Source organism: Variovorax sp. 01T432, assembly GCF_056398605.1.
This window is the reverse complement of record NZ_JBFTPS010000019.1, coordinates 56,539-109,690: the sequence shown is the minus strand read 5'-3', so window position 1 is coordinate 109,690 and position 53,152 is coordinate 56,539. Positions and strand designations below refer to the sequence as shown.

The 53,152-nt window shown below is 67.5% G+C and carries 47 protein-coding genes; 28 read left to right on the top strand and 19 right to left on the bottom strand.

Annotated features, from left to right (window positions below; translation table 11 throughout):
* On the top strand, positions 1 to 624 hold a 624-nt coding region (locus AC1DNF_RS16550), incomplete at its 5' end, for a dihydrodipicolinate synthase family protein (RefSeq protein WP_478149694.1).
* Positions 625 to 690: 66 nt separating this feature from the next.
* Positions 691 to 1,815, top strand: coding sequence for an ATP-binding protein (locus AC1DNF_RS16545; RefSeq protein ID WP_478149693.1), 1,125 nt, complete (start codon positions 691 to 693; stop codon positions 1,813 to 1,815).
* Positions 1,816 to 1,833: 18 nt separating this feature from the next.
* Here the strand turns inward: AC1DNF_RS16545 and AC1DNF_RS16540 are convergent, their stop codons facing one another.
* Positions 1,834 to 2,301, bottom strand: a complete 468-nt coding sequence (locus tag AC1DNF_RS16540; protein ID WP_478149692.1) for an SET domain-containing protein — start codon at positions 2,299 to 2,301, stop codon at positions 1,834 to 1,836.
* Positions 2,302 to 2,369: 68 nt separating this feature from the next.
* Here AC1DNF_RS16540 and AC1DNF_RS16535 point away from each other — a divergent pair, with 68 nt between their 5' ends.
* Positions 2,370 to 3,767 (top strand): serine hydrolase domain-containing protein, encoded by a 1,398-nt coding sequence (locus tag AC1DNF_RS16535; protein WP_478149691.1) that lies wholly within the window; start codon positions 2,370 to 2,372, stop codon positions 3,765 to 3,767.
* On the opposite strand, the gene AC1DNF_RS16530 is transcribed toward AC1DNF_RS16535, so the two are convergent.
* A complete protein-coding gene (locus tag AC1DNF_RS16530) occupies positions 3,736 to 5,922 on the bottom strand; it encodes a copper-transporting P-type ATPase (protein ID WP_478149690.1) in 2,187 nt (728 codons plus the stop codon). The two genes, AC1DNF_RS16535 and AC1DNF_RS16530, sit on opposite strands and share 32 nt — an antisense overlap.
* Before the next feature lie 89 nt (positions 5,923 to 6,011).
* Positions 6,012 to 6,296, bottom strand: a complete 285-nt coding sequence (locus AC1DNF_RS16525) for a hypothetical protein (protein WP_478149689.1) — start codon at positions 6,294 to 6,296, stop codon at positions 6,012 to 6,014.
* Between the two features lie 180 nt (positions 6,297 to 6,476).
* On the opposite strand from AC1DNF_RS16525, the gene AC1DNF_RS16520 reads away from it, so the two are divergent.
* Positions 6,477 to 6,899 (top strand): hypothetical protein, encoded by a 423-nt coding sequence (locus AC1DNF_RS16520; protein ID WP_478149688.1) that lies wholly within the window; start codon positions 6,477 to 6,479, stop codon positions 6,897 to 6,899.
* On the opposite strand, the gene AC1DNF_RS16515 is transcribed toward AC1DNF_RS16520, so the two are convergent.
* The 5 genes from AC1DNF_RS16515 to AC1DNF_RS16495 form a co-directional block, all read right to left on the bottom strand.
* Positions 6,833 to 7,564: a Crp/Fnr family transcriptional regulator gene (locus tag AC1DNF_RS16515; protein ID WP_478149687.1), complete on the bottom strand. Its 732-nt coding sequence runs from the start codon at positions 7,562 to 7,564 to the stop codon at positions 6,833 to 6,835. The genes AC1DNF_RS16520 and AC1DNF_RS16515 overlap by 67 nt on opposite strands.
* A gap of 71 nt (positions 7,565 to 7,635) precedes the next feature.
* Positions 7,636 to 8,487 carry a fumarylacetoacetate hydrolase family protein gene (locus AC1DNF_RS16510; RefSeq protein WP_478149686.1) on the bottom strand — a complete coding sequence of 284 codons (852 nt, stop codon included), beginning with the start codon at positions 8,485 to 8,487 and terminating at the stop codon, positions 7,636 to 7,638.
* Positions 8,488 to 8,503: 16 nt separating this feature from the next.
* Positions 8,504 to 10,117, bottom strand: coding sequence for a bifunctional 3-(3-hydroxy-phenyl)propionate/3-hydroxycinnamic acid hydroxylase (locus AC1DNF_RS16505; RefSeq protein WP_478149685.1), 1,614 nt, complete (start codon positions 10,115 to 10,117; stop codon positions 8,504 to 8,506).
* A gap of 29 nt (positions 10,118 to 10,146) precedes the next feature.
* Positions 10,147 to 10,962, bottom strand: coding sequence for a VOC family protein (locus AC1DNF_RS16500; RefSeq protein ID WP_478149684.1), 816 nt, complete (start codon positions 10,960 to 10,962; stop codon positions 10,147 to 10,149).
* Positions 10,963 to 10,997: 35 nt separating this feature from the next.
* Entirely contained in the window at positions 10,998 to 12,353 is a 1,356-nt protein-coding gene (locus AC1DNF_RS16495) for an MFS transporter (protein WP_478149683.1), read from the bottom strand.
* Positions 12,354 to 12,578: 225 nt separating this feature from the next.
* Between AC1DNF_RS16495 and AC1DNF_RS16490 the strand changes: the two genes are divergently transcribed.
* The 6 genes from AC1DNF_RS16490 to AC1DNF_RS16465 all read left to right on the top strand — a co-directional run bounded on the left by AC1DNF_RS16490 (position 12,579) and on the right by AC1DNF_RS16465 (position 17,428).
* Positions 12,579 to 13,331 carry an IclR family transcriptional regulator gene (locus tag AC1DNF_RS16490; RefSeq protein WP_478149682.1) on the top strand — a complete coding sequence of 251 codons (753 nt, stop codon included), beginning with the start codon at positions 12,579 to 12,581 and terminating at the stop codon, positions 13,329 to 13,331.
* A gap of 125 nt (positions 13,332 to 13,456) precedes the next feature.
* Positions 13,457 to 13,630: a DUF3563 family protein gene (locus AC1DNF_RS16485; protein ID WP_478149681.1), complete on the top strand. Its 174-nt coding sequence runs from the start codon at positions 13,457 to 13,459 to the stop codon at positions 13,628 to 13,630.
* A 102-nt stretch (positions 13,631 to 13,732) separates the two neighbouring features.
* Positions 13,733 to 14,305, top strand: a complete 573-nt coding sequence (locus tag AC1DNF_RS16480; RefSeq protein ID WP_478149680.1) for a methyltransferase family protein — start codon at positions 13,733 to 13,735, stop codon at positions 14,303 to 14,305.
* A 98-nt stretch (positions 14,306 to 14,403) separates the two neighbouring features.
* Positions 14,404 to 14,709: a high-potential iron-sulfur protein gene (locus AC1DNF_RS16475; protein ID WP_478149679.1), complete on the top strand. Its 306-nt coding sequence runs from the start codon at positions 14,404 to 14,406 to the stop codon at positions 14,707 to 14,709.
* A 212-nt stretch (positions 14,710 to 14,921) separates the two neighbouring features.
* Entirely contained in the window at positions 14,922 to 17,159 is a 2,238-nt protein-coding gene (locus tag AC1DNF_RS16470) for an NADP-dependent isocitrate dehydrogenase (RefSeq protein WP_478149678.1), read from the top strand.
* A gap of 14 nt (positions 17,160 to 17,173) precedes the next feature.
* Complete coding sequence (locus AC1DNF_RS16465) at positions 17,174 to 17,428, top strand: DUF3297 family protein (RefSeq protein WP_478149677.1); 255 nt, start codon at positions 17,174 to 17,176, stop codon at positions 17,426 to 17,428.
* Positions 17,429 to 17,450: 22 nt separating this feature from the next.
* Here AC1DNF_RS16465 and AC1DNF_RS16460 read toward each other — a convergent pair whose 3' ends face one another.
* The 3 genes from AC1DNF_RS16460 to AC1DNF_RS16450 form a co-directional block, all read right to left on the bottom strand.
* Complete coding sequence (locus AC1DNF_RS16460; RefSeq protein ID WP_478149676.1) at positions 17,451 to 22,952, bottom strand: hybrid non-ribosomal peptide synthetase/type I polyketide synthase; 5,502 nt, start codon at positions 22,950 to 22,952, stop codon at positions 17,451 to 17,453.
* 297 nt (positions 22,953 to 23,249) lie between these two features.
* Positions 23,250 to 23,513, bottom strand: coding sequence for a hypothetical protein (locus AC1DNF_RS16455; protein ID WP_478149675.1), 264 nt, complete (start codon positions 23,511 to 23,513; stop codon positions 23,250 to 23,252).
* Positions 23,514 to 23,665: 152 nt separating this feature from the next.
* Complete coding sequence (locus AC1DNF_RS16450) at positions 23,666 to 24,193, bottom strand: hemerythrin domain-containing protein (protein ID WP_478149674.1); 528 nt, start codon at positions 24,191 to 24,193, stop codon at positions 23,666 to 23,668.
* Between the two features lie 178 nt (positions 24,194 to 24,371).
* Between AC1DNF_RS16450 and AC1DNF_RS16445 the strand changes: the two genes are divergently transcribed.
* From AC1DNF_RS16445 to AC1DNF_RS16425, 5 genes are all read left to right on the top strand, one after another.
* On the top strand, positions 24,372 to 24,719 hold the full coding sequence (locus tag AC1DNF_RS16445; protein ID WP_478149673.1) for an FHA domain-containing protein: 348 nt from the start codon (positions 24,372 to 24,374) through the stop codon (positions 24,717 to 24,719).
* A gap of 72 nt (positions 24,720 to 24,791) precedes the next feature.
* The gene (gene arsA, locus AC1DNF_RS16440) at positions 24,792 to 26,597 is read left to right on the top strand and encodes an arsenical pump-driving ATPase (protein WP_478149672.1); all 1,806 of its coding nucleotides are present in this window, start codon (positions 24,792 to 24,794) and stop codon (positions 26,595 to 26,597) included.
* A 30-nt stretch (positions 26,598 to 26,627) separates the two neighbouring features.
* Positions 26,628 to 27,038, top strand: coding sequence for a DUF302 domain-containing protein (locus tag AC1DNF_RS16435; protein WP_478149671.1), 411 nt, complete (start codon positions 26,628 to 26,630; stop codon positions 27,036 to 27,038).
* 171 nt (positions 27,039 to 27,209) lie between these two features.
* On the top strand, positions 27,210 to 28,073 hold the full coding sequence (locus tag AC1DNF_RS16430) for a hypothetical protein (protein WP_478149670.1): 864 nt from the start codon (positions 27,210 to 27,212) through the stop codon (positions 28,071 to 28,073).
* A 222-nt stretch (positions 28,074 to 28,295) separates the two neighbouring features.
* Positions 28,296 to 28,490 (top strand): hypothetical protein, encoded by a 195-nt coding sequence (locus AC1DNF_RS16425; protein ID WP_478149669.1) that lies wholly within the window; start codon positions 28,296 to 28,298, stop codon positions 28,488 to 28,490.
* 13 nt (positions 28,491 to 28,503) lie between these two features.
* Here AC1DNF_RS16425 and mgtA read toward each other — a convergent pair whose 3' ends face one another.
* Positions 28,504 to 31,071, bottom strand: coding sequence for a magnesium-translocating P-type ATPase (gene mgtA / locus AC1DNF_RS16420; RefSeq protein WP_478149668.1), 2,568 nt, complete (start codon positions 31,069 to 31,071; stop codon positions 28,504 to 28,506).
* A gap of 191 nt (positions 31,072 to 31,262) precedes the next feature.
* Here mgtA and AC1DNF_RS16415 point away from each other — a divergent pair, with 191 nt between their 5' ends.
* The 3 genes from AC1DNF_RS16415 (at position 31,263) to AC1DNF_RS16405 (ending at position 33,826) form a co-directional block, all read left to right on the top strand.
* Positions 31,263 to 32,300 (top strand): lysylphosphatidylglycerol synthase transmembrane domain-containing protein, encoded by a 1,038-nt coding sequence (locus AC1DNF_RS16415; RefSeq protein ID WP_478149667.1) that lies wholly within the window; start codon positions 31,263 to 31,265, stop codon positions 32,298 to 32,300.
* A gap of 121 nt (positions 32,301 to 32,421) precedes the next feature.
* Positions 32,422 to 33,075, top strand: coding sequence for an FABP family protein (locus AC1DNF_RS16410; protein ID WP_478149666.1), 654 nt, complete (start codon positions 32,422 to 32,424; stop codon positions 33,073 to 33,075).
* 142 nt (positions 33,076 to 33,217) lie between these two features.
* Positions 33,218 to 33,826 carry a glutathione S-transferase family protein gene (locus tag AC1DNF_RS16405; RefSeq protein WP_478149665.1) on the top strand — a complete coding sequence of 203 codons (609 nt, stop codon included), beginning with the start codon at positions 33,218 to 33,220 and terminating at the stop codon, positions 33,824 to 33,826.
* A 36-nt stretch (positions 33,827 to 33,862) separates the two neighbouring features.
* Here the strand turns inward: AC1DNF_RS16405 and AC1DNF_RS16400 are convergent, their stop codons facing one another.
* Together AC1DNF_RS16400 and AC1DNF_RS16395 are read right to left on the bottom strand one after the other, a co-directional pair.
* Entirely contained in the window at positions 33,863 to 34,888 is a 1,026-nt protein-coding gene (locus tag AC1DNF_RS16400; RefSeq protein ID WP_478149696.1) for a glutathione S-transferase family protein, read from the bottom strand.
* 92 nt (positions 34,889 to 34,980) lie between these two features.
* Positions 34,981 to 35,157, bottom strand: coding sequence for a hypothetical protein (locus tag AC1DNF_RS16395; protein WP_478149664.1), 177 nt, complete (start codon positions 35,155 to 35,157; stop codon positions 34,981 to 34,983).
* A gap of 44 nt (positions 35,158 to 35,201) precedes the next feature.
* On the opposite strand from AC1DNF_RS16395, the gene AC1DNF_RS16390 reads away from it, so the two are divergent.
* The 8 genes from AC1DNF_RS16390 to AC1DNF_RS16355 all read left to right on the top strand — a co-directional run bounded on the left by AC1DNF_RS16390 (position 35,202) and on the right by AC1DNF_RS16355 (position 43,064).
* Complete coding sequence (locus tag AC1DNF_RS16390) at positions 35,202 to 36,575, top strand: amidase (protein ID WP_478149663.1); 1,374 nt, start codon at positions 35,202 to 35,204, stop codon at positions 36,573 to 36,575.
* A gap of 33 nt (positions 36,576 to 36,608) precedes the next feature.
* Entirely contained in the window at positions 36,609 to 37,505 is an 897-nt protein-coding gene (locus tag AC1DNF_RS16385; protein WP_478149662.1) for a tryptophan 2,3-dioxygenase, read from the top strand.
* Between the two features lie 143 nt (positions 37,506 to 37,648).
* Positions 37,649 to 38,365, top strand: coding sequence for a nitroreductase (locus AC1DNF_RS16380; protein WP_478149661.1), 717 nt, complete (start codon positions 37,649 to 37,651; stop codon positions 38,363 to 38,365).
* Positions 38,366 to 38,421: 56 nt separating this feature from the next.
* On the top strand, positions 38,422 to 39,372 hold the full coding sequence (locus AC1DNF_RS16375; protein WP_478149660.1) for a ring-cleaving dioxygenase: 951 nt from the start codon (positions 38,422 to 38,424) through the stop codon (positions 39,370 to 39,372).
* A 39-nt stretch (positions 39,373 to 39,411) separates the two neighbouring features.
* Positions 39,412 to 40,053 carry an NAD(P)H:quinone oxidoreductase gene (gene wrbA, locus AC1DNF_RS16370; RefSeq protein ID WP_478149659.1) on the top strand — a complete coding sequence of 214 codons (642 nt, stop codon included), beginning with the start codon at positions 39,412 to 39,414 and terminating at the stop codon, positions 40,051 to 40,053.
* Between the two features lie 93 nt (positions 40,054 to 40,146).
* Entirely contained in the window at positions 40,147 to 41,058 is a 912-nt protein-coding gene (locus AC1DNF_RS16365) for a LysR substrate-binding domain-containing protein (protein WP_478149658.1), read from the top strand.
* Positions 41,059 to 41,175: 117 nt separating this feature from the next.
* Positions 41,176 to 42,300, top strand: a complete 1,125-nt coding sequence (locus AC1DNF_RS16360) for an iron-containing alcohol dehydrogenase (RefSeq protein ID WP_478149695.1) — start codon at positions 41,176 to 41,178, stop codon at positions 42,298 to 42,300.
* Positions 42,297 to 43,064, top strand: a complete 768-nt coding sequence (locus AC1DNF_RS16355; protein ID WP_478149657.1) for a tryptophan 2,3-dioxygenase family protein — start codon at positions 42,297 to 42,299, stop codon at positions 43,062 to 43,064. The genes AC1DNF_RS16360 and AC1DNF_RS16355 overlap by 4 nt, the downstream gene beginning before the upstream one ends.
* Positions 43,065 to 43,111: 47 nt before the next feature.
* On the opposite strand, the gene bluB is transcribed toward AC1DNF_RS16355, so the two are convergent.
* From bluB to AC1DNF_RS16340, 3 genes are all read right to left on the bottom strand, one after another.
* On the bottom strand, positions 43,112 to 43,822 hold the full coding sequence (gene bluB / locus AC1DNF_RS16350; protein ID WP_478149656.1) for a 5,6-dimethylbenzimidazole synthase: 711 nt from the start codon (positions 43,820 to 43,822) through the stop codon (positions 43,112 to 43,114).
* A 34-nt stretch (positions 43,823 to 43,856) separates the two neighbouring features.
* Complete coding sequence (locus AC1DNF_RS16345; protein ID WP_478149655.1) at positions 43,857 to 44,183, bottom strand: hypothetical protein; 327 nt, start codon at positions 44,181 to 44,183, stop codon at positions 43,857 to 43,859.
* A 102-nt stretch (positions 44,184 to 44,285) separates the two neighbouring features.
* On the bottom strand, positions 44,286 to 44,903 hold the full coding sequence (locus AC1DNF_RS16340) for a retropepsin-like aspartic protease family protein (RefSeq protein ID WP_478149654.1): 618 nt from the start codon (positions 44,901 to 44,903) through the stop codon (positions 44,286 to 44,288).
* 149 nt (positions 44,904 to 45,052) lie between these two features.
* Here AC1DNF_RS16340 and AC1DNF_RS16335 point away from each other — a divergent pair, with 149 nt between their 5' ends.
* Both AC1DNF_RS16335 and AC1DNF_RS16330 read left to right on the top strand, forming a co-directional pair.
* Entirely contained in the window at positions 45,053 to 45,541 is a 489-nt protein-coding gene (locus AC1DNF_RS16335; RefSeq protein ID WP_478149653.1) for a HugZ family pyridoxamine 5'-phosphate oxidase, read from the top strand.
* An 82-nt stretch (positions 45,542 to 45,623) separates the two neighbouring features.
* The gene (locus AC1DNF_RS16330) at positions 45,624 to 50,741 is read left to right on the top strand and encodes an amino acid adenylation domain-containing protein (protein WP_478149652.1); all 5,118 of its coding nucleotides are present in this window, start codon (positions 45,624 to 45,626) and stop codon (positions 50,739 to 50,741) included.
* 42 nt (positions 50,742 to 50,783) lie between these two features.
* Here AC1DNF_RS16330 and AC1DNF_RS16325 read toward each other — a convergent pair whose 3' ends face one another.
* Together AC1DNF_RS16325 and AC1DNF_RS16320 are read right to left on the bottom strand one after the other, a co-directional pair.
* Positions 50,784 to 51,971 carry a chromate transporter gene (locus AC1DNF_RS16325; protein ID WP_478149651.1) on the bottom strand — a complete coding sequence of 396 codons (1,188 nt, stop codon included), beginning with the start codon at positions 51,969 to 51,971 and terminating at the stop codon, positions 50,784 to 50,786.
* A 28-nt stretch (positions 51,972 to 51,999) separates the two neighbouring features.
* Complete coding sequence (locus tag AC1DNF_RS16320; RefSeq protein ID WP_478149650.1) at positions 52,000 to 52,986, bottom strand: chromate resistance protein ChrB domain-containing protein; 987 nt, start codon at positions 52,984 to 52,986, stop codon at positions 52,000 to 52,002.
* Between the last annotated feature and the right edge of the window lie 166 nt (positions 52,987 to 53,152).

The following is a 53,152-nucleotide window of genomic DNA, read 5'->3' as shown; positions in this document are numbered from 1 at the left end:
GGCGCGGCGATGGTGATGGTCATGCCGCCCTACCACGGCGCGACCTTCCGCGTGCCCGAGGAACAGATCCACGCGTTCTATGCCGTGCTGTCCGACGCGATCGGCATTCCGATCATGATCCAGGACGCGCCGGCCAGCGGCACGGTGCTTTCGGCGCCATTCCTCGCGCGCATGGCGCGCGAGATCGAACAGGTGTCGTATTTCAAGATCGAGACGGCCGGGGCCGCGTCCAAGCTGCGCGAACTCATCCGCCTGGGCGGCGACGCGGTCGAAGGGCCGTGGGACGGCGAAGAGGCGATCACCCTGCTGCCGGACATGGACGCGGGCGCGACCGGCGCCATGACGGGCGGCGGCTTCCCGGACGGACTGCGGCCGATCATCGACGACTACCTGGCCGGGCGCCGCGCGCAGGCCATCGCGGGATACGAGCGCTGGCTGCCGCTGATCAACATCGAGAACCGCCAGTGCGGGCTGCTGGCCGCGAAGGCGCTGATGAAGGAAGGCGGCATCATCGCCTGCGAGGCGCCGCGCCATCCCTTTCCGGCGCTGCATCCGGCCAATCGGGCCGGCCTGATCGAGACGGCCCGCCGCCTGGACGTGATGGCGCTGCGCTGGGGCAAGTGAGCGCCGCCCGCGTGGACTTGCGGGCCCTCTGTCGGCCAAGTCCTACAGAAGCGCATACTTGGCCCAATGCTTCTGAGCCAATTCATCAAGAACAACATCGAGCCGATCCTGGTCGAGTGGGAGACCTTCGCGCGCACCATGATCCCGCCGGCGGAGACCATGTCGGTCGCCGCGCTGCGGGATCATGCCCAGGAAATCCTGCTGGCCATTGCCGATGAAATGGACACGGCGCAGTCCGAGAAGGAGCGCGAGGCCAAGTCGAAGGGCCATGCGCAGCCGCGCGCCAAGCTGACCTTCGCCGCCGAGCACGGCGGCTTGCGCCAGCGCGTGGGCTTCGACCTCACGCAACTCGGCGCCGAGTACCGCGCATTGCGGGCCACCGTGCTTCGCCTGTGGATGGGCAGCATCGGCGTGGTCGACGCGGCGGCCCTGGAAGAGGTGATCCGGTTCAACGAAGGCATCGACCAGGGCCTGGCCGAAGCCATGGTCACCTACTCGGACCACGTCGCCAATTCCAGGGATACCTTTCTGGCGGTGCTCGGGCATGACCTGCGAAACCCACTCAGCGCGCTCGCTTCCTGCGTCCAGCTCCTGGGCATGACGGGGGAGGCCAAGTCGAAGGAGCGCACGCTGCAGATCGCCAAGCGCAGCATTGCCTCCATCAACGGCATGGTCACGGACCTCCTCGAATACACCCGCACCCGCCTGGGCCGCGGGATCGAGGTGGTGCGGGAACCCGGCGATTTCAGCACCCTGTGCCAGGAGGCCTTCGACGAGGTCTGCGCCGCCTATCCGCTGCGCTCGCTCTTGGCCGAGATTCCCCACGGCGTGCCCTTGAGTTTCGATGCGCCGCGCATGCGCCAGGTGCTGACGAACCTGTTGAGCAACGCGGTGCAGCACGGGGACCCGGCTTTTCCGGTAGTGCTGGTGATCCAGGACGAAGGCACGCGGGTGAACCTGGTCGTCAAGAACCAGGGAAAGCCGATTCCGCCCGATTCGATGCAGGTGATCTTCAACCCGCTGGTGCAGGTGCCAACCAAGGAATCGGAGCCGCACGGGCGCCCCGCCACCAGCCTGGGCCTGGGCCTGTTCATTGCCCGCGAGATCGTCACGGGCCACGGCGGCACCATCACGGTGACCTCCTCGGTCGACGAGGGCACGGCCTTCACCGCGCACCTGCCGCGCGGCTGACGGGGCCGCGCGAGCGCCCTAGCCTTCGGCCGCCGCCATGGTTCTTCTGCAGGAGGCGGCGCCGCAGTTGCATGGGTAGAGCGAGGGTTCCTCGCTCGGGTCGATGATCAGTGCGTAGTCGAGGAACAGTTCTTCACCGGCGGACACGGGTCTTGTCGTGTGGATCCTCAGCTCGAGCGAATCGTCCGCCGCATAGTCTTCGATCGCTTCGCAGTTCGGCTCGCATGCGTGGTTCAGGTGGCGCGTGGCATTGCCGCCGTTGCCGCCATCGACCAGGGTTCCGTCGGAGAGCGCGAACAGGTAGGTGAGCGCGGAGTCCCATTCGACCTCGGTCGCCTCCTCGGGGGAATAGCGGCGGCCCGCGTACACGCCGAGTTCCCATTGGCCCGGCAGGTCGCGCCTGGCGAAGGCGCCGCGTCCGTGGATCGGGCTCTCCCGGACTTCGACATCGGGGAGGCTGGGCAGCGTGGGGTCTGGATGGGGCATGCGTCGATTCTCGCCCACGAGGGCCTGCACTAAACTCCCCACCCATTCTTGGCGAAGCGGCAACACCCATGAAGAAGAAAGCGATGTCCGCCTGGCTCGAAGCCGCGCTCGACTACGTGCCCGATTGGCTGGGCTTCCAGCTGGAGCGCCATCGGCAGCCCGGATGCTCGGTGGCCATCGCGCAGGGCCAGGACATGCTGGCCGAGTTCGCCCTGGGGGTTGCCGACCTGGGAACCGGCAAACCGCTCACGCCCAGGCATCGCTTTCGGGTGGCTTCGCATTCCAAGAGTTTCACCGCCAGTGGCGTCATGCTGTTGCGGGAACAAGGAAAGCTCGGCCTCGACGACCCCATCGGCCGCTACGTGCCGGGCCTGCACAAGGACCTCGCGAAGGCCAGGATCGGCGAACTTCTCTCCCATGGTGCCGGCGTCATCCGTGACGGCATGGACAGCGGGCAGTTCCTGGATCGGCGACCCTTTCTTTCCCGGGCCGAGCTGCTGGCCGACCTGTCCAGGAAGCAGCCGCTCGCACCCGGCCTTCAGCTCAAGTACTCCAACCACGGCTACGGCTTGCTGGGACTGCTGATCGAGGAGATCAGCGGCACCGACTACCCAGCCTGGATCACGCGCCACGTGATCGATGCCGCGGGCCTGCGCGAGACGGTGGCCGACATGCCGCAGCTGCCCGCAACGGCTCCCATGGCCAAGGGCCACAGTGCCGAATTCCCCTTCGAGAAGCGCCTCATCGTGCCGGGCGACAACGTCTGCCACGCGATCGCGCCGGCAGGCGGATTCGTCTCGACGGCCTCGGACGTGGCGCGATTCTTCGCCCAGCTCGCGCCGGACAGCGGGAAGAGCATCCTGTCCGCGGCCAGTCGCCGCGAGATGATGCATCGCCGCTGGCGCGACAACTGCAACACGCAGGAGTCGTACTACGGCTACGGGACCATGATGAACGGGCCCGGACCCAGGGAACGGCATGGCCACACCGGGAGCCTGCAGGGCTTCGTCTCGCGGACGGCGCGCTTCACGGCGTCGGGGTTCACGATCACCGTGCTGTGCAACGCACAGGATGGCGCGTCCTACCAGTGGGTCGATGGAATCCTGAGCATCCTGTCGGCGTTTCGCCACCATGGCGCGCCGGGCAAGAGGCAGGCCGCATGGAACGGCCGCTGGTGGAGCATCTGGGGTGCCAGCGATCTGGTTCCCATGGGCAAGGTGGTCTGCCAGATCGCGCCGGCGATGGCCGTGCCTTTCGACGACGCCTGCACGGAGTTCTCGATCTCGGACAGGAACAGCGGGGTCGTGCAGAAGACCTCCGGCTACAACAGTCCGGGTCAAGGCGTGCGCATGGTGCGTGATCGCAAGGGCAAGCCGACCGAGCTGTGGGTCGGAGGCACCAAGCTGCTGCCCAAGGAGGCCATGCTGGCCGAGGTCACCCAGCGCTACCGCCAGACTCGACCTTGACCGTTCGCAGGCGCAGCGCGTTGGCAATGACGCTGACGGAAGACAGCGCCATCGCCGCCGCGGCGACAACCGGCGAGAGCAGCAGCCCGAAGAAGGGATAGAGCACGCCGGCCGCGAGCGGGATGCCGGCCACGTTGTAGGCGAAGGAAAGGAAGAGGTTCTGGCGGATGTTGCGCATGGTGGCGCGCGAGAGATTGCGTGCGCGCACGATGCCCATCAGGTCGCCCTTGAGCAAGGTGATGCCGGCGCTCTCCATGGCCACGTCGGTGCCGGTTCCCATGGCGATCCCGACCTCGGCGGCGGCCAGCGCGGGCGAGTCGTTGACGCCGTCTCCGGCCATGGCGACCACGCGGCCTTCGCTCTTCAGGCGCTGCACGACCTTGGCCTTGTCCTCGGGCAGCACATCCGCGACCACCTCGTCGATGCCCAGCTCGCGCCCCACGGCCTGCGCCGTGGTCTTGCCGTCGCCCGTGAGCATGACGATGCGCACGCCGGCGGACTTGAGGGCCCGCAAGGCCGCCGGCGTGGTGGCCTTGATCGGGTCCGCGATGGCGACGAAGCCGGCGAGGCGCCCGCCCAGACCCACGAAGATGACCGTGGCGGCCCTGACGCGATGGACATCCGCGGCCGCATCCAGCGATGCGACGTCGATGCCGTCCTCGGCGAGGAACTGGCTGCTGCCGCAGACGACCCGCTCGCCTTCCACGATGCCCACGGCGCCCTTGCCCACGGGCGAATCGAAATCCGTGACCGCCGACAGGCTGAGCCCGCTGTCCTGCGCGGCCGCGACGATGGCCGCCGCCAGCGGATGTTCGCTCGCCCGCTCCACGCTGGCGAGCTTCCGCAGCACATGCTGCGCGTCGAATCCGCCGGCCGGCTCGACGTGCGTGACCTTCGGCCGTCCCTCGGTCAGGGTGCCCGTCTTGTCGACGACGAGCGTGTCGATCTTCTCCATGCGCTCCAGGGCTTCGGCGTCGCGGATGAGCACACCGGACTGCGCGCCGCGGCCGACCCCGACCATGACGGACATCGGCGTGGCCAGGCCCAGCGCGCAAGGGCACGCGATGATGAGCACCGCCACGGCCGCGACCAGCGCGTACGAGGAAGCCGGGCTCGGCCCCCACAGCATCCAGGCCACGAAGCTCAGGGCGGCCACGCCGATGACGACCGGGACGAACCATCCCGCCACCCGGTCCGCCATTCGTTGAATCGGCGCGCGGCTGCGCTGGGCCGCGGCCACCATGTGCACGATCTGCGAGAGCAGTGTGTCCGCACCGACCTTCTCGGCGCGCATCACGAAGCCGCCGGTCTGGTTGAGCGTGCCGGCGGTGAGCCTGGAGCCCACCGTCTTGGCCACGGGCATGGGCTCGCCGGTGACCATCGACTCGTCGACCGTGCCCCTGCCCTCGCGCAGTTCGCCATCCACGGGAACCTTCTCCCCGGGGCGCACGCGCAGCAGGTCGCCCACCTCGATGCTGTCGATCTGCGCCGTCTCGTCGGAACCGCCCGCCCTGACCCTCAAGGCGGTCTTCGGCGCCAGATTCAGCAGCGCCTTGATGGCGCCCGAAGTCTTCTCCCGGGCCCGCAGCTCCAGGACCTGGCCGAGCAGCACCAGCACGGTGATGACGGCAGCGGCTTCGAAGTAGACGGGCACCGCGCCATCCCCGGAGCGAAGCGCCGTGGGGAAGAGCTGGGGCACGAAGGTCCCGGCGATGCTGTAGATCCAGGCCGCGCCGGTGCCCAGCGCGATGAGCGTGAACATGTTGAGGCTTCGATTCCTCAGGGAGGTCACGCCTCGCACGAAGAACGGCCAGCCGGCCCAGAGCACGACGGGCGTGCCGAACGCGAACTGGATCGCGTTCGAAGTCTGCTGGCCGACAAGGTGGTGGAGATCGAACAGGTGCCCTCCCATCTCGAGAGCGAAGACGGGGAGGGTCAGCGCCAGGCCGATCCAGAAGCGCTGCGTCATGCGGACCAGTTCGGGGCTCTCGCCTGACGCGGCGGCCACGAGAACCGGCTCGAGGCTCATGCCGCAGATGGGGCAGCTTCCCGGACCCATCCGCCGGATCTGCGGGTGCATCGGACAGGTGTATTCACCCGGCTTGCCCGTGGCTGTCGCCGACTGTCGATGGTGCGTTGACAAGGCCTGGGTCATCCTGGAATCGAGGCATGATGGCCCTCCCCCGCGCATCGCGGCTTGACCGATATCAAGCGGCATCGATGCCCAGGCCGCCGGCGGCCGCGCTACTTCGTGGCAGCGTTGGCGTGCGGACTCGCGGGGGGCGCGGCCTGTGCGTTCTGTGCGTTCTGTGCGTTCTGTGCGTTCTGGGCAGCCTGGGCCTTCTCCTTCTTGTTGGCCTCGTGGCGGCCCACGGCACAGCCCGCCGCGGCCCCCAGCACACCATGCCTGCCCGCGACGTGGCCGGCCACACCCCCGACCGCGGCGCCGGTGAGACAGCCCTTGGCATTCGCCGCTCCACCTGCCAGGCAGAGAGCGAGGAGCACGACGGCGGCGACTTGATTGCGCATGAGAACTTCCTTCACGGTTTGATCTTGATGGGACGATTCTCCCGGCGTCGGGGCGCGGTACGCGAGGCGGGCGCGTCGAGCCCGCGTAGGACAGCACCGGCTCGCGCTTTGGCCGACGGCTGAACCCTCGCTCGGCGCATGCGCGGCACATTGCACTTGCCCATCGAAGCATCGGCGGGCATGAATTTGCAAAGGCCAGCACACATGGAATGGATCGACTGCTACAGCAAGGTGCTTCAACTCAGCCCCCGGGCGGCCAAGCTGGCCGCGGGCATGCTCCGCAAGGACCCGCTGGTGCCACCCGAATGGCAGTTCTGCCTGCACATCGCGCTGGCCCAGCAGGCCCAGGGCGCACAGTCTTTCACCCGTGAGGACCTGGCGGTCATCGCCGCCAACCAGCGGTCGGGTTTCACCGACGAACTGGATCCCGATCAGCTGCTCGCCTGGGAGTTTGCCCTGTGGACCCGGCAGTTCGCCCTGCACGGAAGCCAACGCGCATCCGCGCGCGACAGGGTGAGGGACGGCTCGGCCGCTCCTTATCCGGCGCCCTGCGACGACGGGGTGGCTCGCACCGCCGGGGCCGACGTCCTCACGGCGAGCTGATGCTCCATCCGTTGCAGGTCGGCCAGCAGGCGTCCCGCAAGCAATGTCACGACCTGGAAACCGAAGGCGGGATTCTGGAAGTAGAGCTGCTTGAAGGTCGTCTCGTCGATGTGCAGCACGGTGCAATCCGTCGCGCAGCGCGCGGTCAGGGAGCGACGCTTGTCCGGGGCGAAGAAGGCGATCTCGCCGAACAGACGCCCGGCCTCCATGGTCTCGCCGATCTCGACGAGCTCGATGCGGCCGGCGGCAAGGAAGTAAAGATGCTCGGCGATATCGCCCTTGCGGAACAGCACGGCGCCAGCCTTCATCCGATCGCTGAGCATGTACGGCTTGAGCCAGACACCCGACAGATCGCTCGCCGCCGCGGCCGCGCTGACCTGGCGAGTGAGGCGCACCATCTCCGCGGCGCGGTAGATGTTGATCGGCAGCAGCGCCCCATGCAACAAGACCATGATCGGCTGCGGATGAAGCGCGCCATAGAGCAGGAAGCCCAGGTTGCCGCCCACGGCGAGGTAGCGCAGGGGAATCATGGTCTTGACGAAGGAGCTGACCACCACGAGGGCCGCCGCGACCGCCGCGGAGCACAGGGCGATGATGCCGGACGGCGTCGCCACCTCCATCCGGAGGCCGGTGAGCGCGGCGTCCAACAGTGCAAGCGTCGACATACGGACTCCTCTTTCCGGGCGAAGGCGCCTGCGTCGAGGATGCCACACGAACGGCCGCCGGGCGCTCCGGGTCAGACCTCCTGCACCACGCCGTTGCGCAGGATACCGACGCGCGAGATCTCGACCTCGACCCTGTCGCCGGGCTTGAGCCACAGCGGCGGGTTGCGCTTGACGCCGACGCCGCCAGGCGTCCCGGTCACGATCACGTCGCCCGGCTGCAGCGTCATGAAGGCCGACACGTAGGCCAGCAGGGTCGGCACCGGAAAGATCATCTGGTCGGTTCTCGCATGTTGAACCACGACCTCGTTGACGCGAGTCCACAGCTCGACGATGCGGTCGTCGGGCAGTTCGTCGGGCGTCACGAGGTACGGGCCGAATCCGGCCGTCTGCGCGAAATTCTTGCCGGGCCCGAACTGGCGGGTGTGATGCTGGTAGTCGCGCACGCTCCCGTCGTTGAAGCACGAGACCCCCGCCACGTGAGCCCAGGCATCGGCTGGCGCGATGCGCCGTCCGGGCTTGCCGATGACGAGGGCCAGTTCGCCTTCATAGTCCAGCTGCGTGGATTCGAGCGGCCGGACCAGCGCCACGCCGCAGCCCTGCAAGGACTCCGGATGCCGAAAGAAGATGGACGGGTGCTCGGTCGGGTCGCGCCGGGTCTCGACCCGGTGCTCTTCGTAGTTGTGCCCGACGCAGGCGATCGTTCCCGGCTGCGGAATGACCGGCAGCAGGACAAGCTCGGACAGGCGATGGTCTGCCGGCGCGTGCGCATGCTCGCCGGCGAGGGCTTGCATCCGGCCGGTGGCGATCAAGGCCTTGAGGGTCGGCGCCCGGTCGCCGAAGCGCTTGCCGAGATCGATGATTTCATCACCGCGCAGAAGACCGTACGAAGAACGGCCGTCGATGTGGAAGCTGAGGAGTTTCATGGTCTTGCCTTGAGGTTCAATGCTCTGGAATGAGGGGGACGAAAGTTCGGGACGCGATCTCGACGGGCGTGTTCGCCGGCGTCGCATCGCCGAGCTCCCTCTCGTTGACGAGGTGCCATCCGTAGCGGTCGGGCCGCGCGACGATGGCCACGGCGCCGCAGCGCTCCAGCACCGCGCCGAGCTCGCCGCTGACGTCCCGGGCCTGCGGGATGGCATTCGCCTCGCCGCCGACAAAGTCGTCGTCGCGGCGCACCAGCGCCAGGACGCGGCCCGGCATCCCGGGCGGCAGCAGCCGTTGGGCGCCGGCGCGGAAGGCCGGCGAGTCGAAGCCGATGACAGCGAAGCCGTGGCCGAGCAGCTCATCGAGCCGCACCAGCCCTCCCTCGCGATGCTGCATCAGCGGTTGCGGCAGCATGGCCGAACGCGGCTGCGCGGCCGAGGGCCTGAAGCAGCCCGCCTGCAAGAGCGGCTTGGGCTTGAAGCGCAGTTGCAGGATGTAGTCGCGGCAAGCCGGAAGCAGGCAAGCCATGCGCAGGGCCGTCTGCGTGATCGCCGCGCCCAGGATCGACTTGGGTTGCATGAAGGCGCCGATGCGCAGCGCCATGCGGATCAGCGCGGCCGCGTGCGGGCGGCGTTCCTGCTCGTAGGTGTCGAGCAGGTCCTCGGCGGCCCCCCATCGCGTGACGGCCGCGAGCTTCCAGGCCAGGTTGGCGGCATCACGAATGCCGCTGTTGAGGCCCTGCCCGGCGAAGGGCGGGGTCAGGTGGGCGGCGTCGCCGGCGAGCAGCACGCGGCCCTCCTTCCAGCGCGTCGCCACCCGCGCATGGAAGCCGTAGATAGCCTTGCGCACCAGCCGCAGCCCCGCGTCCTCGGGCACGCGGTGCCCGATCCAGGCGCGAAAGACCTTCTCGTCGAGCACGTCCTCGTCGCGGTCGCCCGGCCGCARCATGAATTCGTAGCGCAGCGAAGCCTGCGGCCCGGGCAGGCGAATCGCCGGGCGGCGCGGGTCGCAATAGGTCCGTGTATGCCGCAGCGGCAGCGTGCGCTCGGCGAGGTCGACGATGAGCCATCGTTGCGGAAAGGTATCGCCGTCGAGCGTGATGCCGCACCGTTCGCGGACGGCGCTGCGCCCGCCGTCGCAGGCGACCACCCAGCGCGCCGCGACGAGGCGGGTGTCCCCGTCGGCGGTCTGCACCGTGCAGCGCACCTCGCAGGCGTCCTGTTCGAAGGATGCGAGCGCATGCCCGAAGCGGAGCTCGACGTGCGCGAAGCGCGCCAGCCCTTCATGCAGCGTGCGCACGAGCAGCGGCTGGCGGAACGCATTGCGCTTGGCATAGCCGTATTCCTGCCGCGTCGGCTGGATGGCGGCGAGCGGCCGGCCCCGCCAGTCGAAATATTGAACGCCGTAGCCCTGGACCACGTCCTTCAACACCTCGTCGACGAGGCCGGCGCCTTGCAACGTGCGCAGGCTCTCGTCGTCGAGCGTGACCGCCCGCGGCTCGCCTTCGAGCCGGGGGTTGCGCTCGAGCACGAGGGTACGCACGCCATGCACCCCGAGAAGGTTGGCCAGCGTCAGGCCGACCGGGCCCGCGCCGACGATGATGACGTCGAATGCTTGCATCTGGTTCATGTCCTTGTCCTGTCTCCTTGGAATGGGGCTCAGCTGCGCATCAGCGCAACACCCCATCTGTTGAGGGTCTGGGGCCGGTGCGGCCACACGCCGGTGGGCCGGTCGGAGGCGCAGACTTCGAGATCGCAGGAGATCTCGGCCAGGTTGCCCTCGGGATCCTTCACCATCAGGAAGCTGTCGTTGCCCGGCCCGTGTCGGCCGATGCCCCAGGCCAGATCGATGCCGGCCTCGGCCATGTGGTCGGCCCATTCGCGCAGCTGATTCCAGCCCGGCGCCTCGCACGAGAAGTGATCGAAGCGGATCGCCGGCGCCCTGAAGATCGCCATCGAATGGTGTTCGGCATCGGTGCGCAGAAAGGCGGCCGTGAGTTCGCCGTTCTCATCGAGCACGCGGTCCGAGAGCACGAAGCCGAGGGTGCCGACGTAGTAGTCCGCGAGCGCGGAAGGCGTGGGCGAGCGCACGCCGAAATGCTGCAGGCGGGCCTCCAGGGCGGCAGCGGGCGCCGCGCGGACGCTGTCGGTCGGCGCCAGGAAGCTGATCTGCCTGCCTTCGGGGTCGCACACGGTGAAGCCGCCCGGCAGGTCTTCGAGCAGTACCAAGCCGCGCGCGATCAGCAGCTCGCGGTGCGCGTGGAAGCTTGCCCGCTGCGCGAAGCGGAAGCAGGCGCGGCGCAGCTGTCCGCCCTCCCCCGGGATGAGCACCAGCGCACGGCCGGGCGCCGAGCACGTGATGCTTTCGCCGAGCGTCTGCGGCGCGAGGCCGAAGGTGGACGCATAGAACGAGGACAGTGCCCTCGGCTGGCTCGCAAAGAGTTCGAGTCGCGCGAGCGAGGCTCCGATTTCCATGATGTGTTCCCTTGAGTCGTGGATGAGGTGTTGCATCAGTGCAGCGCGGTGACGGCGCCCGCGTCTTCCCCGGGCACGAAGCCGGATCGGCGAACCAGCATGCCGGCGGCGGCGACCGCGGCCGGGACGGCCAGCAGGCTGAACAGGTTGCCGCTGGAAAGGCCCATGGCCAGCAAGGGGCCACCGATGAGCGAACCCGTGATGCCGCCGCAGCGGCCGATGCCCAGCATCCAGCTCGCCCCGGTGGCGCGCATCGCTGTCGGGTAGCTCATGGGCGCCAATGCGTTCATGCCGGTCTGCGCGCCGCTCAGGAAGATGCCGCACAGCAGCAGCACGACCGAGAAGAGCCCGGGAGAGATGGCGAGGAATCCGAGCAGCAGCACGCAGACAGCGCCGATGGCATACGAGGCACCGACGACTCGCCGGCGGTCGACCCGGTCCATGACATAGCCGATGCCGACGGAGCCGACCGAGCCGCCGATCTGGAAGATGCCGGTGATGAAGGCGGCCCGCTCGATCGAGAAGCCGGCGTCGCGCATCAGCGTGGGCAGCCAGCCGGTCAGGAGATAGATGATCAGCAGGCCCATGAAGTAGCTCAGCCACAGGCGCGAAGTGAGCACGGCGAAGCCGCCCGAGAACAGGCTGCGCGCCGAATGCCGCGCCTGCACGGCGGGCTCGATCAGCTCGAAGCTTGCGTTCGCGGGAACGCGGGTCCCGCCGATGCGCGACAGGATTCGGGCTATGCCCGCGCCCTGCCCGCCGCGCAGCACCAGGAAGCGCACCGATTCAGGCAGCACCGCGATCAGGAGCGGCACGAGCAGCAGCGGCAGCACGCCACCCGCCAGCAGCACCGAGCGCCAGCCGAGATGCGGAATCAGCCATGCCGCGGCGAAGCCGCCCAGCCCCGAGCCGAGCGTGAAGCCGGTGAACATCAGGGTCAGCAGGAATGCCTTGGAACGCGCGGGCACGTACTCGGACACCAGCGTCGTGGCGTTGGGCATCGCGGCGCCGAGGCCCAACCCGGTAAGGAAGCGCAGCGCCGTCAGTTCGAGCGCGTCGTGGGCGTAGCCGCACAGCAGGCCGAAGCCGCCGAAGGCGATCACGGAACCCACCAGCACGGTCTTGCGCCCGATGCGGTCGGACATCGGGCCGCCGAGCAGAGCACCGCCGGCCAGGCCGAACATCGCCGCGCTGAGCACGGGGCCGAACATGGCCTTCGGCAACCCCCATTCGCCCATGATCGAAGGCGCGACGAAGCCGACCGCGGCCGTGTCCCAGCCATCGAGCAGGACGATCAGGAAACTCAGCAGGAGGATGCGCCACTGCAGGCCCGAGAGGGGTCGATCGTCGATGAACCTGGCCACGTTGATCGGGCCTGCGGACTGTTCCATGGGTGTCTCCTGGCGTGAGCCGTTGTGGGAGACCGAGGATCGTCAAGCCGCGGGGCGTGGGCAACGAGGACTCTCATTTCCTGAGAATCCGGCGCCCCGGATAGGTGTTAACCCGTTGATGCGCGGGCCGATCGCGGCTGCGCGCTTTCTCTCAGGTTTCGAGAATCCTTTACGCGAGGCGGATCGCGGTCGATCATCGGCGGATCTCAACCGATGGCGGGCGCGATGACGAAGACAGTCAATGTGCTGCAGGTGCTGCGTCTCTTCTCGGAAGAGCGGCAACACGTGCGCGCCGCGGATATCGCTCGCCTGCTGGGGGTGTCGAGCGCCACCGCCTACCGCTACGTCTCGGAGTTGCAGCAGGCCGGACTCATCGAGAACGCCGCGACCGGCCGGTACGTGCTCGGGCCGACGATCGTCGAACTGGACCGCCAGATCCGCGTGCACGACCCGCTGATCGCCAGCGCCTCGGACATTCTGCGCACGCTTTCCGAGCGCACCGGCGGCACGACGATCCTGGCGCGCTCGCACGGGCGGAAGGTCGTCTGCGTCGACCAGGTGCCCGGGCGGCACGGACCGAAATCCGTCAGCTACGAGCGCGGGCGCGCCATGCCGCTCTATCGCGGCGCCACGTCGACCGCCATCCTGGCCCACCTCGACCGCGAGACGATCCGCGAACTGGCCACCCACGATGCCGCGGCGCTGAAGAAGGCCGGGCTGCCGTCGAAGCCCGAGGACTTGTGGGCGCATCTGGCGGTCTTGCGGGCGCAGGGCGTGGTGCGTTCCGAGGGCGCGGTCGACGCCGAGGCACTGGGCTGGGCAACGCCCATCCATCAAGGCAAGCACCTGCTCGGCAGCATGAGCGTCGTGCTGTCACGCAACGCGCCGGAGGTGGCCCCGCAACGCATCGCCGACCAGCTGCGGCGAGCCGCCCTGCGGGTGCAGGGGCGGCTCGAGGCGGCGCGTGAGAGGCCCTGACCACGGGCTGCGCGCCTCATACCCCTGCGCGGCGCGCGGTCGAAGCGCGGACGGATGGCGAAAACTAGGGAAAACCCTTATTCTTCCTCCCACGCGGCGGGCATTCTCGCCAACCGCGAACTGTCATGAACCTGATCCATCGCGCGCTTTCCGTACTTCAACGCCATTTTCCGACCCGACAGGAAGCCGAAGAGGCCTACCTTGCCGGGGCTGTCGACATCTACGACCTCGAGCGTCGGATGAGGCAGATCGACAAGCGGGACACCCAGCAACCGTTCCACCTTCGGCACTCGGCCTGAGTCGCTTCGCTGCCGACAAGCGGACGTCGGTAGCAACGCCCCGCGGGGCGTCGGCGCCCTGCGCCACAATGCGCTCCTTCCTGGCTATTGAGCGCATTCCGCATGCTTCTTGCTTATCGCTACCTGTTCCCCCTCATGTGGCTCGCCTGGGCGGCGTACTGGTGGGCCATGTCTCGCGACGTCAAGGCGACGGCGCGCCACGAGTCCCTTCGCTCGCGGCTGCTGCACATGATCCCTCTCGCCCTGGCCTTCGCCCTGCTATGGCTCCCGAAGCTGCCGATCGCGGTTCTCGGTGACCGCATCTTTCCTCCCGCCGAATGGGCCTTCTGGACGGGCGCGGCGCTCACGCTCATCGGCTTGCTGTTCAGCGTGGCGGCGCGCGTCCATCTGGGCAGGAACTGGAGCGGCATCGTGACCCTCAAGCAGGGCCACGAACTCATCACCAGCGGCCCTTACGGCATCGTGCGCCATCCCATCTACACGGGCCTGCTGCTGGCGTTCGTCGGCTCTGGCGTGGCGCGCGGCGAATGGCGGGGCGTCGTTGCCGTTGCGCTGGTTCTCTGGGCCTTCTGGCGCAAGCTGCGAATGGAGGAACGCTGGATGCGCGAGCAATTCGGCGACCGCTATCAGGCTTACAGCCAGCGCGTCGCCGCCCTCATCCCCTTCGTCCTCTGAATCGCCGAAGCCTCGGCGCAGGCCGCAGCGGCGTCGGCCGGCCTTCCCCCGAGAACGCAATTGGCGCAGTATGGAGGGCCTCGGCTTTGAGAACCACCATGACACCCAATCGACGCATCTTCCTGTTCGCGCTCGCCACCAGCGGCGCCGCGCTGTCCATCACCGAAGCCTCGGCGCAGGCCCAGCTCGACGAGAAGGACCCGCAGGCGGTCGCCTTGGGCTATGTGTCGGACACGGCCAAGGCAGACGCGAAGAAGTACCCGAAACACGAGGCTTCTCAGCAGTGTTCCAACTGCGCCCTCTGGCAGTCCAAGCCGACGGATGCCTGGGGCAACTGCCCGCTGTTCGCCGGCAAGCAGGTGAACGCCCACGGGTGGTGCAGCGCCTGGGCCAAGAAGGCCTAGAGTCTCTCGCCGCCCCAAGGCCCTGGCGGGCGAGGGTGCCCGCCGGCGCCCGGCCTGCGTGCGCCGCGGCTGCCTTGAAGAAGCACGTGATGAGGCCATCGAGACCGGCACGGGCGCCTCCCCCGCGTGCCCGGCGACAATCGACGCTCCGGTGAACAGAACAGGCCGGAAGTTCCCCCCGACAAACCACTCAGCATCACGGAAGCCAGCGCATGAGCACGACGCAACCCACCATCATCTACACGCTAACCGACGAGGCCCCACTGCTGGCGACTTGCGCGTTCCTGCCGATCGTGCGGGCCTTCACCGCGCCGGCCGGCATCAAGGTCACCACCAGCGACATTTCCGTGGCGGCCCGGATCCTGGGGCAGTTTCCCGAATACCTGAGCGAAGCGCAAAGGGTGCCCGACAACCTGGCCGAACTGGGGCGGCTGACGCTGGAGCCGGACACCAACATCATCAAGCTGCCCAACATCAGCGCCTCGGTGCACCAATTGGTCAGCGCCATCAAGGAACTTCAGGCGCGCGGCTACAAGATCCCCGACTTCCCGGAAGACCCGAAGACCGACGAAGACAAGGCGATTCGCGCCCGCTATTCGAAGTGCCTGGGCAGCGCCGTGAACCCGGTCCTGCGCGAAGGCAATTCCGACCGCCGCGCGCCCAATGCCGTGAAGAACTACGCCCGCAAGAACCCCCACAGCATGGGCAAGTGGAGCATGGCCTCGCGCACCCACGTGGCGCACATGAAGCATGGCGACTTCTACCATGGCGAGAAGTCCATGACCCTGGACCGCGCCCGCGACGTCAAGATGGAACTGCTCACCAAGAGCGGCAAGACCATCGTGCTCAAGCCCAAGGTCTCGCTGCTCGAGGGCGAGATCATCGACAGCATGTTCATGAGCAAGAAGGCCCTGTGCGACTTCTATGAAGAGCAGATGGAAGACGCCCGCAGCACCGGCGTGATGTTCTCGCTGCACGTGAAGGCCACGATGATGAAGGTCTCGCACCCCATCGTCTTCGGGCACGCCGTTCGCATCTTCTACAAGGAAGCCTTCGCCAAGCACGGCAAGCTGTTCGACGAGCTCGGCGTGAACGTCAACAACGGCCTGGTCAACCTCTACGACAAGCTGGAGAGCCTGCCCAGCAGCAAGCGCGACGAGATCATCCGCGACCTGCATGCATGCCATGAGCACCGGCCCGAACTGGCCATGGTCGACTCGGCCAAGGGCATCTCGAACCTCCACGCGCCCAACGACGTGATCGTGGACGCCTCCATGCCCGCCATGATCCGCATCGGCGGCAAGATGTGGGGCGCGGATGGCAAGCCGAAGGACACCAAGGCCGTCATCCCCGAGAGCACCTTCGCCCGCATCTACCAGGAGATGATCAACTTCTGCAAGACCAACGGCAACTTCGACCCCGTCACCATGGGCACCGTGCCCAACGTCGGCCTGATGGCCCAGCAGGCCGAGGAATACGGCTCGCACGACAAGACCTTCGAGATCCCGGAAGCCGGGGACGCGCGCATCGTCGACATCGCCACCGGCGAAGTGCTGCTGGTGCAGCACGTCGAGGAAGGCGACATCTGGCGCATGTGCCAGGTGAAGGACGCGCCGATCCGCGACTGGGTCAAGCTGGCCGTCACCCGCGCCCGCAACTCGGGCATGCCCGCCCTGTTCTGGCTGGACCCCTACCGCCCGCACGAAGCCGAGCTGATCAAGAAGGTGCAGACCTACCTGAAGGACCACGACACCACCGGCCTGGACATCCAGATCATGTCGCAGGTGCGCGCCATGCGCTACACGCTCGAGCGCGTCGTGCGCGGGCTGGACACCATCTCCGTGACCGGCAACATCCTGCGCGACTACCTGACCGACCTGTTCCCCATCATGGAGCTGGGCACCAGCGCCAAGATGCTCTCCATCGTGCCGCTGATGGCCGGTGGCGGCATGTACGAGACGGGCGCCGGCGGCTCCGCGCCGAAGCACGTCAAGCAACTGGTCGAGGAAAACCACCTGCGCTGGGATTCGCTGGGCGAATTCCTGGCCCTGGCCGTGTCGCTGGAAGACCTGGGGCTGAAGACCGGCAACCAGCAAGCCAAGATCCTGGCCAAGACGCTGGACACGGCCACCGGCAAGCTGCTGGACAACAACAAGAACCCTTCTCCCAAGACCGGCCAGCTCGACAACCGTGGCAGCCAGTTCTACCTGGCCATGTACTGGGCACAGGAACTCGCCGCCCAGACGGAGGACAAGGCCCTGCAAGCCCGGTTCGCGCCGCTGGCCGCCGCGCTCACCGCCAGCGAGCAGAAGATCGTCGACGAGTTCTCGGCCGTGCAAGGCAAGCCGGCGGACATCGGCGGCTACTACCTGGCCGACGCTCGGAAGTGCGAGGCCGTGATGCGGCCCAGCGCGACGTTCAACGCGGCGCTCGCGCCGATGCTGGGGTGAAGGGGCCGGAACCCATGCCAACGACCGAAGCTGATCAAGTTCCGCCGCTGCCCGACCATCTGTCGATCGACCCGCGCAGCCCGCACCATGTGGCCGCCGTCTTCGAACGCGACATCGGCATCCGATTCAACGGCAAGGATCGCGTCGACGTGGAGGAATATTGCATCAGCGAGGGCTGGATCAAGGTGCCCGCGGGACGGGCCCTCGATCGCAAGGGCAAGCCCCTGCTGATCAAGCTGAAGGGCCGGATCGAGGTCTTCTACCGATAGATGGCCGACCCGCGCCGGCCTGCTAGCCGGCGGAGGACACCGCGGCGCCGCTCTCGGCTGCCGCGGTGGCTTCGCTCAGCAATGCCAGGTGCTGCGCCATCAGCTGCATCTGCGCCTGGATCAATTCCTGCACCATCATCGATTCGACGGGCGCCGCCGATGGCAGCGCTGCAAGCGGGATCGCTGGCGCGGAAGCCGCAAGCGCAACCCTTTCAGACTGGACCGGCGCCAGAAGCGGGGGCGCCTGGATTGCCTCGATCGCCCGGGTGGTGGGCGCTGGCGCGGCTTCGAGCCAGAAGCGCTTGCGCTCGAAGGGGTAGCTCGGAAGCAGCACCCGACGACGATCCTCCGGCGGCGACGCATTGGTCGCGGCGAGGGAGGCGCCGGAGGCCCACATCTGAGCTTGGGCAACAAGGAACTGCCTGGCCTCGGTCTCGGGCCTGTCTCCGAGACTGCCCACGGCGACCAACGGTGCGCCGGCGCTTGAATGCTGGCGCGCCAGCGTGGCGAGAGTGTCGCGCGGACCGATTTCCAGCATGGCCGCCTCGGGATGACGCGCGAGGACCGTGCGCATCGCCGGCGAAAAGCGCACCGGAGCGCGCAGATGCCGGGCCCAGTAGTTCGGGTCGGTCGCGTCGGCGGTGGTCATCCAGGTCCCGGTGAGCGTCGAGGCGATGGGGATGGATGGCGCCGACAGCGGCACGGTACGCACTTCGGCCTCGAAGCGAGCGACCGCCGGCTCCATCATGCTGGAGTGGAACGCATGCGATGTCTGCAGGAGCCGTGAGGCCAAGCCCTCGCTTTCCAGGCATGCCTGGAACGCCTGGACCTGGTCCGTGGGTCCGGCCACGACGCAGGCCGACGGCCCGTTGTCCGCCGCCAACGAGAGCGACGCCGGCAGCATCGCGAGCAGCCGATCGGCCGGCATCCGAACGGAGAGCATGCTCCCGGACGGCAGCGCCTCCATCAGCGCCCCACGGCGCGCGACGAGCCGCGCCGCGTCCGCGAGCGGCATCACGCCTGCCAGCACCGCCGCCGCGAATTCACCGACGCTGTGGCCGACGAGGGCCGCCGGCCGCGCGCCGCGCGCCAGCCATGCGCGCACGATGGCGTACTCGAGGCAGAAGATGGCCGGCTGCGTCGTACCCGTGGCCAGCAGCGAATCGGGCGCTCCTTCGAACATCCGGGCCCGCAGGTCGAACGCAAGCTCGCCGTCCATTGCCGCCATGCACTCGTCGAAGGCTTCACGGAATGCGGCATCGGTGGCGTAGAGACCTCGCCCCATGCCGGCGTACTGCGCCCCTTGGCCCGAGAAGAGCCAGATCCACGGAGGAACCGCCGCGCCGAGGCTGCGCGAGATGCGCGCCGCCGCGTTCGGCGTGCGCAGCGCGGAACTGCATTCGCTCGCGCTCGCGCCGACCACGCCCAGGCGATGCGCGAAGCTGCTTCGGCCGTACTGCAAGGTATGGGCAACATCCGCCAGGTTGAGATCCGGGTGCTGGTCCAGGTGGTCGGCCAGCGCATTGGCCATGGCCTCCAGTGCCGACGCCGAGCGGGCGGACAGCTGCAGCAACTGCACGCCCGTCGCCGGCGTCGAGGGAGCGCGCAGCGGCGCCTCTTCGAGCACCGCGTGCGCATTGGTGCCGCCGACGCCGAAGTTGCTCACGCCCGCACGCCGGGGCGTGTCGTTGCGCGGCCATGCCGTCAGGCTGGCGTTGACCACGAAGGGGCTGCTTGCGAAATCGATATGCGGGTTGGGCGTCTTGTAGTGGATGGTCGGGGGCAGTTGCTCGTGGTGCAGCGCGAGCGCGGTCTTGATCATGCTGCCGGCCCCGGCGGCCGTCACCATGTGGCCGATGTTGCTCTTGAGCGATCCGATGCGGCAGAACCCGCTGTCGTCCGTCGAATAGCGGAAGGCCCGCGTGAGCGCCTCGACTTCCACCGGGTCGCCCAGCGGCGTCGCCGTGCCATGCGCCTCGATGTAGGAGAAGCTTCGCGCATCCACGCCGGCTTCGCGATGCGCCATCGCCACCACCGCCGCCTGGCCCTCGACGCTGGGCGCCGTGAAGCTGGCCTTGCCGGCGCCGTCGTTGTTGGTCGCCACGCTGCGCACCACCGCGTACACCTGGTCGCCGTCGGCCAGCGCCGCCGACAAGGGCTTGAGCAGGACGAAGGCGGCACCGTCGTTGAAGATCGTGCCGGTCGCGTCCGCGTCGAAGCTTCGGGTGTGGCCGTCGCTCGACAGCATCGAGCCTTCATTGTGGAAATAGCCGGTCGCCGAGGGCGAGGTCACCGACACGCCGCCGGCAAGCGCCATGTCGCAGCGCCCCAGGCGCAGGCTGTCGACCGCCTGGGCGATCGCCACCAGGGAGGTCGAGCAGGAGCTGTGGATCGCCACGGCCGGGCCCCTGAGGTTGAGCTTGTGGGCCACGCGCAGTGCCGCATAGTCCTTGTCGTTGGACAGCAGCACCTGCAGGTCGCCGGCCCGCTCCACCGCCTTGGGATTGGCCATCACGTGGCGCTGCAGGTAGGAAGGCCCGTAGACGCCGCCGAAGACGCCCACGGGAACAGGCGTGCGATCGGGTGCGTAGCCGGCGCGTTCGAGGCATTCCCAGGCAAGCTCGAGAAACAGCCGGTGCTGCGGGTCCATGATCTCGGCTTCGCGCGCCGAGATGCCGAAGAAGCTGTTGTCGAACCATTCGACCTTGTCGATCACGCCGCGGGCCAGCACGTAGGTCGGGTCCCGGTGGGAAGACTCCGGAACGCTCGGGTCGAGCGTGTCCACCGTGAATTTCGTGATGCCGTCCTGGCCTGCGAGCAGGTTCTGCCAGAGCGCCTCGACCGACTGCGCGCCTGGAAACCTGCCGCTCATGCCGATGATGGCGATCGGTTCGCTGTGCAGCGCGGCCCGCTCAGCACTGCCGCGCGCGGCGGATGGCAGAGCCGGCGCGCTTGGCGAGCCGCCTTCGGCGACCCGGGCGAGTTCCGCCGGTGTGGCATGCGCGAAGATGGTCGGCGCGCTCAGCGTGCGGCCCGTACGGCTGGCCAGCAGCGTGAGGACGCGCACGGCCTGCAGAGAAGTACCGCCGAGGTCGAAGAAATTGTCTTCGCGGCCCGTCCGGTCGATCTCCAGTATTTCGGCGAACGCGGTGCAGACGGCGGTCTCGAAATCGCCCACCGGGGACTGGTAGGGCACCGAGAGATCGGGGCGCTTGCGCTCTGGCCGCGGAAGCGCCTTGCGGTCGACCTTGCCGCTCGGCGTGAGCGGGAAGGTGGGCATCACCACGAAGGCACTGGGCACCATGTAGTCGGCCAGCTGTCCGCCCAGACTGCTGCGCAGCGCATTCGCATCGAGCATCGCGCCTTCCGCCGGCATCACGTAGGCGACGAGCCGCTTGTCGCCGGGCGTGTCTTCGCGGGCGATGACGATCGCCTCCCTGACGCCGGCACAGCCGACCAGCGCGGATTCGATCTCGCCGAGTTCGATGCGGAAGCCCCGGATCTTGACCTGGAAGTCGTTGCGTCCCAGGTAGTCGAGATTGCCGTCGGCGCGCCAGCGGCCCTGGTCGCCGGTCTTGTACAGGAGGTCGCCCGGCTTCGCGGCCGGGCCGATGGTGTCGGGTATGAAGCGCTCGGCGGTCATTTCCGGCTGGTTCAGATACCCGCCGCCCACCCCGGCGCCGCCGACGTAGATCTCGCCCACCGCGCCGATGGGCAGCGGCTGCAGGCGTGCGTCGAGCACATAGAGCTGGGTGTTGCAGATCGGTCGGCCGATCGGCGGCGTCGCGTCGGCGTAGGTCGCGCCGTCGCGCGGCAGGCGGTAGGCCGCGACCACGTCGGTGCACTCCGTCGGGCCGTAGCTGTTGATGATCTCCAGCAGCGGATAGGCGGCGCCGAGCGCCGACAGGCGCGGCACGCTGATGGGTTCGCCGCCGAGAAAGACGCGGCGCAGGCTCCGGAAGGCGCCGGGCGTCTGGGCGTCGAGGATGGCGTAGAAGGCGCTCGGTGTCAGGTTCAGCGTCGTGATGCCCCGCTGCTCGATGGTCCGGACAATGGCCGCGGGGTCGAACTGCTGGTCGGCCAGATGCAGCTCGCCACCGGCGAAGAGCGCCACGAACAGGTTCTTCTGCGTGAGGTCGAAACTGAAGGAGCTCACGACGAGCACGCGGTCCTGCGCGCTGAAGCCGTAGTCGCTCGAATACCAGTGCAGCAGATTCATCAGGCCGCGATGGAATACCGATGCGCCCTTCGGCTGGCCGGTCGAACCCGAGGTGTAGATCAAATAGGCGCCGAGGCCGGCATGCAGCCCCAGCGCGGCCGCGTCGGGGTTGTGCGTGGGGTGTCGAGCCAGAAGCGCGGCCTCGTCCAGCGCGAGCACCGGGACGTCGACGCGCGGCAGATGGGGGCGCAGCGCCAGATCGGTGAGCAAGGCGGCCGGTGCGCAATCCCCGATCATGTAGGCCAGCCGCTCCGCCGGGTAGCCCGGGTCCAGCGGAACGTAGGTGGCGCCGGCCTTGAGCACGCCCAGCAGCGCGACCACCATGTCCACACCGCGCTCGAGGCAGATGGCCACGCGCGCGTTCGGCCGCACGCTGAGCGCAATCAGCGCATGCGCGAGCTGGTTGGCGCGCGCATTGAGTTCACCGTAGCTGACAGTCTGCGCCCCGGCGAACAGCGCCGGCGCGTCGGGTCGCGCCGCCGCGCGTGCCTCGAAGGGCTGGTGCATCAGCACATCGCGCGGTACCTCGGCCGCGGTCTGGTTGAACCCGCTCACGACCTCGTCGCGTTGCGCGGCCGTCATCAGCGCAACGGTGCCCGCGGGCTGCAGCGGATCGTCCAGCAGAGCCGCCATCGCGGTCGCGAAATGCGCAGCGATCCGCTGCGCGGTGGCGGCGTCATGGCGGGCATTGGCGTACAGCAGCCGGCAGGGCTGCGAGAACTCGGCCGGCACGATCAGGTGGAGCTCGGCCGCCGGGTCCTGCTCAGGTGTGGACGGTTGCGGCTGCCGGCCCGGAGAGCCCGGCCAGAAGGACATGCCTTCGGCGGTGAACAGGATCTGGCGCAGCCGCTGCCCGGACCCGTTCGATGTCGGCGCCCACGAGGCGGGATCGAAGGCCCGATGAGGCGCCACTGCCGCGGCCTCGGCCGCAATCGCGGCGGCAAGCTCCCCGACAGGCGCCGTGTCATCCACATGCAAGCACAGCGGAACGACGGCCGGGCCGGAGCCGGTGGTGTCCGCGATGCCGATCACCAGATCCGCCTGTCCGCTCAAGCGCGCCAGGACCAGCGCCCAGCCCGCGAGCAGCCAGGCTATCGCGGACGTGCCGGGCTGTTCGGCCGCAGAGCGCAAGGCCGCCGCGGCGCCCTGCGGCAGGAAGAGCGCGATCTCCGACACCGCGGCACCGCCCTGCGAGCCGCGCGGCCTCCCGGATTGCAGTTGCAGCGCGGGCACGACATCCTTGAGCCGCTCCCTCCAGAAGGCTTCGCTCCGGGAAGCCGAGACAAAATCGTTTGGTTGTTGCACGCCGGTTCTTTCAGTGGACGGATGCTCGAGGCTGCGCTCGTGACCTCGGCCGCCCCAGCCAGCGCCGCCGGCGCGGCTTCGGGCAGGGTGGAATGTGTGGACACGATGAAACCTGAAGCAATGGGGTTCTAGTCAGCACGAGGGGGATTCTCACTGGCGCTGCCGCCATCGAGCGTGAAATTTATAACTTAAGTCAACATATTCCGGAATATTGAGGCTTCCTGCCACGCATTTGCGCCGTCACGTGCGGGCCAGCCGCCCTTCGCGCCCGACCCGAGCCCCCTTCGATCAACCCCTCTAGCAGCCGAGGTCGCGCCGCTGCCCCGCGCCGAAGGCCGGCGCTGGATGGATCGGAAATGCGGCGCGCCGCGCTTTCGCCTCGCGGCATTGCTTGCCGACCGCTCGCGCGAAGCGCTTCAGCATGAGGTCACTGGGGCCCGGCCCAAGGCCGCGTATCTGATCCCGGAACGCCTTCACGATCTCCGTTCGGGCCTGCTCGATCTCGGCCGCGGTCGATGCCCCGGTGGGGTCGATCGGGATGATTCGGACAGAATCTGTCATCACGGCTCCTTCCTTTGTGCATCCTGCTGCGCCGGCGCCGGATGCAGCAAAAGATTTCAGGAAGTCTAAATTTGTAAACTTAGGTACGCATCTAGCCATTCGACCAGTGATCAAAAACACAGCTGCCGCATCGCGGCATCGCCACGCGTGATTCAAGACACGGGACGCCCGCGGGCGCGTCCTCTCAGCGCCCCCATGGCCTCGGACATCGAAGACACCACCGTGGCCCATTCCTCGCCACTGAGCAACAGGGCCGTTTGCGAATGGAGTAGTGTGTCTTCCCGGTCCAGATGGGCATGCATCAACTCGATGTGCTCTCTCAACAGGACATCCACAGACGCGGCCGCGGCCGCGTCCCCCGTTGCGGCAAGCGCCAGCTTTGCCTTCGCTTGCGAGAGCAGTCCGTCGCAGTGCTCGCATTCCAGTTCGAGCCGATCGAGCAGTTTCTCGGCCTCTTGCGACCTGCCGCGCAGCATCCCGATCAGGACGACGCCCTTCGGCCGATGGGTGACTTCGTCGAAAGCCTGAAGGCGGTCGATGAGCTCCGCGAGCGCCGCGGCCCGCGATCCCCGCCGCGTCCAGTCCCGAGTTCTCAGCGCCTCGTCGACCAGCGCCAACAGTTCGCGAATGCGTGTGTGCTCGGCACGCAAGATGGCCCAGGCACATTCGGCTGCCAACATGTTCCCACCCCTTCCACACTGTTTGCCCCAGCGCTTGCCAGGTCATCCTGACTGCCAACGGAACGCTTCTACAGCGTCGCGGCCGGTGCCGCAACCCGGGCTTCCGAGGTCTGGAACGCTCAACAGGTATCGCCATTTTCCGATGGTCAAAGACTGGATCCGGCGCTAAGAAGGCGAGATGCTGAAACTCCTGATCGAAGCGCCGACCGGTCTCGTGAGCATGGTGGATCTGAAGGGATCGCGAACATCGATCGGGCGAGCCCTGCGCAACGATGTGGTCCTCGACGACCCGAGCGCGAGTCGATTCCATGCGGTCATCGAGCGCGAGGCGTCCTTGCTCATCGTCCGCGACCTCTTCAGTCGGAACGGACTCTTCCTCAACGGGCAGCGGGTCCATGCCAGGGCGCTCAACAGAGGCGACACGCTCGCCCTCGGGCGCAGCGAGATCCGGATCATCGCCGAAGAGGACTACCAGGAAATCGTGGTCGAGCGCGCTCCGTCCAGTCCCGGCATCGGATGGGGCTGACTTGGGGATCGAGGCGGCCGGTCTTGACCGGGCGCAAGGCGCGGCGCGCCACCCGGTGCACAGAATGCGATCATGGTCATGTCTCCTTGCCTCGCTCCGATGGGCTTTCTCCGGCGCCCGACGCGATTTCAGTTCTTCACCGGCAAGGGCGGTGTCGGGAAGACCTCGCTGTCGGCCGCGGCAGCCCTGGCGATGGCGGACGCGGGCGCAAAGGTTCTGCTGGTCAGCACCGACGCCGCTTCAAACCTGGACGAGATGCTGGGGGTCGAGCTGCGCAACACACCGACGCCCGTGCCCGGCGCGCCCGGCCTGTCGGTCCTGAACATCGATCCGGACAAGGCGGCCGAATCCTATCGGCGGCGCGTCCTGGCGCGGATGGGCGCCGATGCCAGCGAAGCCGAGCGCGCCACCGTGCGCGAACAGTTGTCGGGCGCCTGCACCACCGAAATCGCCTCCTTCGACGAGTTCAGCGCCCTGCTCTGCGACGGTGCCGGGCCCTTCGATCACATCATCTTCGATACGGCCCCTACAGGGCACACGCTGCGCCTGCTGAGCCTGCCCAAGGCGTGGAGCGGATTTCTCGACGGCAACGATCGCGGAGCCTCCTGCCTGGGGCCGCATTCCGGATTGAAGATGCAGGAGGCGCGCTTCAATGCGGCCCTTGCCGCCTTGAGCGATCCGGGCCGGACCACGGTGATCCTGGTGACGCGGCCGGACACCGGCGCGATGGCCGAGGCGGCACGCACGTCGCAGGAGTTGCGCGCGCTGGGCCTCGACAACCAACGCCTGGCGATCAATGCCGTATTCCATGCGAGTGAGCGCACGGACGCCGTGGCCTGTGCCATCGAGGCCCTGGGGCAGCAGGCCATCGCTGAAATGCCCCAGGCCCTGAGGGACTTGCCGCAGGACCGGGTGCCGCTGCGGGCCTTCGACACGGTCGGCCTGCCCGCCTTGCGTGCCATGCTTGCCGCCGGCGTCGACCCCGTCGCGCCTTGCGGGCACGCGAGCGGCGAACCCGATGCGCCGCTGGGGGGCCTGGACGCGCTGGCCGACGAGCTGGCGGCCGCCGGACACGGGCTGATCATGGTCATGGGCAAGGGAGGCGTGGGCAAGACGACGGTCGCCGCCGCCCTGGCGCTCGGGCTCATCCAGCGCGGCAAGACGGTGCATCTGAGCACCACCGATCCGGCGGCGCACCTCGCCGGCACACTGGACGGCGAAGTGCCGGGCTTGCGTGTGGACCGCATCGACCCGAAGGTCGAGACGCAGCGCTACGTCGACAAGATCATGGCGGCCAGGTCACCGGGTCTCGACGCCGGCGAACAAGCCTTGCTGCTGGAAGACCTGCGCTCGCCATGCACCGAGGAAGTCGCGGTGTTCCATGCCTTCTCGCGAATCGTCAGCGAAGCGCGCAGCGCCTTCGTGGTGCTGGATACCGCACCCACCGGGCATTCGCTGCTGCTGATGGACGCCACGGGGGCTTATCACCGGCAGATGATGCGGGAGTTCGAAGGGCACGGCACCGGCCGCGTCATTACGCCGTTGATGAGACTGCGGGACGCCGCATACACCCGGATCATTCTGGTCACGCTGCCCGAGGTGACCCCGGTATCGCAAGCCGCCGCCCTGCAGGATGACCTTCGCCGCGCCGGCATCGAACCCTATGCCTGGGTGCTCAACAAGAGCGTTCTGGCCGCAGGCACGCGCGACCCTCTGCTGGCCGCGCGGCTCGCCGGCGAGCGCAGGCAGATGGCGCGCATGTCCGCCGGCCTGGCCGGGCGCGTCTTCACCGTTCCCTGGCTCACCCGGCCGCCGATCGGATTCGCCGAGCTGTCCAGGCTGGTCGACAAAGAGCGGCGCGCTGCGGTCTGCGCCTGAAACAACCCATTCACATCACGGAGGTTCCCCATGTACGGATTCACCACGACGCTCAGCGGCACGACGTTCGACCAGGCGCTCTCGAAGACCATCGCCGCACTCAAGAGTGAGGGCTTCGGCGTCCTGAGCGACATCGACGTCCAGCACGCGATGAAGGAGAAGCTCGGCGTCGACATGCCGCCCTACCGCATCCTGGGCGCCTGCAACCCGTCGCTGGCGCATCAGGCGCTGCAGAAGGTGCCCGACATCGGCTTGCTGCTGCCGTGCAACGTCATCGTGCGCGAAGAGGCGCCCGACCGGGTGTTGGTCGGCTTCCTCGATCCGCAGATCATGGTCAACCTGGTCGGCAAGCCCGAGGTCAAGACCGTGGCAGACGCTGCCGAGCAGCGTCTGCGCAAGGCCTGCGAGAGCCTCGGCGGCAGCCTGACGCAAGCGACCTGATACACCTCGCTGCGCGGATTGCCGGAAGCCGCCGGCGCCCTGAGCCCGCCGGGTCGAAGCCGAAAATGTAGAACAAAAGTTCCACTTTCGATATTTCAATGCGACACTCAGCCCCCTTGGAACCAACCCGGGAGTTGGAAAGTGGCAAGAGGAGCGCATCCGTTGGAGGGCATGTTCAGTCGAGGCGAACGCCGCCTGACCGTCCCCGAGTACGTCGGACTGGTGGCCTCGTGCCAGGCCGGCCTCGATGCCGCGATGGCCGAACTGCCGCCGACGAGCCAGGTCGAGCTCTGGAACGCGCTCCAGCCGGACACGTTCCTGCCATCCAGTGGCAAGCGGCTGCTCTGGGTGCTGCGCCGCGGCGTCCTGGATGACCTCGCGCCCCTCGCCGAGAGCGTCCTGACTCGAAGCTGGCTGCCCGAGCCCACCGAGCACGACCAGCTCGCCTTCCGCGCGGTGCTGGAGGCGCTGGCAACCGGCCGGCAGCGCCTGAGCGATATCACCGCCTTCTGCAACGAAATCCACGCCTGGCCCTCCGTTCTCGGCGTGGCGGACTACCTCAACGGCAATCTGGCCGCGACGGTGCAGCTCGCGATGACGGAGGTCGACGGCGACCGACTGACGCGAAAAGTGCGACTGCCCAGCTGGTCGCTCGTGGGAACGCTGCTCGAAGCGCTTGGCGCCGTCCCGGGGCGACTGGATGCAGCCTTGCCGGCATTCACCGCCGCGCTGGCCACCGTCCTCGGACCGGAAGGAAGGCAATTCATGAATGAACACGCGCTCGTCGTGGCCGAGCTCTACCGCGCCACGGACGGCGGCCGGCGAAGTTCGGCGCCCGAGATGTCACTTCGGGCCAGCCTCGGGGCGGCGCCGCAAGGGCCGGCCCTCGAGGGCGCGGCGGGCGACAAGTTCGACGAGGTCGTGCAAGCCCTGCAGAGGCTGCAGCTGGTCCAGGCGGGCACAGGGCAGACGCTGTGCTGGACCGCGGTCACCCTCGTTCACCTTCCGCCCGGCCAACCGGCGAGTGCGCTTTGACCGTCGGCGCACTGACCCCGCGAGAAGTGGAGGCCTCGTCCGACCTCGGCGGCCTCGCTCAGGTGCTCGAATGGCATTCGGGCACCGCAATGCCATCTTCGCCCAAGGGCGAACCCCAGCACTTCGTGTACCGGCTCGAGCGCCTGGCCTCGATCGACGGCAAGGAGCCGAAGGTGGCGCATCGCCATCAGGGGGTGTCCGGAACCGTGGTGCGCTTCAACTATGCGAGGCACGGCTGCGCGGGTGCTCGACAACGGCGACTTCATCCACACCAGGCCGGATGGACTCGAACGTCTCGCGCTGAAGATCGGCGACAAGGTCGACGTGGAAGGAGAGGCGCGTCCACTCGCGGGGGGTACCGGTCGCGTGATCGAGGCGCGCCGCATCAACGGCAGATCGGTCGGCCCGCCGCACTGAGGGCCACCGACGACTAGGCCCGGGACAGGGCTCTCCCGAGAGGCCTTCCCGCATGCATCCAGCGATAGAGGCCCTGCTTGGCCAGTTCCACGATGAGCAGGTAGGTCAGCAATATCCCGCCGAGGATCAGGTAGAACCTGGCCGGCGGCGGCACGAAGCCGAAGTAGTGCCCCAGCGGCGTGAAGGGCAGTGCCACCGCGAGCGCCACGATGCCGAGCGAGGTCAAGGTCAGCAGCGCATGGGCGCGGCTCTTCAGCGGGTTGCCGCGCGTCCGGATGATGAATATCACCAGCACCTGGGTGCACAGCGATTCGACGAACCAGCCGGTCTGGAACAGCTTCTCGTCGGCCTGCAGCACATGCAGCATGACGTAGAAGGTGAGGAAGTCGAACAAGGAGCTGATCGGTCCGATCACCAGCATGAAGTCGCGGATGAACTCCAGGTCGAGCACCTGCGGACGGCGGATCTCATCCATGTCCACCTTGTCCAGGGGAATGGGAATCTCGGAGATGTCGTAGAGGATGTTGTTGAGCAGGATCTGCGTCGGCAGCATCGGCAGGAAGGGCAGGAACAGCGCCGCGCCGGCCATGCTGAACATGTTGCCGAAGTTCGAGCTGGTCCCCATCATGATGTACTTCATGATGTTGCCGAAGGTGCGCCGGCCTTCCAGGACGCCCGAGAGCAGCACATGCAGGTCCTGTTCGAGCAGGATCATGTCGGCGGCTTCCTTGGCGACGTCCACGGCCGAATCCACCGACAGCCCGACATCCGCCGAATGCAGCGACGGCGCATCGTTCATGCCGTCCCCCAGATAGCCCACCACATGGCCGCGCGCGCGCAGGGCCAGGATGACGCGCTCCTTCTGCCCCGGATTGACCCGGCAGAACAGGTTGGTCGTCTCGACGCGTGCACGCAGGGCGAAATCGTCCAGCTGGGCGATTTCCTTGCCGGTCAGCAGCCCGGTGACGGGGATCTTCAATTGCGCGCACACGTGACGCGTGACGAGGTCGCTGTCGCCCGTGACGATCTTGATCGCCACGCCGACCCTGGCCAGCGACGCCAGCGCCGTGCCCGCGCTGGCCTTGGGTGGATCGAGGAAGGCGGCGAAGCCGGCCAGCACCAGCTGCGCCTCGTCGCCCACCACCGCATGCGGGTGGTCGCGGGCCACCGGGCGCCAGGCGATACCCAGCGCGCGCAAGCCGTCCTGCTCCAGCGCCTGGTACTGCGCATGCACGGCCGCGCGGGCGGCTTCGTCCAGCGGCCGCGGCTGCGCATCGCCGCCGCTTTCATAGCCCGTGCACAGCCCGAGGATCTCGTCCGGCGCGCCCTTGACCACCAGCCAGCGTTCTTCGCCGTTGTCGATCAGCACCGAGACGCGCCTGCGCTCGAAGTCGAAGGGCACCTCGTCGATCTTCCGCCAGGCACCGATCTCGATGTGCTCATGGGCAAGGATCGCCTCGTCGAGCGGACTCTTCAGTCCGGTCTCGAAGAAGCTGTTGAAGTACGCGAGCTGCAGCACCCTGTCGCTGGGCTGGCCCAGCGGGTCGACATGCCGCTCCAGGTGGATGCGGGCCTCGGTCAGGGTGCCGGTCTTGTCGGTGCACAGCACATCCATCGACCCCAGGTCCTGGATGGCCGACAGGCGCTTGACGATCATCTGCTTGCGCGCCATGCGCAGCGCGCCGCGCGACAGCGTCACCGAGACCACCATCGGCAGCAGTTCAGGCGTCAGGCCCACGGCCAGCGCCACGGCGAACAGGAAGGACTCCAGCCACGGCTTGTGGAACGCCATGTTCACCAGCAGCACGAACAGGACCAACAGCACCGTCAGGCGCATGATCAGCATGCCGAAGCGGCGCGTGCCCACCTCGAACGAGGTCGGTGGCGAGGGACGCAACACGCTGTCGGCGATGGCGCCGATGGCGGTCTCGGTGCCGGTCTTGACCACCAGCACCCGGGCGCTCCCGCTGATCACCGAAGTCCCCATGAACACCGCGTTGCTGGCCTCGCTCAACTCGGTGGCCGAAGGCGGCGGCATGTCCGCGCGCTTCTCCACCGGGTAGGCCTCGCCGGTCAGCAGCGCCTGCTTGACGAAGAAATCCCGTGCCTCCAGGACCCGGGCGTCCGCCGGAATCAGATCGCCGGCCGCCAGCTCCGCCACGTCGCCGGGCACCACCTCGGTCACGGGAAGCTCCAGGGACTTGCCGTCACGCAGCACGCGGGTGCGCACGGCCACCGACTGCCGCAGCTTTTCCGCCGCGGCATTGGCGCGGTACTCCTGAACGAAGTCCAGGGTCACGCTCAGCAGCACGATGCAGCTGATGATCAGGAAGTTGGTCAGCTCCCCGGTAAAGGCGGAGATGGCGCTGGCCACCAGCAGGATGATCACCAGGGGATTCCTGAAGCGGCGCAGGTACTGGCGCAACAGCGAGCGCTGCTGCCTGTCGCGAAACAGGTTGGGCCCGAACCGAGCCAGCCGGGCCTTGGCCTCTCCGGCCGACAGGCCGGCCCATTCCGCATCCGCGGGGCCGGCCAGTCCGGGCGCCAGCCACCAGGGTGGAGGCGGGGGATCGTGATCCATTGTTGGCGGGATCGCTTTCAATTCTCTGCCCCACTTTCGATTTGCCGGCGCTATTGAACACCGCCATCATGAGGCCATGCGCTGTGCATGCTTGGCGCGGCCGCGACGCCGGACGCGAATCACCGGCCCATCACGGCCTGAATGTCGCGCGACTTGCTTGTTGAGGATGCAGCCCCGAGACTGGGAACCCCATGAACAGCTCTGACAACAACGTACTGACCGCTGCGTCCCCGACGAAGCGCTCACGATGGCTGTTGTGGAGTTCCTGGTTTCTCGGCGCGGCTTCACTGGCGGGTGTGGTGGCGATGGCATTGCACTTCTCCGACGCGGAAGGATTCGCCCGGCTGCTGGAGAAAGTCGAGCCGGGCTGGTTCGCCCTGGCCGTTCTGCTGCAACTGCTGACCTACCTGCTGCAGGGCCAGATCTACACGCTGGTGACCAAGGCCGGGCATTCCAGCCTGCTTCTGCTGACAGCCTGCAAGCTCGGCCTGCTGAAGCTGTTCTTCGACCAGGCGCTGCCGACGTATGGGCTCAGCGGCACGTTGGCGGTCACCGCGGCCTTCGAGCGGCTGGCCATTCCGAGGTCCGTGGCGATCGCCTGCCTCGTCATCAGCCTCTATTCCTACCTGTTCGCGTATGTGCTCGCGCTGGGCTGGGCGCTGGGAATCGTCGTCGTCGAGGGCCACGCGACGCAGTTGCTGGTGGTGGCCTTCACCCTCTTCACCCTGGGCAGTCTGGCCCTGGCGCTGGGCATCGCCCTGGTCTCGGGAAGGCGTACGCCGCCTGCCCTGCGGGGGCTGGCCAGGCAGGGCTGGATCAAGCGCGGCCTGGGCATCCTGAACGAGGCCGACACTGCCCTGACGCGCAACCCGCGGCTGCTGGCCGCGGCAACCGGACTAGACCTGGGCATCATGCTGCTGGACGCCACGACACTCTGGTTGCTGGTGCTGTCGATGGGTGATTCGGCGCCCTGGGCCGGCGTGTTCGCCGGCTTCATGCTGGCCAGCCTGCTGCGCAGCATCGGCGTCACGCCGGGCGGGCTCGGCGTGTTCGAAGCGGCGGCGGTGACCGCCCTGCACTGGGCCGGCATCGCGCTGCCGGTGGCGCTGTCGGCCACGCTGCTGTTTCGCGGACTGAGCTTCTGGGCGCCGATGCTGCCGGGCATCCTGGTGTCGCGCTCCGCGCTCATGGCGCCAAAGGCGAGCCGTTCGAGCGCGCCGCGCGGGTAGAACAATCACGGCGCATGTTCGAATGGCGCCGCCGCGAGGCAGAATGCAGCGGCGCGCGCCAGACGAAACGGCGTCGTCAGCCGCCGAAACCCGACACAACCCAGCCCTCCCGACCCGCCCCATGCCCACCTTCCCCGACGACATCTACACCGAGCCTGCCGACCTGGACGGACATACCCTCGCCAAACTCGGCCCGTTGCGCCGGATGGCGGGACTGTGGCGCGGCGAAAAAGGCGTGGACGTCAAGCCCAAGGCGCAAGGGCCGAAGACGCAGGTCTACGTCGAGCACTATGAATTGCAGCCGATCGACCCGCAGACCAACGGGCCGCAGGTGCTCTATGGCCTGCGCTACCACACCTACATCCACAAGCCCGGCCTGACCAAGATGTATCACGACCAGGTCGGCTACTGGTTGTGGGAGCCCGCGACCGGCACCGTCATGCAGACCCTGGCGATTCCGCGCGGCCAGATCGCGATGGCGAGCGGCCAGGCCAGCCCGGATGCGGACAGCTTCGAGCTCGTGGCCACGCACGGGAGCCTGGTCAACGGCATCGTGTCCAACCCGTTCATCGAGCATGCCTTCAAGACGCTGGAGTGGCGCATCAAGGTCGTGTTCAATGCCGACGGCACGTGGTCGTACGACCAGGACACCGTGATGCAGATCCAGGGGCTGGCCGAACCCTTTCACCACACCGACCGCAACACGCTCACGAAGATCGGCGAACCATCGCTCAATCCGCTGGCGATGCAAGACCCGGCGTCGCGTCCGACGTGAGTTCCGATCGCCCGATCGCCGCTGCGATCGACACGCGTTTCGCCGCCCGTCGGCGGCGTGTCATCGCCCTGACCGACGCTTCTCGCACCGGCGTGTTGGTGTGACAATCATCGGCGAACGCAATCGCCGATGGAGTCAACAGATGCTGCGCCTCTATGACAGTCGCCTGTCGGGTAACTCGTGGAAGGTGCGCATCCTGCTGAGCCAGCTCGGTCTTGCGTTCGAACGCATCACGCTCGATATCGGCAAGGGAGATACGCAAGAAGCCGCATTCCGCAAGCTCAGTCGCTTCGCACGCGTGCCCGTTCTGCAGCTCGAGGACGGTCGAACGATCGTGGAGTCGGGCGCAATCCTGCTCTACCTCGCACAAGGCACGCCCTACCTGCCGGACGATCCTTATGCCCGCGCGGAAGTGACGAGCTGGCTGTTCTTCGAACAGGCCGACCTGCAAAAGGCAATCGCCGTGCCGCGCGTCTGGCATCTGCACGGCCTGGCCAGCGGCAGGCAGCAGGAGATCCAACGGCTTCATGCCGAGGGCTATCCGGCGCTCGAGAAGCTGGATCGCTGGCTGCTCGGACGCACCTGGCTGGTCGGCGAGACCTACACCATTGCAGACACAGCGGTCTTCGCCTACGTCTCGCTGGCCGACCAGGGTGGCTACGACATGGAGCGTTTCACATCCATTCGCGAATGGATCGCGCGAGTCGAGGGCCAGCCCGCATGGGTGGAGCTGGTGCCCGACGCACGCTGAACCGGCGCGTCAAGCCAGGCGGTCTCGCTCTTTGAGTTACGCAGCCAACGCGTCGCGGCAATCCGCGAGCGCGTCCATCGCGTCGGCGTGCGGCAGACTCTCGATCGACGCCTGGATCGCTTCCTTGCACAGCGATGGCCGCCGGACAAGGGCGTCGAAATACCGCCCGACGTGGGGAAGCTCGTCCCACATCGATGCCAGACCGAGGTAGGCCAGGCGAACGAGGTTGACACCCCACACCACATCGCCGAGCGAAAAGGAGCGTCCCTTCAGATAAGGCAATGGTTGCCCGCTCAGCGCGTGGTCCAGATCCGTCAACAGATCGCCCACATGCATCCGGGCGGCGCGCTGAAACGCGGCGTCGTGGCGCACCGCCAGGCCGCCGCTCTCCTTCATGATCTTCGCGCGGTAGGCAGCGACCAGTTCAGGCTCGCTGGCATTGGCGGCCACCAAGCGCTCCAGCGCCATGAGCTTGCACTCGTAGACCGTCTCCATCACCGACCTGAGCATGGCCGGGCGCCTGTCCGCGTCCGGATGAAAGCCATAGAGCAGCGCCCCGTTCGGGATCCTGTCGACGATGCCCACCTGACGCATCACCTCGGCGAGCGCTTCGGTCTCGTCGGGGACGAGCTGGACGAACTCCCGCGAGACGGCATCGAGATAGCAGCATATCCGCAGCGAATCGGCGATCACGCGGCCGGCCTGGTGGTCGATGAGCAAGGGCACGACGCAGGGATCGAAACCCTCCGTCTCGACCGATGTCCGACCGCTGTAGCCGCTGACGAATTCCCGGTCCAGTTCCCGGCCGGCGATCAAGCGCAGACGGATGTAGGCGGGGCTGTAGTGCTCGGCCGGGATGACGACCCCGTCGCTTCTCTTCGAACACAGGATGACCATGTCGTTCGAACGGTAGGACAGCCGCTTTTCATGGAACACCGTTCGCACCTTCTGGGAACACAGCGAGCTCGCCGCATGGAACAGTTCGAAGCGCGGGTTCGCCTCTTTGCCTACGACCGTGCTGCGGGCAGGATCCGCCATGGCAGCGCGAGCCGCCTTGGCCATTTCCATCAGTGGCACATCCATCGTCATCGCATCGCTCCTGGTCAATTTCACGGCGGGTACTCCATCGTTTCCGGCAACGTTTCTGGGGAAGCTCACAGCCCGATGGGCTCGGCGTTCGAGAACTCTAGGTTCATCCTCCCCTCCGGAGAAGCCTGCACTTTCTGCACGCTGGGTTCCGAAATGGCGAACGATCCATCGCAGCCCCGTCGTCCACGTTCCTGGACGCTACGTTCGGCAAAGACCAGCACATGGCGGTTGTCGTTTGGCATATCTTTCCGCTCCACAGTCAAGTCTTCATTGCCAACGCCAACCCATGAGCAACATCCGTCAGCCGTCCAGAGCGGCCTCGCGCACACCGGGCCTTCGCCAGGCGCTCGATGCCCTGGCGACGGGGCGCCTGACTGCGATCGCGCTGACAGAACAGGCGCTCGCGTCGGCGCGGGCCTGCAATCGATGCGTCAACGCCTTCTCGGTCATCGACCGGGATCGTGCCTTGAGGGCCGCGGCGCAGAGCGATCTTCGCTATGCGCGAGGCAGTCAACGGCCGCTCGAAGGACTACCCATCGGTGTCAAGGATCTGATCGACACCAAGGACGTCGAAACCCGGTACGGTTCGCCCGCCTATCACGGCCATGTACCGACCGCCGATGCCGACATCGTGAAGGCGCTGGTGGACCAGGGCGCCATCCCCATCGGCAAGACCACCACGCACGAGTTCGCGTGGGGGGTCACCACGGCCAGCGAGGTCTATGGCGACACTCTGAATCCCCTGGACAGAAGCCGCATTCCCGGCGGATCCAGCGGCGGTGCGGCAGCGGCAATCGCGTACGGTGCCGTCGCCGCGGGACTGGGCACGGACACCGGCGGCTCCGTTCGAATTCCGGCTGCGCTGTGCGGAGTCGTCGGCTTCAAGCCGACCTTCGGCACCCTCTCCACCCGAGGCGTGTTTCCGCTGGCCCCGACCTTGGACCACCCCGGTCTCCTCGGGGAGAGCGTCGATGACGTCATCGTCCTGGCGGACGCTCTTGATATCAAGGCGCCCCCAGACGACGCGTGGGTCGCCGCACGCCTTGGCGTCATCCGCGAGATCGCGCCGATCCCCCTGAGTCCCGAGATCGCATGGGCCTTCGATGACGCCATCGAATGCCTCGAAGAAGTCCTTGCGTGCGCGAAGCTCGACATGCCCGGCCTGTTCGACACCGTCTACGACGCATTCGCGAAGATCGTTCTGACCGAAGGCGCCGTCGAACACTTCAGGCGCAACGATTGGGATCGCATTGCCGCGCACTACGGCCCGGAGACCATCGAGCGGCTGGAGCGCGCGAAGACCGTGGATCTTCGCGACTATGCGCAGGCACAGCAGACCCGATGGCGCTTTGCAGCGGCCCTCCAACAGGCCATGTCGACGGTCGACTACCTCCTCCTGCCGACCTGCCCTTGCACCGCACCGCTCTTGCATGCGCGCACGGCGACGATCGGCGGATGGTCCGGCACGGTCCGCGAGGCATTGATGACCTATACGGCCCCCTTCAATGTCGCGGGACTGCCGGCCATCTCGATTCCCCTGGCTCGGGCGGAGCACAGCCTTCCGGCATCGCTGCAGATCGTCGCCAGGCCAGGTCGAGACGGCGCGCTCTTGCGGATCGCGCAGCAGATCGAGCGGATCCTTCGCGCCCGCCTCAGGTGAAGCAACCCACACAACCACAACCAGGAGCCTCAAGTGATCGATACCCCCACCCACCTCGACGGCCACGCACGGGCCACTGCCGCGACCGGGCAGACGCCCTACAGCGCATGGATGCAGACGGACGCCCTCCATTCGCTGCAGCGCACGGTCAGCGACCATCCCGGAGAGCATGCATGGATCACCCACGTGCAGGTCTCCGAGCTCTATTGGATGCTCATCATCAAGGAGATCCAGACAGCGCAGACGTACCTGCGCGCCGACAAGCTTCGCGAGGCCCATCGGACGCTGCTGCGCGTGGTCGCCCATCACGAGCCCCTCCTGGCCATCTGGCGATCGATCGACTGGATGATGCCGAACGACTTGCTGGCCATCCTTTCGCGCGCGGCCGCCACGCACGGCAAGGACACGGCACTTCAGGGATGGACATATCGGCAGATGGTCTACCTGCTGGGGATCAAGCAATCGCAGCACCTGGCGCATTTCACACCGCAACCCCAGCGCTGGGCGCAGCTGGACAGGGCGCTGTCCGAACCGAGCCTCTATGACGACGTTCTCGCCTACTTCATGCGCATCGGCATGGATGTACCGAAGGCATTGCTCGAGCGCGATCTGCGGGCGCCCTACAGCCCCAGCAAGGAAGTCGAGCAGGTTTGGCGCCACATCTACGCCGACCCTGACAAGAACATCGAACTCCAGCAGCTCGGAGAAGCGCTTGCCGATATCGCCCAGGGATTCAGCAAGTGGAAGTACCGCCACCTGATGGCGACGCGCCGGACCTTCGGCGCACGGCCGGCCTACTTCGGCACCGACGGCGTCGCATGGCTGGTGCCCACGATGGACGAGATCCCGTTTCCCGAACTGTGGTCGGCGCGCGCCCTCATCGGCGACCCGCCTCCCGCTTGTCCGCACATGGCCGGGCAAGGGCGCTGACGAGCCCCTGGCGGCTGCGATTCGGCATCGATCGTTCATCAATCCGGGACCAAGCGTACAAGCATTGACGCCTTCTCAACCGATCGCCGCATCCCTACGATTTCCCTGCTTTTCACCCCAGCGTCACACAAGAGGAACCCACCATGTCAGCGAACCTTCGGATGGAGAATTTCGAGTTGAATGCAAACCCGTTCATTGACGACCTGATCCGCGAGCGGCGCACCAAGCGCGGCTATCTCGATCGACCCGTCTCGCTCGACATGGTCAGGGAGATACTGTCCACCGCAAGGTACGCACCGAGCTCGAGCAACACGCAACCCTGGCGCTGCTATGTCGTGACCGGACGCGCACGCGAACGGGTGACCCGGGCGGCGGTGGCGGCGTTTCGCGCCGGCCCGGAGAAGCTGACTCCTGAGTACCCCTTCTTTCCGCAGCCGCTTCCCGATCCGTACTCGACCCGCTTCAACACCTTCCGCGGCCAGCTCGGCGATGCGCAAGGCGTCGATCGAAGCGACAAGACAGGTCGCATGCGCGACGTCGAGCGCCAGTTCCTGTTCTTCGATGCCCCCGTGGGCATCATCTTCACGATGGACCGGTGTCTCGAATGGGCGAGCTTCATCTGCTACGGATGCTTCCTGCAGAACGTCATGCTGGCGGCCAAGGGCAGAGGGCTCGACACCTGCCCGCAGCAGATCTGGTCGCTGCAATACCCGGTGCTGCGCAGCGAACTCGGCATTCCCGAAGACCAGATGGTGATCGCCGGCATGTCGCTCGGCTGGGCCGACAACAGCCTGCCGGAGAACCGGATGAAGCTGCACAAGGTGGAGATGGACGAGTTCACTTCCTTCATCGACGCATAGCGGCAAGCGTCCGCGAAGGACCCATCGCAAGCACCGAATCATTCACAGGAGATCCAATGTCAATCATCAAAGGCTTCCACCACCTGACCGCCTGCGTGAGCGGCGCACAGGAGGATGTGGACTTCTACGTCAGGCTGCTGGGACAGAGCCTCGTCAAGAAGACCGTTCTTCTTGACGGCGAGGAGCCCGTCTACCACCTCTACTACGGCAACCCCCAGGGCGATGCGGGCACCCTGGTCACCTCGTTTCCCTTCAGGCAGAAGGGCGTGAAGGGGCGAAGGGGCTCGGGGCAGATCAAGGTCATCAACTATTCCGTGCCCGAAGGCTCCCTGGACTTCTGGCGCGAGCGCTTCGACGCGAAGGGAATCGCCTTCGACAAGGAGGTGGTCGAGCGCTTCGGCGAACGGCGGCAGCGCTTCCAGCATCCCTGTGGCATCGAGTTCGACCTCGTGGCGTCCGACCGAGACGCCCGCCCGCCCTGCTCGGCCACCGACATTCCTCAGGCGTTCGCAATCCGCGGCGTGCACAGCATCACCTTGTCGCTTCGCGAAGTCTCCGAATCCGTCATCTTCATGCAGGATGTGCTGGAATTCCGGTATGCCGGAGAGTCCGGGCCCTACCACCGCTTCGAGACCGCCGACGGCACGCCAGGCACCGTTGTCGAGTTCCTTCACGAGCCGGACCGCCTGCAAGGCTCGTCCATCTATGGCGAAGGCACGATCCATCATGTGGCCTTCGCCGTAGACAACGTCGAACAACAGATGATGATCAAGGAGAGGCTGATGTCGATGGGCCACATCGACACTTCCGAGTCGGTCAACCGCAACTACTTCCGCTCGATGTATTTCAAGATGCCCGGCGGGGTGATGTTCGAGGCGGCAACGACCGACATCGGATTTGCGATCGACGAGGAACCCGGGCACTTCGGCTCGGAGTTCCAGCTTCCGCCCTGGCTTCGCGAGCGCAAGCAGGAACTGCTCGGCCGCCTCGAACCGATTGCGGTCTGAGTCCGTCCCCAATCGTCCCCCACTGATACAGGTCACTCCATGTCAAAACCCAAGATCCTCATCGCTTTCTATTCCCGCAACAGTTCCACCGAGCTCCTTGCCAAGGCCGTTGCCGAAGGCGCAATGTCGCAGGGCGCCGAGGTCAGGCTTCGCCGGGCCCGGGAATTCGTCGGCCCGGAAGTCATGCGGCAATCGCCCGGCTGGTCGGAACGGGCCACGGAAATGAACGCGAAATATGAAGCCCCGACAGAGGCAGACGCCGAATGGGCGGACGGCATCGTCTTCGGAACGCCGACGCGCTTCGGATCGATCTCCGCCGAACTGAAGGCCTACATCGACGGACTCGGCGGCCTCTGGTTCCAGGGCAAGCTCAATGGCAAGGTGGGGTCGGTATTCGGCTCGACGTCCTCCAGGCATGGCGGCAACGAATCGACGCTCCTGTCGATCTACGGGCCGATGGCTCACCTCGGCCTGATCATCGTGCCGCTGGGCTACGCCGATCCCGCGATGTTCAAGGCCGGGACGCCTTACGGGGCGACCCATGTCTCCCAACTGGATTCCGTGATGCCTGACGCGGATCATCTCGCCGTGGCGAACTTCCAGGGGCGACGCGTCGCTTCGGTCGCGCAGGCATTGACAGGCGCAAGCGCACACGCACGCGCGCTCGAGAACGTCTCCTGATCGAGACAGCGGCGTTGAACGGGACGGTCTATTGACCGCCCCTCCCTTCCGGCATCATGCTGCGGCCTTGCGCCACCTTTCATCAGGCTTCTCATGCTGGATCTGAAGGATGTCTACTACTTCGTGCAGGTCGTCGACCGCGGAGGCTTCACCGCCGCCGGCGTGAGCCTTCGCCTGCCCAAGTCGACATTGAGTCACCGTGTTCAGGAGCTCGAGGCGTCGCTGGGTGTTCGCCTTCTCAGCAGGACGTCCCGTCAGTTTGGCATGACCGACATCGGCAAGGAGTTCTATCAATACGCCATCGCGACGCTCCAGAGCGCGGAGGCCGCGGAGGAGGCGGTCCGCCAGCGATTGACGGAGCCAAGCGGCGTGATTCGATTGACCACGGCTGTTGAAATTGCGCAGTTCGCGCTTCGGGATCTTCTGCCTCTCTTCCTCAATCGGCATCCGAAGGTCCACATCATCGAGATCGCGACCGATCGCTACGTGGATATCGTGGGCGAGGGATTCGACCTTGCGATTCGAGGTCACACGACACCGCTGCGGGATTCCACGCTGGTGCAGCGGGCGATCGCCCACGTTCCCTGGTATCTCTTCGCGGGGCCCAAGTACCTGGAGCAGATGGACGTCCCCGAGCGCCCGGAGGATCTGGCGCGGCACGCCACCATTTCGATGGTGCGCAACGGGCCGCTGCAGTGGCAACTGCAGGGACCCGAGGGTGAAGAAATCGTCATGCCCATCGACCCCAGGTTCCAGAGCAACAACATGGTCGCGCTCAAGGAAGCGGCATGCGCAAACCTCGGGATCGCCGCGCTGCCGGGCTACATCTGCAGGTCGGAGTTGCAGGCCGGCAGCTTGCGGCAGTTGCTGCCTGACTGGGTGGCGGCGGACGCGCGAATGTCCGCGTTGATTCCCTTTCGCACAGGACTGCTCCCAGCCGTGCGTTCGCTGGTCGATTTCCTGGCGGTCGAGATTCCGGTCATCACCGCATTCGAGCAGCAGTAGGCTGCCCAGAACTTCGATCGTCCACCCACATGGACGCTGCGTTTGAACTTCGACGGCTTGTGGAGGGGCAGTGAGGGCTCTATCTTTTCGGTCTTGAAACTGGAAAGGCCGATCGAAATGAACCAATACAACTGTTTGCCGCAAGATGGTGTCTTCTGGGGCGAGCACATCTTGCAGAGCACGGCCGCCCGGCTCGGGGACTATGGCATCGGTCACGCGATCACCTTCACGGTCGAGCCGCTGGCGAATCTGAATCAGACCCACGTGCAACCGAACGTGAAGCATGGCGTCGGCACCTTCACGGATCTTCCTGCACACGCCCCGGACGTCGCCGTCCAGGGAGGGCTCGACGCATGCCTGCGTGCCGGAGCGGAGTCGATCATTGCGCTGGGCGGCGGATCCGTCCTCGACGCGGCAAAGGCCGTGTCCCATCTGCATCGCGAGAAGACCGGCCGCTTTCTTCCCATCGCGGCGCTGCCCACGACGCTCTCGGGCTCCGAGTTCTCTCACTACTTCGGCGTCACAGAGACGGACGGCGCGCAGACGTTCAAGCGGAGCTATGCCGTCCGTGAAACGGTGCCGAAGGTCGTCGTGATTGACCCCGTGCTCGTGCTCGATACCCCGCGTGCGCTGCTTCTGTCCTCCGCCATCAAGGGCATGGATCACGCAGTCGAAGGAATGCGCAAGGTCACCAGGGAGCATCCACACGCGATCATGGCAGCGAGCGGCGTCGCGCGATTCCTTCGCGTTCTCGAGAAGTGGCCCGAGCGGATGCAGACCCGCGAGGCCATCGACAAGGGGTTGGTCACCTCCAACGACCTCCTGCAACTTCAGCTCGCGGCCTGGCAGTGCTACTTCTCTCCCGCGTCTGTCATCTACGGGCTCAGCCACCGGATCGGGCACATCCTCGGCGGCACCTACGGGCTGCCGCACAGTGCGACGTCCTGCATCACGCTCGCACCGGTCATCCGCGCGTGCGCGGATTTCTACGGCGACAAGCTCGAGGTCTTTGCCGCAGGTCGCGGGCGCGGGGAGGAGCCCGCCGCGGCGCAGCTGGCCGACCGGATCGCGGGCGTCGTGAAGGCCCTGGGCCTTCACGATCGTGTCGGCGCATTCGACCTCGACAAGGCCAGGCTGCCCGAAGTCGCCACGCTCCTGAAGAAGAACTATCCCAACGAGGTCGCCGATCTGGGCACCAACGCCACGGGCAAGCTCGACGCGCTGCTGGAAGGTCTGTGGTGAAACTCGGCAGTTCCCGGGCGTCGGACGAGCCGGCCGGTCGGACGCCATACGGCGCCTGGCTGCAGACCGATACGCTGCACTCGCTCCAGAAGCCGGTCAGCAACCACCCGGGGGAGTTCGGGTTCATCATCGCGGCGCAGATGTCCGAACTCTGCTGGACGCTGATCGTCAGGGAACTCCGGGCTGCACAGACGCAGCTGCGAGCCGACCGCCCGACAGAAGCAGCTCGAACGCTCAGGCGCGTGGCCGCACATTTCGAGCCCCTGAACGCCACATGGCGTTCCATCGCCTGGTTGACGCCGAAAGACCTGCGGGACATCCTGTCGCAGGTCTCCGCGAAGCATGGAGACTGCAGCGTCCATGAGGGCTGGGTCCCTCGGCACGCGGCCTGCCTGCTTGGCATCGCGGAGGCGGTTCACGCCGAACCCGGCATCTACGACGATGTCCTGGCGCACTTCAGCCGCATCGGATTGACTGTGCCTCGGCATGTGCTCGAACGTGACCTCGGCGCGCGCTATGTTCCCAGCCAGGACGTGGAACAGGTCTGGCGTGACATCTATGAGGATCCATATCCGGACGCTCCGCTCCAGCAGATCGGGGACACGCTCATGGATATCGCCCAAGCACTCACTGACCTGAAGCATCGCTACCGCATGACGACGCACCGAAGCCTTCAAGACCTTGCATCGTTCGCGCCCATGGTGAGTGAGCTTCCATTTCCGGAATTGTGGTCTGCGCGACGTCACGGCGGCGAGACGAGGTGACGAAGCAATGATGCTGTCCCGGGGCGGACGCCGACCGGGCCCGACCCTCAGCCGATCCCCTGGGCCGATGGCCAGCGATCGGTGAAGGCCAGCGCATCCAGCGGCTTGCCGACGCGCCATCCTTCGATCTCGAGCATCGGCCTGTCATAGAAGGCCGGCACCGGCCCGATGCACAGCAGCGCCACCGGCTGGGCCGTCGAGGGAAGCTCCAGCATGGCGCCCACGCGGACAGGATCGAACATTGAGGCCCAGCCCACGCCGAGGTTCTCGGCGCGTGCTGCCAGCCAGAGATTCTGGATCGCGCAGGCGACCGAACACAGCGCCATGTCGCGGGGCATGGTCCTGCGACCGAACACGGTGCCGTCGTCCGGCGCCAGCACCGCCACCAGCAGTTCCGCGCACTCGCGCAAGCCTTCCACCTTCAGGCGCAGAAACTCGTCGGAGCGCCCGCCCAACGCGCTCGCGGTGGCCAGGCGTTCCTCGTCCACCAGGGCGGCAAGGGCGTTTCGCCGTGCCGGATCGACGATGCGCAGCATCCTCCACGGCTGCATCAAGCCGACCGAAGGCGCCTGGTGCGCGGCCTCAAGCAGGCGCCGCATCGTATCGGCCGCCACGCGCTGCCCCGGCACGAAGTGGCGCATGTCACGACGCGTGGCCATGATGCGGTACAGCGTGTCACGCTCGGCGTCGGAAAAAGGAGGCAGGGAACATTCAGGGCGCGCGGCCTTGTCGTTGCCCGAGGGCTCTTCAGGATGCATGCACGCGAGCATACGCGGGGCAAGCGTTGCCGAACTACGAGGCCCCGGACTCCCCGTCCGCGGGATGCGCGCTCGCGCTGACGTGCCGTGATCTGACGAGCGCCACCACCCACCAGCAGAGCGCGGCGTTGAGGCAAAGCCCCAGCGCGACAACAAGTCCCGCGCGTTCGGCAAAGCCGGGCGACGGCTCCATGAACAGCAGCACGAGCGACCAGGGAAGCGCCGCCAGGATCGCCACATCGAGCCAGCCGCCCTGCTGCACCGGCGTCCGGACGGCGGCGATGACCAGCGCGCATGCCGCGACCGTGCAGAGCAGGGGCAGCCACCAGATTCGCCGATACCAGAATGATGTCCGGGACATGAGCATCAGGGAATTCTGCGGGAGCCCGCGCGCATCGCCAGTGCAATTCCGCACGTGCGCTCGCTCATTGTCGGAACTGTTGCGTTGCCGCAGCGCCGGGCCCTACTTGCTGCCAAGCGTCATCTCGCGGTCATTGGCCGTGACGTCGAAGAGCGAGAGCACTTCCTGGCCGACGAGGGCGGCATCCGACTTGCCGCCCAGCGAGCCGACGAACACGGTGGCCTGGGGCACCCTGAAGGGGCCGATGGTCAGCGGCACGCGCTCGATGCGCCGCGCATCCACGACGCCGCTGGCGGTCTGCACATGGGCGGGGGCGCCCCCCACCAGATTCGCCCGCGCGGCGAAGGCCTCGGTGACAACGACACCCGCGTTGACCGTCGCCCCCTTGTCGATCACGAACTGCACCGGAAATCCGTTGACCGAGCCGCGGATCCAGAACCGGCCGTCCTGGCCCACGGGCACCGTGATCTGCCTGGATCCATCGACCGCGATCTGCTCCGCCTTGCCCGCGGGCTGATCCGCGATCGCGACCTGCACGCAGCCGCGGGGGCGAAGCTTCGCGGGCCCCTCGCCCGGCGGAACGTTCGTGTAGGTCTTGCCGCATTTGTAGACAGGCTCCGCCAAGGCCATCGGCTGCGCCGCCAAGGCAAAAAGGGCGGCGGCCGCGACAGGCACGCCGCGATACCACGGTGCCTGCCTGGACTTCAAGGGATTCGACATGGTGCCACCTCGCGCTGGAGATTCATCCTGGACGATGCGCGCATGGAGAGCGGCGCCGCGTCATCCAAATCCGACGTCCGCCGAGCGGTCCGCCGGAGACGCTCGACGGCGTCGCCGCAGCACAATCAGGGCGAATGCCAGGAGAACCCATGTCCCGCGAATCCACTTCGACCGGTGAGCTCCAGGAGCTCTTGCACTCGCGCCGCACCGCCGCCCTGGGGACACTCGATGATGAGGGCGCGCCCTTTGTCTCCATGGTCCCGTTCGCGGTGGAGCCCTCGCTGGGCTGCCTGGTCATTCATGTCAGCAGCCTGGCCGCCCACACGCGTTACCTTCGACAAAGGCCGAGGGTCTCCCTGCTCGTCACGCGACCCGAGTCGCCGGGAGAGCCGGTGCATGCGCTTGCGCGCGCGACGCTGCAGGGCGAGGCCGACCCGTTGGAGAGCCACAGGCCGGAGTGGGAGCCGTGCCGCGCGGCCTACCTGGCGCGCTTTCCCGAGGCGCAGCCCATGACGGAATTGGGCGATTTCCAGTTCGTCGCCATTCATCTCACGCACGCCCGCCAGATCTCCGGCTTCGCGGCAGCGCGCAATGTCGACGAGGAAGAACTCCGGCACGCCCTGCGCGCCGGGGACTGACGCCCGCCCGCGCGAGCACAAGGACACGGATTGGCCCGATAAATTAACTCGGAGGTATTACCCCGACGTTATGATTTGTTACATGAACCTACGAACAAACGCAGGACTGAGACAAATCGAGGCGCGTCATCCTTCGGATCCGGACCCGCAGACCCTGCCGGGGGGCATCCCGACGGAACTCGAAGTTCCAACCCTGCGCCGCCAGCTCGAGCATCACGCGCGCGCGCAACCCGCGGCGGCCGCCCTTCTTGCGCCGGGGCATGAGGCCATCAGCTATGCCCAGCTGTTCGCTTCGATCCTGCGCATGCAGTCCTGGCTTGCGTCACATGGTCTCGGGCCCGGTTCGCGCATCGCCCTGGTCATGCCCGGCGGCATCGAACTGGCCCTCGCCATCCTGGCCGTGGGCTGCCTGGCGACCTGCATTCCTCTTCATCCCGGATTGACCGAACCCGAACTCCTCGCCCTGCTCGCCGATGCGCGCGCCGATGCCGTCATGGGCGCGCTGGACGCCTCCGCCCCCTTCGGGCTGGCACGGCAGCTCGGGCTGCTCGGCCTGGCATTCGACTTCGAGCGCTGCCTGGCACGCCCGGCCGAGCCGTGGCCGGAGGCCGGGCCCGACCGCCACTGGCCGGGGCCGGACGATACGGCATTCGTCCTCTTCACCTCTGGCACCACCGGCAGGCCCAAGCGCGTGCCACTCACGCAGCGGCAGGTCATGTGTTCGGCGCGCAACATCGCGCGGCACCTGGCCCTCACACCGCAGGACCGCGCCTTGTGCGTGATGCCCGCCTACCACAGCCATGGCCTCGTCGGCGGCCTGCTGACGCCGCTGGCGGCGGGCTCGTCCGTCGTCTGCGCGCCGGCCTTCGATGCCCCGGCATTCCTGCATTGGGTCGCCGAGTTCCGCCCCACGTGGTATACGGCCGCGCCCGTCATCCATCATGCGGTGGCCGACCTCGTGACCCGCGACGGCGTGGCGGTGCCCCGGCACAGCTTCCGGCTGATTCGTTCGGCATCGTCCGCGCTGCCGGTCGCATTGCTGCGCCGCATCGAGGCGCTCTGGGGCGCGCCGGTAATCGAGACCTACGGCATGACCGAGTCGGCCACGCAACTGGCGAGCAACCCGCTGCCTCCCGGCGTGCGCAAGCCGGACTCCGTCGGGCGCGCCGCCGGCGCCGAACTGCGCGTCGTCGATGAAGAAGGCAATGACCTGCCACCGGGCCGCGTCGGCGCCGTCGCCGTGCGCGGCGCAGCCCTGTTCGACGGCTACGAGGACGCGCCCGCGGCGAACGCCGAGGCCTTTCGCGACGGCTGGTTCCTCACCGGTGACCTGGGCCGCTTCGATGCCGACGGCTACCTGTTCCTCACCGGTCGCAGCAAGGAATTCATCAATCGGGGCGGCGAGAAGATCGCGCCCTTCGAAGTCGAACAAGCCCTGCTGCGCCTGCCCGGCGTCGCGCAGGCGGTGGCCTACCCCGCGCCGCACGCGACGCTCGGCGAGGACGTGCACGCGGTCGTGGTGCCCGCGCCCGGCCATGCCCTCGAAGCGCACACTCTGCGCGCCTCGCTGTTCGAAGTCATTGCCGACTTCAAGGTGCCCGCATGGATCTGCGTGCGCGAACAGATCCCCACCGGCGCGGGCGGCAAGGTGCAGCGCCACCGCCTGCACGAGCAGCTCCGCCCGCTCGTCACGCCGACGCCGGAGCGATTCGCGCCGCGCTCGCCGCTCGAATCCACCTTGATGGAGATCTGGCAAGGCGTGCTGCCGCAGGCCGGCTTCGGCATTCGCAGCAACTTCTTCGAACTCGGCGGACATTCGCTGCTGGCCACGCAGATCGTGTCGCGCATCGGCGCCACGCTTCAGGTCGAACTGGGCGTGCGCAGCATGTTCGAGCACCCGACCATCGAGGAGCTGGCGCGTGTCGTCGAGCAGCACCTGGCGGACCCGGCCTCGCGCGATGCCGAGGCACGCGCCCCCATCGTCGCGGTACCGCGCGGAAGGCCTTTTCCCCTGTCGTTCTCGCAACGCAACATGTGGGTGTCGCACGACATGGACCCGCAAGGCGCCGCCTACAACATGCGCCAGGCCTTGCGGCTGCGCGGGCCGCTGCCGCATGCGGCGCTGCGCAGGGCGCTGGACAGCCTGGTCGCGCGGCACGAGGCATTCCGCACCACGATCGCCGCCGGAGCGGCCGAACCCATGGCCGTCATCGGCGCCGCGCAGCCGGCCAACCTGATCCACCTGGACCTGCGTGCCGTGTCCGCGCCCGAGCGCGAGGCCGAACTCGGGCGGCAGGCCGCGCGCCTGGCCGCGCAGCCCTTCGACCTGGCCCGCGGGCCGCTGCACCGGTTCATCCTCGTCCAGCTCGGCGACCAGGACCACGCGCTGGTCCTGGCGATGCATCACATCATCGGGGACGACTGGTCATGGGGCATCCTGCTGCGCGAGCTGCAGACCCTGTATCGCTGCGCCTTGCAGGAACAGACCGCGCCCGCGCCCGCGCATGCCATCGATTTCGTCGACTACGCGAGCTGGCAGCGGGCGCGCGCCGACGATGAGGCGCTGGCCCATGGCACCGGCTACTGGCTGCGGCAGCTCGCCGGCATGAGCCCCTTGAACCTGAGCCCCGACACCGCCGTGGCCCAGCGGCTCACCAGCCGCGGGGAACGGGTTCGACAGGTCTTCCCCGAGGGCTGGTTCGAGGGCGTCCAGCGCTTCAGCGGCCGTCATGGACTGACGCCCTTCATGACTCTGATGGCGGCCTTCCAGGCGCTGCTCGCGCGCTACTGCGGGCAGGAAGACATCGCGGTCGGAACCCCGGTCGCGGGGCGCACGCGGGTCGAGGCGGAGCACGTGGTGGGCTCGCTGGTCAACACCCTGGTCCTGCGCAGCGACGTGCAGCCCGCGCTGAGCTTCCGCGACCTGGCGCGGCAGGTGCGCGAGACCTGCCTGTCGGCCTTCACCCATCAGCATGTTCCCCTCGACTACCTGATCGAGCGCCTGCGCGAGCAAGGCGGCAGGGTTCCCGAAGTCCGCGCGATGTTCAATGTGCTGAACACGCCCCGGCAGACGCCGCGGCTCGAAGGCCTGGACGTGAGCTACATGCCCCTGGGCCTGGGAGCCACGCAGTTCGACCTGGCCTTGACCATCGATACCGAAGGCGAACGCGCGCTGTCCCTGAGCTATTCCACCGAACTCTTCGCGCACTCGACGGCGCAGGCGATGCTCGCCAACTACCTGCATCTGCTCGACGCGCTCATGCAGGAGCCGGACCGCCCCCTGCACGACCATGCGGCGGCCGGCCCGCAGGACCTCGCCAGGCTCGCGATGTGGAACAGCACGCGCAGCCCCTACCCGCGCGACATCACCGTCCATGGTCTTCTGGCGGCGCGGCGCGCGGCGAGCGGCACCGCGCTCCTGCAGATTCCGGGCGCGGCGCTGAGCCACGCGGAGCTGTGGCCGCACGTGCATCGGCTGGCCCATGTGCTGCGCGACAGGGGTGTGCGGCGCGGCTGCCGGGTCGGGCTGTGCATGGAGCGCGACCCGGCGCTCGTGGTCGCGCAGCTCGCCATCCTGTGCGCGGGAGCGGCCTATGTCCCGCTGGACCCGGCCTATCCCACGCAGCGGCTGCACGACATGGCGCTGGATGCCGGCCTCAGCCTGCTCCTGACCCGGCAGAACCTGGCTGAGCTATGGCAGGACCTGGAGCTTCCCACGCTGCTGGCCGACCAGGCGCAGGCCGAGCTGATGGCGCGGCCGGATACGCCCCTGCCGCCCGACGCCGAGCGCGATGCGCGCGCCGAGGACGCGGCCTATGTCATCTACACCTCCGGCTCCACGGGCAAGCCCAAGGGCGTGGTGGTGCCGCACCGGGCGGTCGTGAACTTCCTGCTGTCGATGCAGCGCGAACCCGGGCTCGGCGCGCACGACGTCATGCTCGCCGTCACCACGCTGAGTTTCGACATCGCCGTGCTGGAGCTTCTTCTGCCGCTGTCCACGGGGGCCACCGTGGTGCTCGCGACCCGCGAGCAAGCCACCGACGGCATGGCCCTCGCCAGCCTGATCGAGCAGTCCGCGGCCACCGTGATGCAGGCGACGCCGGCCACCTGGCGCATGCTGATCGATGCCGGCTGGGCCGGGTCGTCCCGCTTCAAGGCGCTGGTCGGCGGCGAGAGCCTGAGCCCGGACCTGGCGCACGAGCTGTCGAAGCGAAGCGGCGAACTGTGGAACCTCTACGGGCCGACCGAGACCACCGTGTGGTCCACATGCTGGAAGGTGCCGCCGCAACCGCAGGCCATCTCGATCGGGCGGCCGATCGCCAACACCAGCGTCCACGTGCTCGACGCGTGGGGCCATCGATGCCCGGCCGGCGTTTCCGGCGAGATCTTCATCGGCGGCGACGGCGTCACGCTGGGCTATCTCGACCGGCCCGAATTGACCGCCGAGCGCTTCATCGCGGACCCGTTCAGCCCGCACCCCGAAGCCCGCCTGTACAAGACCGGCGACCGGGGGCGCTGGAGCCACGAGGGTCTGCTCGAACACCAGGGCCGGCTCGACTTCCAGGTGAAGGTGCGCGGCCACCGGATCGAACCCGGCGAGATCGAGGCCCGCCTGCAGACGCATCCGGAAGTCTCGCAATGCCTGGTGATGGCGCGGGAAGACCGGCCGGGCGACACCCGCCTGGTGGCCTATGTGGTCGCGCGGGAGGGCATCGTCGATGCTCCCGCGCTCAAGGACTACCTGAGGCTCGGCTTGCCCGAGTACATGGTGCCTCAGCACTTCGTGGCGCTGGAGGCCCTTCCTCTGCTGCCCAACGGAAAGATCAACCGTCACGCCCTGCCCCCGCCGCAGATGGAGCAGCGCGCGCCTTCACGGGCCAACCATGCGCCCGCCACGGCCGCCGAGCTCGCCCTTGCCAGGATCTGGAGCGAGGTGCTGGGCCTGGAGAGCTTCGAGATCGCCCGCTATGACAACTTCTTCGACATCGGCGGCGACTCCCTCATGGTCGGCCGCGTCGTCGTCGCGTTCCAGCGCATCAGCGGCGTTCGCCTGGAAGCGCGGCGAATGATCTTCGAGACGCTGGCACAGCTCACCGGAGGCATCGAACTTTCCGGGCAGGCGCCTCGGCCAGTTGAAGCGCAGGCGCCCGCGCCCGCCAGGAAGCCCTGGCTCAAGCGCCTGCTCAAGGCCTGGCGCTGACGCGACTGGCGATCATGCGCGAGCCGCCTTCGCAGGGGTGGCTCAGCCGCGACTCGCCAGGGGATGCAGCACCAGCCCCGCGAGCGCGGCCACCACGACGACGACCGGCTCCGGCAGCTTCCTGAAGCGCCACAGCACCGCCACCGTGACCAGTGCCAGCGCGGCGGTGATCCAGTCGGTGATCGAGCGTTGCCCGATGACGATCACGGCGCCCGTGATCGCCCCGATCGCGGCGGCGGTCACGCCGTCGACGAAGGCGACGACCGCCGCTCGCTTGCCGTACTTCTTGAAGTACGGCGCCGGCAGGATGGTGAACAGATAGCAAGGCACGAAGGTGGCCAGCGCGGCCACCACGGCACCCCAGAAGCCGCCCACCAGAAAGCCGATGAAGCCCGTGGTGATGACCACCGGCCCGGGCGTGATCATCGCCACGGCCACCGCGTCGACGAATTGCCGGTCGGTGAGCCACGCGTACTCCTTGACCACGCCGCCATAGAGGAAGGGCACGATCGCCAGGCCGCTGCCGAAGACGAAGGCGCCGGCGAAGGCGAAATAGGCGCCGATCTGGCCGAGCTTGTGCCAGTCGACCTGGCTCAGCGCGAACCAGCCGGCCAGCGGCGCGGCCACGCCCGGGAGGCTGCGTCCGAGCTTCGGAGGCGCGCGCCACAACCACACCAGCACGCCCGCGCCCAGGAAGATCCAGACGTTCTCGGACTGCGTGATCACCGTGACGGCCGCGCTGGCCAGGAAGATCGCCCACAGCAGCTTGTCCTTGCCGATGTTCCGGGTAGTGAGCTTGTAGGCGCTCATCGCGATGATGCCGATTACCGCGGCGCCCACGCCATAGAAGACCGCCTGCATCCAGCCGATCCCCCCGTAGGCGACATAGGCCGCGCCGAGCCCGACCACCATGCAGAACGACGGCAGCACGAAGGCCAGGCCGGCGAGCGTCGCGCCGACCACGCGGAAGCGCACATAGCCCAGGTAGATCGCGAGCTGCGCCGCCAGGGGGCCCGGCATCAGCTGCGCGAGCGCCAGGCCTTCCTTGTAGTCGCTCTCCGAGATCCACCCGCGCCGCTCGACCAGGTCGCGGTACATGTAGCCCGCCAATGCCACGGGGCCGCCGAAGCCCCAGGTGCCAAGGGCAAGCATGTAGCGCACGAGCTGCCAGAGCGTGTAGCGCGCCGGGCCGGGTGCTTCGGCCATGTCGCCAGGGTTGGTGTCGTTCATGGGCACTGTTCTCTTCAGGTTCTCTGGCTCAAGGCTTCGCGCGAGCGCCATCGCTTGCGAAGTGCGTGTACAGCGAATCCAGCACGCCGGCGATCTCGGCGAGCAGGGCATCGTCATCCGGCAGCCGCTCTCGCGCGCCGGCAAGCACCGCCTCGAAACCGGCGCCCTCGGCGACCGGATGGGCGCCCATGTCCAGCGAGCGCACCATGGCCCCCAGCCGCATCAAGGCGGGGTCGTCCTCGAGCCCGAAGCTCGCCATCAGGGTTTCGAAAGTGACCCGCTCCCCGACGTGCGTGAATGCGGCCCCGTCGAAGTCGAAGCCGAGCGCCTTGCGCGGGCAGTCGCTCGTCCTGGCGAGCCACCGGAAGCGCGCGCCCGGATCGATGAAGCGGCGAATCAGCCACGCGCTGGCGACCCGATCGACCCACAGGCGCCGGCGCGTGGCCCAGAGGCGGCCCTGGTAGTCGGCAGTGTCCAGGCGCGGAATCCGGCCTTCTGTCTCGTGCGGTTCGTCCGGCGAGAGCACGCCATCGATGCGCTGGTTGAAGTCCACCCACGCGGCCTCGGCTTCGAGACTCGCCGGGCCGGGGAAGAAGTCCGTGGCGACGAGCGCTTCGTAGTCACGGCGCAGCTTCTTCCGCAGGCGCGTCAGCTCGGAGACGCCCAGCGAATCCAGGGTGGACGCGGATTCCTTCCAGGCCTTGACCAGCGCGGCAAAGTCCGCGCTCCGATCGAAGAGAGGGGGATAGGCGATCGCGTCGGCTTCGCCGGCCGGCGCGGTCAGCATGAGCCACGCGCTGCCTCCTTCGCGCACGCACTCGTCCGCGAGTTCTTGCAGCGCATCCCGGTGCAAGCCGGTGTCGGGCAGCAGGTAGGCGCCATCGCGCAGCGCGGCGCACCCCATCGCCTTGAGCGCGCGCCAGATCCGCATGCGCGCCGTCGCGCCCTGCGTGGGTAGCGAGACGACCAGCAATAACCACTTGGCGGCGTGGAGGGCGTCGTCAGAGGCAGCCATGTAGCGAATGATACAGAGGTGTCTCTATCTCTACAAACAATGATAGCCCTCGTGCGGGAGCATCCATGAGTCCGGGCCTCCCGCTCCTGCGGCGCCGCGGCGTGCTCAAGATCGCCTACGACCTGACGCTGTGGCGCGCCTTGCGGCGCAGCCCGCTCGACGGCCA

Bases quoted from the DNA above. Each gene is read 5' to 3' on its own strand.
- AC1DNF_RS16545 (WP_478149693.1), top strand. From the start codon at position 691: ATGCTTCTGAGCCAATTCATCAAGAACAACATCGAGCCGATCCTGGTC.
- AC1DNF_RS16540 (WP_478149692.1), bottom strand. From the start codon at position 2,301: ATGCCCCATCCAGACCCCACGCTGCCCAGCCTCCCCGATGTCGAAGTC.
- AC1DNF_RS16535 (WP_478149691.1), top strand. From the start codon at position 2,370: ATGAAGAAGAAAGCGATGTCCGCCTGGCTCGAAGCCGCGCTCGACTAC.
- AC1DNF_RS16530 (WP_478149690.1), bottom strand. From the start codon at position 5,922: ATGACCCAGGCCTTGTCAACGCACCATCGACAGTCGGCGACAGCCACG.
- AC1DNF_RS16525 (WP_478149689.1), bottom strand. From the start codon at position 6,296: ATGCGCAATCAAGTCGCCGCCGTCGTGCTCCTCGCTCTCTGCCTGGCA.
- AC1DNF_RS16520 (WP_478149688.1), top strand. From the start codon at position 6,477: ATGAATTTGCAAAGGCCAGCACACATGGAATGGATCGACTGCTACAGC.
- AC1DNF_RS16515 (WP_478149687.1), bottom strand. From the start codon at position 7,564: ATGTCGACGCTTGCACTGTTGGACGCCGCGCTCACCGGCCTCCGGATG.
- AC1DNF_RS16510 (WP_478149686.1), bottom strand. From the start codon at position 8,487: ATGAAACTCCTCAGCTTCCACATCGACGGCCGTTCTTCGTACGGTCTT.
- AC1DNF_RS16500 (WP_478149684.1), bottom strand. From the start codon at position 10,962: ATGGAAATCGGAGCCTCGCTCGCGCGACTCGAACTCTTTGCGAGCCAG.
- AC1DNF_RS16495 (WP_478149683.1), bottom strand. From the start codon at position 12,353: ATGGAACAGTCCGCAGGCCCGATCAACGTGGCCAGGTTCATCGACGAT.
- AC1DNF_RS16490 (WP_478149682.1), top strand. From the start codon at position 12,579: ATGACGAAGACAGTCAATGTGCTGCAGGTGCTGCGTCTCTTCTCGGAA.
- AC1DNF_RS16485 (WP_478149681.1), top strand. From the start codon at position 13,457: ATGAACCTGATCCATCGCGCGCTTTCCGTACTTCAACGCCATTTTCCG.
- AC1DNF_RS16480 (WP_478149680.1), top strand. From the start codon at position 13,733: ATGCTTCTTGCTTATCGCTACCTGTTCCCCCTCATGTGGCTCGCCTGG.
- AC1DNF_RS16475 (WP_478149679.1), top strand. From the start codon at position 14,404: ATGACACCCAATCGACGCATCTTCCTGTTCGCGCTCGCCACCAGCGGC.
- AC1DNF_RS16470 (WP_478149678.1), top strand. From the start codon at position 14,922: ATGAGCACGACGCAACCCACCATCATCTACACGCTAACCGACGAGGCC.
- AC1DNF_RS16465 (WP_478149677.1), top strand. From the start codon at position 17,174: ATGCCAACGACCGAAGCTGATCAAGTTCCGCCGCTGCCCGACCATCTG.
- AC1DNF_RS16455 (WP_478149675.1), bottom strand. From the start codon at position 23,513: ATGACAGATTCTGTCCGAATCATCCCGATCGACCCCACCGGGGCATCG.
- AC1DNF_RS16450 (WP_478149674.1), bottom strand. From the start codon at position 24,193: ATGTTGGCAGCCGAATGTGCCTGGGCCATCTTGCGTGCCGAGCACACA.
- AC1DNF_RS16445 (WP_478149673.1), top strand. From the start codon at position 24,372: ATGCTGAAACTCCTGATCGAAGCGCCGACCGGTCTCGTGAGCATGGTG.
- arsA (WP_478149672.1), top strand. From the start codon at position 24,792: ATGGTCATGTCTCCTTGCCTCGCTCCGATGGGCTTTCTCCGGCGCCCG.
- AC1DNF_RS16435 (WP_478149671.1), top strand. From the start codon at position 26,628: ATGTACGGATTCACCACGACGCTCAGCGGCACGACGTTCGACCAGGCG.
- AC1DNF_RS16430 (WP_478149670.1), top strand. From the start codon at position 27,210: ATGTTCAGTCGAGGCGAACGCCGCCTGACCGTCCCCGAGTACGTCGGA.
- AC1DNF_RS16425 (WP_478149669.1), top strand. From the start codon at position 28,296: ATGCGAGGCACGGCTGCGCGGGTGCTCGACAACGGCGACTTCATCCAC.
- mgtA (WP_478149668.1), bottom strand. From the start codon at position 31,071: ATGGATCACGATCCCCCGCCTCCACCCTGGTGGCTGGCGCCCGGACTG.
- AC1DNF_RS16415 (WP_478149667.1), top strand. From the start codon at position 31,263: ATGAACAGCTCTGACAACAACGTACTGACCGCTGCGTCCCCGACGAAG.
- AC1DNF_RS16410 (WP_478149666.1), top strand. From the start codon at position 32,422: ATGCCCACCTTCCCCGACGACATCTACACCGAGCCTGCCGACCTGGAC.
- AC1DNF_RS16405 (WP_478149665.1), top strand. From the start codon at position 33,218: ATGCTGCGCCTCTATGACAGTCGCCTGTCGGGTAACTCGTGGAAGGTG.
- AC1DNF_RS16400 (WP_478149696.1), bottom strand. From the start codon at position 34,888: ATGGCCAAGGCGGCTCGCGCTGCCATGGCGGATCCTGCCCGCAGCACG.
- AC1DNF_RS16395 (WP_478149664.1), bottom strand. From the start codon at position 35,157: ATGCCAAACGACAACCGCCATGTGCTGGTCTTTGCCGAACGTAGCGTC.
- AC1DNF_RS16390 (WP_478149663.1), top strand. From the start codon at position 35,202: ATGAGCAACATCCGTCAGCCGTCCAGAGCGGCCTCGCGCACACCGGGC.
- AC1DNF_RS16380 (WP_478149661.1), top strand. From the start codon at position 37,649: ATGTCAGCGAACCTTCGGATGGAGAATTTCGAGTTGAATGCAAACCCG.
- AC1DNF_RS16375 (WP_478149660.1), top strand. From the start codon at position 38,422: ATGTCAATCATCAAAGGCTTCCACCACCTGACCGCCTGCGTGAGCGGC.
- wrbA (WP_478149659.1), top strand. From the start codon at position 39,412: ATGTCAAAACCCAAGATCCTCATCGCTTTCTATTCCCGCAACAGTTCC.
- AC1DNF_RS16365 (WP_478149658.1), top strand. From the start codon at position 40,147: ATGCTGGATCTGAAGGATGTCTACTACTTCGTGCAGGTCGTCGACCGC.
- AC1DNF_RS16360 (WP_478149695.1), top strand. From the start codon at position 41,176: ATGAACCAATACAACTGTTTGCCGCAAGATGGTGTCTTCTGGGGCGAG.
- bluB (WP_478149656.1), bottom strand. From the start codon at position 43,822: ATGCATCCTGAAGAGCCCTCGGGCAACGACAAGGCCGCGCGCCCTGAA.
- AC1DNF_RS16345 (WP_478149655.1), bottom strand. From the start codon at position 44,183: ATGTCCCGGACATCATTCTGGTATCGGCGAATCTGGTGGCTGCCCCTG.
- AC1DNF_RS16340 (WP_478149654.1), bottom strand. From the start codon at position 44,903: ATGTCGAATCCCTTGAAGTCCAGGCAGGCACCGTGGTATCGCGGCGTG.
- AC1DNF_RS16335 (WP_478149653.1), top strand. From the start codon at position 45,053: ATGTCCCGCGAATCCACTTCGACCGGTGAGCTCCAGGAGCTCTTGCAC.
- AC1DNF_RS16330 (WP_478149652.1), top strand. From the start codon at position 45,624: ATGAACCTACGAACAAACGCAGGACTGAGACAAATCGAGGCGCGTCAT.
- AC1DNF_RS16325 (WP_478149651.1), bottom strand. From the start codon at position 51,971: ATGAACGACACCAACCCTGGCGACATGGCCGAAGCACCCGGCCCGGCG.
- AC1DNF_RS16320 (WP_478149650.1), bottom strand. From the start codon at position 52,986: ATGGCTGCCTCTGACGACGCCCTCCACGCCGCCAAGTGGTTATTGCTG.